Source organism: Kitasatospora sp. NPDC001547 (genome assembly GCF_042894165.1).
In the GTDB taxonomy this organism is placed as follows: domain Bacteria; phylum Actinomycetota; class Actinomycetes; order Streptomycetales; family Streptomycetaceae; genus Kitasatospora.
The window spans coordinates 10843-67937 of record NZ_JBIAVL010000015.1 but is presented as its reverse complement, the minus strand read 5'-3'; the positions used below and the strand labels follow the sequence as shown (position 1 = coordinate 67937).

The 57095-nt window shown below is 73.9% G+C and carries 49 protein-coding genes and 2 tRNA genes (1 of these 51 running past the window's edge); 31 read left to right on the top strand and 20 right to left on the bottom strand.

What is annotated here, in order from left to right; translation table 11 throughout:
• A protein-coding gene (locus ACFY0X_RS25625) for an AAA family ATPase (protein WP_387757874.1) crosses the window boundary here: on the bottom strand, positions 1-1773 show its 5' portion. The gene continues 1101 nt to the left of window position 1, outside the view; the window shows 1773 of its 2874 coding nt (coding positions 1-1773); the start codon lies at positions 1771-1773; its stop codon lies off the left edge, out of view.
• 330 nt (positions 1774-2103) lie between these two features.
• On the opposite strand from ACFY0X_RS25625, the gene ACFY0X_RS25620 reads away from it, so the two are divergent.
• Together ACFY0X_RS25620 and ACFY0X_RS25615 are read left to right on the top strand one after the other, a co-directional pair.
• Positions 2104-2553, top strand: coding sequence for a peptidase inhibitor family I36 protein (locus ACFY0X_RS25620; RefSeq protein WP_387757873.1), 450 nt, complete (start codon positions 2104-2106; stop codon positions 2551-2553).
• Positions 2554-2701: 148 nt separating this feature from the next.
• The gene (locus ACFY0X_RS25615) at positions 2702-6415 is read left to right on the top strand and encodes an RICIN domain-containing protein (RefSeq protein ID WP_387757872.1); all 3714 of its coding nucleotides are present in this window, start codon (positions 2702-2704) and stop codon (positions 6413-6415) included.
• Positions 6416-6600: 185 nt separating this feature from the next.
• On the opposite strand, the gene ACFY0X_RS25610 is transcribed toward ACFY0X_RS25615, so the two are convergent.
• The 3 genes from ACFY0X_RS25610 to ACFY0X_RS25600 form a co-directional block, all read right to left on the bottom strand.
• Positions 6601-6684 (bottom strand) — tRNA-Leu (locus ACFY0X_RS25610).
• A gap of 230 nt (positions 6685-6914) precedes the next feature.
• On the bottom strand, positions 6915-7052 hold the full coding sequence (locus tag ACFY0X_RS25605) for a DUF397 domain-containing protein (RefSeq protein WP_387757871.1): 138 nt from the start codon (positions 7050-7052) through the stop codon (positions 6915-6917).
• Positions 7015-7962 (bottom strand): Scr1 family TA system antitoxin-like transcriptional regulator, encoded by a 948-nt coding sequence (locus ACFY0X_RS25600; protein WP_387757870.1) that lies wholly within the window; start codon positions 7960-7962, stop codon positions 7015-7017. Before ACFY0X_RS25600 ends, ACFY0X_RS25605 begins: the two co-directional genes overlap by 38 nt.
• Before the next feature lie 202 nt (positions 7963-8164).
• On the opposite strand from ACFY0X_RS25600, the gene ACFY0X_RS25595 reads away from it, so the two are divergent.
• The 3 genes from ACFY0X_RS25595 (at position 8165) to ACFY0X_RS25585 (ending at position 10061) form a co-directional block, all read left to right on the top strand.
• Complete coding sequence (locus ACFY0X_RS25595) at positions 8165-8554, top strand: ATP-binding protein (protein ID WP_387757868.1); 390 nt, start codon at positions 8165-8167, stop codon at positions 8552-8554.
• Between the two features lie 14 nt (positions 8555-8568).
• A complete protein-coding gene (locus tag ACFY0X_RS25590; RefSeq protein WP_387757867.1) occupies positions 8569-9129 on the top strand; it encodes a hypothetical protein in 561 nt (186 codons plus the stop codon).
• Between the two features lie 62 nt (positions 9130-9191).
• Positions 9192-10061 carry an alpha/beta fold hydrolase gene (locus ACFY0X_RS25585; protein ID WP_387757865.1) on the top strand — a complete coding sequence of 290 codons (870 nt, stop codon included), beginning with the start codon at positions 9192-9194 and terminating at the stop codon, positions 10059-10061.
• Between the two features lie 72 nt (positions 10062-10133).
• On the opposite strand, the gene ACFY0X_RS25580 is transcribed toward ACFY0X_RS25585, so the two are convergent.
• Together ACFY0X_RS25580 and ACFY0X_RS25575 are read right to left on the bottom strand one after the other, a co-directional pair.
• Positions 10134-11045 carry a ribosome-inactivating family protein gene (locus tag ACFY0X_RS25580; RefSeq protein WP_387757864.1) on the bottom strand — a complete coding sequence of 304 codons (912 nt, stop codon included), beginning with the start codon at positions 11043-11045 and terminating at the stop codon, positions 10134-10136.
• 226 nt (positions 11046-11271) lie between these two features.
• A complete protein-coding gene (locus tag ACFY0X_RS25575; protein ID WP_387757863.1) occupies positions 11272-11997 on the bottom strand; it encodes an alpha/beta hydrolase in 726 nt (241 codons plus the stop codon).
• A 164-nt stretch (positions 11998-12161) separates the two neighbouring features.
• On the opposite strand from ACFY0X_RS25575, the gene ACFY0X_RS25570 reads away from it, so the two are divergent.
• The 4 genes from ACFY0X_RS25570 to ACFY0X_RS25555 all read left to right on the top strand — a co-directional run bounded on the left by ACFY0X_RS25570 (position 12162) and on the right by ACFY0X_RS25555 (position 16100).
• Complete coding sequence (locus ACFY0X_RS25570; RefSeq protein ID WP_387757861.1) at positions 12162-12680, top strand: hypothetical protein; 519 nt, start codon at positions 12162-12164, stop codon at positions 12678-12680.
• 190 nt (positions 12681-12870) lie between these two features.
• Complete coding sequence (locus ACFY0X_RS25565) at positions 12871-14424, top strand: AMP-binding protein (RefSeq protein WP_387757859.1); 1554 nt, start codon at positions 12871-12873, stop codon at positions 14422-14424.
• Between the two features lie 247 nt (positions 14425-14671).
• The gene (locus ACFY0X_RS25560; RefSeq protein WP_387757857.1) at positions 14672-15037 is read left to right on the top strand and encodes a MerR family transcriptional regulator; all 366 of its coding nucleotides are present in this window, start codon (positions 14672-14674) and stop codon (positions 15035-15037) included.
• 46 nt (positions 15038-15083) lie between these two features.
• Positions 15084-16100, top strand: coding sequence for an NADPH:quinone oxidoreductase family protein (locus ACFY0X_RS25555; protein ID WP_387757855.1), 1017 nt, complete (start codon positions 15084-15086; stop codon positions 16098-16100).
• Between the two features lie 14 nt (positions 16101-16114).
• On the opposite strand, the gene ACFY0X_RS25550 is transcribed toward ACFY0X_RS25555, so the two are convergent.
• Positions 16115-17143 carry a GlxA family transcriptional regulator gene (locus tag ACFY0X_RS25550; RefSeq protein WP_387757854.1) on the bottom strand — a complete coding sequence of 343 codons (1029 nt, stop codon included), beginning with the start codon at positions 17141-17143 and terminating at the stop codon, positions 16115-16117.
• Positions 17144-17244: 101 nt separating this feature from the next.
• Here ACFY0X_RS25550 and ACFY0X_RS25545 point away from each other — a divergent pair, with 101 nt between their 5' ends.
• Positions 17245-17841: a cysteine hydrolase family protein gene (locus ACFY0X_RS25545; protein WP_387757853.1), complete on the top strand. Its 597-nt coding sequence runs from the start codon at positions 17245-17247 to the stop codon at positions 17839-17841.
• Here ACFY0X_RS25545 and ACFY0X_RS25540 read toward each other — a convergent pair.
• Positions 17831-18355, bottom strand: coding sequence for a hypothetical protein (locus tag ACFY0X_RS25540; protein ID WP_387757852.1), 525 nt, complete (start codon positions 18353-18355; stop codon positions 17831-17833). The two genes, ACFY0X_RS25545 and ACFY0X_RS25540, sit on opposite strands and share 11 nt — an antisense overlap.
• Positions 18356-18460: 105 nt before the next feature.
• Complete coding sequence (locus ACFY0X_RS25535; protein ID WP_387757850.1) at positions 18461-19243, bottom strand: SDR family oxidoreductase; 783 nt, start codon at positions 19241-19243, stop codon at positions 18461-18463.
• Positions 19244-19346: 103 nt separating this feature from the next.
• On the opposite strand from ACFY0X_RS25535, the gene ACFY0X_RS25530 reads away from it, so the two are divergent.
• Positions 19347-20279, top strand: coding sequence for a sigma-70 family RNA polymerase sigma factor (locus ACFY0X_RS25530; RefSeq protein ID WP_387757849.1), 933 nt, complete (start codon positions 19347-19349; stop codon positions 20277-20279).
• Between the two features lie 113 nt (positions 20280-20392).
• Here ACFY0X_RS25530 and ACFY0X_RS25525 read toward each other — a convergent pair whose 3' ends face one another.
• Positions 20393-20968 (bottom strand): nucleosidase, encoded by a 576-nt coding sequence (locus ACFY0X_RS25525; protein WP_387757848.1) that lies wholly within the window; start codon positions 20966-20968, stop codon positions 20393-20395.
• A 345-nt stretch (positions 20969-21313) separates the two neighbouring features.
• Here ACFY0X_RS25525 and ACFY0X_RS25520 point away from each other — a divergent pair, with 345 nt between their 5' ends.
• From ACFY0X_RS25520 to ACFY0X_RS25475, 10 genes are all read left to right on the top strand, one after another.
• Positions 21314-22795: a hypothetical protein gene (locus ACFY0X_RS25520; RefSeq protein WP_387757846.1), complete on the top strand. Its 1482-nt coding sequence runs from the start codon at positions 21314-21316 to the stop codon at positions 22793-22795.
• A gap of 21 nt (positions 22796-22816) precedes the next feature.
• Entirely contained in the window at positions 22817-23794 is a 978-nt protein-coding gene (locus ACFY0X_RS25515; protein WP_387757845.1) for a glutamate ABC transporter substrate-binding protein, read from the top strand.
• A 270-nt stretch (positions 23795-24064) separates the two neighbouring features.
• Entirely contained in the window at positions 24065-25432 is a 1368-nt protein-coding gene (locus ACFY0X_RS25510) for a hypothetical protein (protein ID WP_387757844.1), read from the top strand.
• 5 nt (positions 25433-25437) lie between these two features.
• Positions 25438-28044 carry a tetratricopeptide repeat protein gene (locus tag ACFY0X_RS25505; RefSeq protein ID WP_387757843.1) on the top strand — a complete coding sequence of 869 codons (2607 nt, stop codon included), beginning with the start codon at positions 25438-25440 and terminating at the stop codon, positions 28042-28044.
• Positions 28045-28047: 3 nt separating this feature from the next.
• Complete coding sequence (locus ACFY0X_RS25500; RefSeq protein ID WP_387757842.1) at positions 28048-29385, top strand: protein phosphatase 2C domain-containing protein; 1338 nt, start codon at positions 28048-28050, stop codon at positions 29383-29385.
• A 109-nt stretch (positions 29386-29494) separates the two neighbouring features.
• Positions 29495-30850 (top strand): VWA domain-containing protein, encoded by a 1356-nt coding sequence (locus ACFY0X_RS25495; protein ID WP_387757841.1) that lies wholly within the window; start codon positions 29495-29497, stop codon positions 30848-30850.
• Between the two features lie 73 nt (positions 30851-30923).
• Positions 30924-32204, top strand: coding sequence for an FHA domain-containing protein (locus ACFY0X_RS25490; RefSeq protein WP_387757839.1), 1281 nt, complete (start codon positions 30924-30926; stop codon positions 32202-32204).
• Between the two features lie 199 nt (positions 32205-32403).
• A complete protein-coding gene (locus ACFY0X_RS25485) occupies positions 32404-33321 on the top strand; it encodes an ABC transporter ATP-binding protein (protein ID WP_387757838.1) in 918 nt (305 codons plus the stop codon).
• Positions 33318-34454, top strand: coding sequence for an ABC transporter permease (locus ACFY0X_RS25480; protein WP_387757837.1), 1137 nt, complete (start codon positions 33318-33320; stop codon positions 34452-34454). Before ACFY0X_RS25485 ends, ACFY0X_RS25480 begins: the two co-directional genes overlap by 4 nt.
• A gap of 119 nt (positions 34455-34573) precedes the next feature.
• Positions 34574-34978: a globin gene (locus tag ACFY0X_RS25475; RefSeq protein WP_387757836.1), complete on the top strand. Its 405-nt coding sequence runs from the start codon at positions 34574-34576 to the stop codon at positions 34976-34978.
• 60 nt (positions 34979-35038) lie between these two features.
• On the opposite strand, the gene ACFY0X_RS25470 is transcribed toward ACFY0X_RS25475, so the two are convergent.
• The 5 genes from ACFY0X_RS25470 to ACFY0X_RS25450 all read right to left on the bottom strand — a co-directional run bounded on the left by ACFY0X_RS25470 (position 35039) and on the right by ACFY0X_RS25450 (position 40658).
• Positions 35039-35731, bottom strand: coding sequence for a hypothetical protein (locus ACFY0X_RS25470; RefSeq protein WP_387757834.1), 693 nt, complete (start codon positions 35729-35731; stop codon positions 35039-35041).
• Positions 35732-35760: 29 nt separating this feature from the next.
• A complete protein-coding gene (locus ACFY0X_RS25465; protein WP_387757833.1) occupies positions 35761-36204 on the bottom strand; it encodes an acyl-CoA thioesterase in 444 nt (147 codons plus the stop codon).
• A gap of 127 nt (positions 36205-36331) precedes the next feature.
• A complete protein-coding gene (gene ettA / locus ACFY0X_RS25460) occupies positions 36332-37996 on the bottom strand; it encodes an energy-dependent translational throttle protein EttA (RefSeq protein WP_387757831.1) in 1665 nt (554 codons plus the stop codon).
• Positions 37997-38261: 265 nt separating this feature from the next.
• Entirely contained in the window at positions 38262-39695 is a 1434-nt protein-coding gene (locus ACFY0X_RS25455) for a Cys-Gln thioester bond-forming surface protein (RefSeq protein ID WP_387757829.1), read from the bottom strand.
• A 354-nt stretch (positions 39696-40049) separates the two neighbouring features.
• Complete coding sequence (locus tag ACFY0X_RS25450) at positions 40050-40658, bottom strand: single-stranded DNA-binding protein (protein ID WP_387757827.1); 609 nt, start codon at positions 40656-40658, stop codon at positions 40050-40052.
• Positions 40659-41334: 676 nt separating this feature from the next.
• Here ACFY0X_RS25450 and ACFY0X_RS25445 point away from each other — a divergent pair.
• Positions 41335-41410 (top strand) — tRNA-Arg (locus tag ACFY0X_RS25445).
• Between the two features lie 291 nt (positions 41411-41701).
• On the opposite strand, the gene ACFY0X_RS25440 is transcribed toward ACFY0X_RS25445, so the two are convergent.
• The gene (locus ACFY0X_RS25440) at positions 41702-42310 is read right to left on the bottom strand and encodes a TetR/AcrR family transcriptional regulator (RefSeq protein ID WP_387757825.1); all 609 of its coding nucleotides are present in this window, start codon (positions 42308-42310) and stop codon (positions 41702-41704) included.
• A gap of 75 nt (positions 42311-42385) precedes the next feature.
• Here ACFY0X_RS25440 and ACFY0X_RS25435 point away from each other — a divergent pair, with 75 nt between their 5' ends.
• Positions 42386-42934, top strand: coding sequence for a GNAT family N-acetyltransferase (locus tag ACFY0X_RS25435; protein WP_387757824.1), 549 nt, complete (start codon positions 42386-42388; stop codon positions 42932-42934).
• Positions 42935-43020: 86 nt separating this feature from the next.
• Here the strand turns inward: ACFY0X_RS25435 and ACFY0X_RS25430 are convergent, their stop codons facing one another.
• Positions 43021-44523, bottom strand: coding sequence for an MFS transporter (locus ACFY0X_RS25430; RefSeq protein ID WP_387757821.1), 1503 nt, complete (start codon positions 44521-44523; stop codon positions 43021-43023).
• 170 nt (positions 44524-44693) lie between these two features.
• On the opposite strand from ACFY0X_RS25430, the gene ACFY0X_RS25425 reads away from it, so the two are divergent.
• From ACFY0X_RS25425 to ACFY0X_RS25415, 3 genes are all read left to right on the top strand, one after another.
• Positions 44694-45383 carry a TetR family transcriptional regulator gene (locus ACFY0X_RS25425; protein WP_387757819.1) on the top strand — a complete coding sequence of 230 codons (690 nt, stop codon included), beginning with the start codon at positions 44694-44696 and terminating at the stop codon, positions 45381-45383.
• A gap of 35 nt (positions 45384-45418) precedes the next feature.
• On the top strand, positions 45419-46228 hold the full coding sequence (locus ACFY0X_RS25420; RefSeq protein ID WP_387757817.1) for an enoyl-CoA hydratase/isomerase family protein: 810 nt from the start codon (positions 45419-45421) through the stop codon (positions 46226-46228).
• A gap of 106 nt (positions 46229-46334) precedes the next feature.
• Entirely contained in the window at positions 46335-46943 is a 609-nt protein-coding gene (locus tag ACFY0X_RS25415) for a phosphatase PAP2 family protein (protein ID WP_387757815.1), read from the top strand.
• A gap of 3 nt (positions 46944-46946) precedes the next feature.
• Here ACFY0X_RS25415 and ACFY0X_RS25410 read toward each other — a convergent pair whose 3' ends face one another.
• Positions 46947-48173, bottom strand: a complete 1227-nt coding sequence (locus ACFY0X_RS25410) for an acyl-CoA dehydrogenase family protein (protein ID WP_387757813.1) — start codon at positions 48171-48173, stop codon at positions 46947-46949.
• A gap of 145 nt (positions 48174-48318) precedes the next feature.
• Between ACFY0X_RS25410 and ACFY0X_RS25405 the strand changes: the two genes are divergently transcribed.
• Both ACFY0X_RS25405 and ACFY0X_RS25400 read left to right on the top strand, forming a co-directional pair.
• Entirely contained in the window at positions 48319-48942 is a 624-nt protein-coding gene (locus tag ACFY0X_RS25405) for a TetR family transcriptional regulator (protein WP_387757812.1), read from the top strand.
• 154 nt (positions 48943-49096) lie between these two features.
• Positions 49097-50563 (top strand): cellulase family glycosylhydrolase, encoded by a 1467-nt coding sequence (locus tag ACFY0X_RS25400; protein WP_387757811.1) that lies wholly within the window; start codon positions 49097-49099, stop codon positions 50561-50563.
• Between the two features lie 63 nt (positions 50564-50626).
• Here ACFY0X_RS25400 and ACFY0X_RS25395 read toward each other — a convergent pair whose 3' ends face one another.
• Positions 50627-52651, bottom strand: a complete 2025-nt coding sequence (locus ACFY0X_RS25395; protein WP_387757809.1) for a M3 family metallopeptidase — start codon at positions 52649-52651, stop codon at positions 50627-50629.
• Positions 52652-52879: 228 nt separating this feature from the next.
• Here ACFY0X_RS25395 and ACFY0X_RS25390 point away from each other — a divergent pair, with 228 nt between their 5' ends.
• Entirely contained in the window at positions 52880-54592 is a 1713-nt protein-coding gene (locus tag ACFY0X_RS25390; protein WP_387757808.1) for a bifunctional 3'-5' exonuclease/DNA polymerase, read from the top strand.
• A gap of 15 nt (positions 54593-54607) precedes the next feature.
• Here the strand turns inward: ACFY0X_RS25390 and dhaM are convergent, their stop codons facing one another.
• Positions 54608-55000, bottom strand: a complete 393-nt coding sequence (gene dhaM, locus ACFY0X_RS25385) for a dihydroxyacetone kinase phosphoryl donor subunit DhaM (RefSeq protein ID WP_387757806.1) — start codon at positions 54998-55000, stop codon at positions 54608-54610.
• Positions 55001-55137: 137 nt separating this feature from the next.
• Between dhaM and dhaK the strand changes: the two genes are divergently transcribed.
• Together dhaK and dhaL are read left to right on the top strand one after the other, a co-directional pair.
• Positions 55138-56133, top strand: a complete 996-nt coding sequence (gene dhaK / locus ACFY0X_RS25380) for a dihydroxyacetone kinase subunit DhaK (RefSeq protein WP_387757805.1) — start codon at positions 55138-55140, stop codon at positions 56131-56133.
• A 12-nt stretch (positions 56134-56145) separates the two neighbouring features.
• Positions 56146-56772: a dihydroxyacetone kinase subunit DhaL gene (gene dhaL / locus ACFY0X_RS25375; protein WP_387757803.1), complete on the top strand. Its 627-nt coding sequence runs from the start codon at positions 56146-56148 to the stop codon at positions 56770-56772.
• Positions 56773-57095: the final 323 nt, after the last annotated feature.

The window sequence follows — 57095 nt, the reverse complement described above, 5'->3', positions numbered from 1 at the left end:
GGTGACCAGCACCGGGTCGGCCTCCTCGCCGGCCAGGGCCAACGAGGCCATGAGGGCGTCGAGTCGGCCGTGCGCCGCGGCCCCGGTGCGGGCCGGGTCGGAGAAGGTACGGCCCAGGACGGTCAGGATGGCCGGCGGCTCCGGGGTGAGGCGTTCGACGGCCCGGTCGTAGGACCGCCACAGGTCGGGCCGGGCGCCGAAGAAGCAGACCACCGCGAGGACGTGCAGCGCGTCCACGAGCGCCCGGTCGTCGGCCCGGTAGCCGTGGACGCCGGCCGTGGACTCGATGGCGGCGGTCAGCAGCCGGTGCGCGGTGGCCACGTCGTCGCCCCCGCCGGACACGTTGCCGCCGCTCCCGTCCGCCGGATTCCCGCCCCCGCCCCCGTTGAGCACGAGCAGCGCCGACGCGGTGGCCGAGTGCAGCGAGTCCTCGGCCTCCGGCGCGGCCTGGCGCGCGTCGTCCAGGAGCTTGCGGACGCTGGACAGCGCTCCGGTGGACTCGGCCCCCAGGTAGGCTGCCTCGGCGAGCCGGCGGGCCCGGTTCGGCCCCTCCGGGGAGAGCGAGGCCGCCCGGATCAGGGTCCGCATGGCCCCGGCGGCGTCGCCGCGCCGCAGGGTGAGCCCGGCCGCGTGCTCCAGCAGCGCGGCGACCTCCTCGTCGGGCTCCAGGGTGGCCTCGCCCAGGTGCCAGGCGCGGCGTTCCGGCCGGTCGGCCAGGGCGTGGGCGAGCGCCGCGTGCGCGGCGCGCCGTTCGCCGCTCAGCGCGTGGAGCACCATGGCCGAGCGGATGAGCGGGTGCCGGAACCGCAGCCGCTGCTCGCCCTCCTCGATCTCCACCAGCCGGTCGCGCTCGGCCGGGGCGAGGTCGTCCAGGCCGTACCCGGCCCCGGCCCGACGGGCGGCCGCCTGCAGCACGCCCAGGTCGCCGGTGCCCTCCAGGGCCGCGAGCAGCAGCAGGTACCGGGAGCCCGCCGGCAGCCGGGCGATCCTGGCCTCGAACAGCGTCTCCAGCCGGCTGCTGAGCGACGGCACGGCCGGGCGGTCGTCGGCGGCGGCCGGCGGCACGACGGCCGGCAGTTCCAGCAGGGCCAGCGGGTTGCCGCCCGCCTCGGCGAGCAGCCGTCGGCGCACTCCGCGCCCGAGGCCGGGGAACCGGTCGGCGAGCAGCCGGGCCGCCGACTCTTCGTCGAGGGGCGGGAGTTCGTACGTGGGGAAGGCCCCGGCCTCCCGGGGGCCGAGCTCGCCGGAGCGGGCGGCCGCCACGAAGCCCAGGCCCAGGCCGGTCACCCGCCGGGCGACGAAGCCGAGCACGGCGGTGCTGGCCGGGTCGACCCAGTGCAGGTCGTCGACGACCAGCAGCAGCGGCTGCCCGCCGGCGACGGCCTGGAGCAGCCGCAGGACGGCGTTGGAGACGAGGAGCTGCTCGGGCGGCGGGCCGCTCGCGAAGCCGAGCACGACCCGCAGGGCGTCGCGCTGCGCGGCGTCGAGCTGCTCCAGGGCGCCCAGGTGGGGGAAGAGGACCTGGTGGAGGCCGGAGTAGCCGCAGTCGGCCTCGAACTCCACCCCCGAGGCCCTGAGCACCCGGGCGCCGTCCGCGAGCGCGGTCGCGGCGACCGTGTCCAGGAGGGCGCTCTTGCCGATGCCGGCCTGGCCGGACAGCAGCAGCGCCCCGCCGCCGGCCCCGATGCCGAGCCGGTCCCGGACCAGCCGCAGGTCGCCGTCCCTGCCGACCAGCGGCCCGCCCCCGAGCACGCCGGTCCCCACCCCGCCCACCACTACCGTTCCCCTCCCGCGCAATTCCGGCCGACCCACGCGTGTGCGAGGCGGATTTCCTCGGCGGGAAATCCCTTCCACACGGCCGCGAACAGCCTGGCCGCACCCATTATGACGGGAGACGGTCAGTCATTTTCCGTACTTTCCCGTCCGTTTCCGGCCAGCCGCCGCGCCGCACGACCTACGTCTCGACCTGCGCGGATGCGATCGGTCGCCCGCTCCGTGCAGTCGGATGACCGATGCGCCGAAGCCGTCCGGTCGCACACGCTTGCACCGCAGCTTCCCCGTCCGCGTCGGCGATACCGGCCGACCCCGAAACGGAGTTCCACGATGTCCCTGAAATCCCTCCGGCTCAAGACCGCCGCCGTCGCGACCGCGCTCGCCGGCGCGGCGCTGTTCACCGCGGCGACCCCGGCGGCCGCCGCGAACGCCCCCTACGACGGCTGCCCGGCGTGGGCGGTCTGCCTCTACCAGCACGAGGGCGGCACGGGTTCGAAGGCGATCGTCACGCCTCCCCCGGCCGGCGGCAACGCGGCGATCTTGCGGCTCCACTCGGTCCACTTCCTGAACGGGGAGATCGCCGACAACCAGGTGTCGTCCTGGATCAACAACTCGCAGTGCTCGGTCAAGTTCATGGACGACCCCTACGGGGAGCTCCACCCGTCCGACCTGGACTACACGGAGACCTGGCACTGGGGCGCGAAGCGCGACTACGGGAACGGGTCCTCCCAGTCCTACGTCAACGACCGGATCTCCTCGCTCCAGTTCTGGTGCCCGTAGCGACCCGCTCCGGCTCGGTGGGGCGGCCGTCGTTGCGCCCCACCGCCCCCGCCCCCGGCACCCGTGAAGGGCCGGGGGCGTCGCCGTGCCCCCTCCCGACGCCCCGGTCCGCCCCCCCGGACCGTCCGATGACACGGAAGGAAGTCCCATGAAACGTCGACGACCAGCGGCCGCGCTCCTGTCCGGCCTGCTGCTCTGCGCCGCACTGCCCGCCTTCGCCGAGGCCGCACCCGCCTCCGCGGCCCCCTCGGCCGCCGCCGCGGTGACCGCCGGCCCCGGCGCCGAGGGCCCGGACCTCACCTACGCCAACCGCACCGCACCGGCCGCCGGCATGCCGGACTGGTCCCGGGTCGGCTTCCGGGGCGGCCAGGAGCTGCCCGACGACGGCGACCTGACCGACGACCCCGGCTGCCGCATCACCCCGGACGTGCTCGCCGCCAGGTACGGCGTGAAGGCGAACGACGGCGCCGACGACACCACCGGCCTGCAGAAGGCCGTCGACGACGTCAAGGCCAACTGCTCGCCGCGGGCCGGCTTCAACCGGCTCTCGCTGATCTCCCTCCCGGCGGGCCGGATCGACGTCTCCCGGCAGGTCTACGTCGACGCCGACTACCTGGTCCTGCGCGGCCAGGGCTCCGGCGACGGCGGCACCCGGCTGGTGTTCCGGCCGGACGCCGACACCCGCTACGACACCCTGGTCAACGGCCGCTGGGACCAGGACGGCATGAAGGCCGGCAGCGGCAGCGACGTCGGCACCGGTGGCTGGATCTGGCCGGGCCGCGGCATGTTCCGGGTGCAGACCCGGGACGTCGCGGAGCGCTACCAGGACGACTGGGCGGCGGCCCCGGCCAACCGCAAGGACATCTTCGAGGGCAGCGTCAACCAGCACTGGGCCTCCGGCATCAAGGTGGCCGCCCGGGCCGACGACCCCGGCTACGCGGCCCGGGAGGGGCAGAGCACCGTCCAGCTGGACGCCAAGGCCGACATGAAGAAGTTCTCCCCGGGCGGCTACGTCTGGGTCGGGGCGGCCAACAGCGTCAAGTTCTACGAGCAGCAGGGCGTCTCCGACCGCAGTCAGATGGACAACCTGCACATGCGCCAGCAGATGTTCCGGGTCACCGGCTTCGACGGCACCGCGAAGACCGTCACCCTGGACCGCCCGCTGGAGTGGGACGTGCCGGTCGACTCCACCTCGGACGGCTCCCCCGCGCTGGGCGACAAGCCGTACCCCAGCAAGGTCACCCCGCTGAAGGTGGTCCAGGGCGTCGGCTTCGAGGACTTCGCCTTCACCCAGGACATGGCCGGCCTGCCCAAGGCGGGCGGCGGCACCTACGACCTGACCCCCGCCCAGGCCGTCCACAACTACGGGAACATGGCGCCCGAGTACGCGATGCACGGCATCGTCTTCAAGTGGGCCGCCAACGACTGGGCACGCGGCCTGAGGGCCGAGATGACGGGCTCGCACCCGGTCGTCACCGAGGACGCCCGCAACCTGCAGATCGAGCGCAACAGCTTCGACGGCGCCTGGAACAAGGGCAAGGGCGGCAACGGCTACCTGCGCGGCAGCCGCGTCTGGGACTCGCTGTACGCCTACAACCTCAGCCGCAACCTGCGCCACTTCACCTTCCAGTGGTCGGCCAGCGGCAACGTCGCCTTCCGCAACGACCTCGACTCGGACCTGAACCTGCACGGCGGCTGGGAGCACGACAACCTGTTCGAGCAGAACACCCTGCGGGTCCCGTACGAGCACCGCTCCGGCAACTGCCGGGCCAACTGCGGCGGCGAGGGCGGCGAGGTCGACGAGGGCACCTGGTACCCGGTGTGGTGGGCGGCCGGCCCCAAGGCGGTCAAGTGGTCCGGCTCCTCGGGCCCGCAGAACGTCTTCTACAACAACACGATGGTCAAGCAGGCGACGCCCGGCGGCCCGTTCGAGCCGTACGCGCCGTACGGCAGCCAGGCCGGCACCGCCTACCAGTTCGGCTCCGCGAACGGCGCCCCCGGCCGGTTCCAGCCACTGGCGCAGGGCGGCCAGAACATCCCCGACTGGACCGGCCGGGAGGCCCTCGACTACACCGGCCAGGGCGTGGTGCCGGTCGACCTGGGCAAGCGCCCCTCGCTCTTCCTCGCCGACACCGGCGGCCTCGAACCGCGCAGCGCCAACGAGCGCAAGGTCGCCACCTGGAACATGCAGGGCGCGAACACCGCCGACGCCAACGGCAACAAGTACGCCAACGACCTGCCCCAGCTGTTCGGGCGCGGCAGCCGGCAGGGCGGCGCCGACGTCATCTCGCTGCAGGAGGCCGGCGCCCCGCCCGGCGGTGCCACCTTCCAGCAGAACATCGACACCCCCAACATCCACTACTGGACGGACGACGGCCTGCACACCATCCCGGTGCAGGAGTACCGCTTGGGAACCGCGAGCCGCCCGACGGGCTGGCTGTACTGGCTGCGCACGGACAGCGGCAACGGCGCCTACGGACGGGTCAACCTGGCCGTCTACAGCCGCACCCGGGTCGACCGGAACGACGTCTACGTCGCCCGGGAGGGCATCATCACCAACGGCGACGACTCCCGGCCCGCGCTGGGCGTCAACGTCGACGGAGTCGTCTACTTCACGGTGCACGGCTGGTCGGGCAGCGGCAACGACGACCCGATGCTGCTGCGCAACATCCAGGACCAGATGTCCCAGGCGCACCTGCCCTGGATAGCCCTGGGCGACTACAACCGCGCCCCGGACAGCCTGCGCGCGGCGATCGGCACCGACCTCTCCGTCCACGCCCAGGACCGGCCCACGCACCCCACTGACCGGATCGGCAGCGGCACCCCGCGGGTCCTGGACTACGCCGTCGCGCCCAACAACAGCCCCCGGCAGCCCCGCGTCGTCGACATCGAGCGGGCCAACATCAACACGTCGGACCACTACCCCGTCGTGTACACCCTCGACAACCTGCCGGCCCGGCCGTCGGCCACCCCGTCGCCGACGCCGAGCCTGTCGCGGCAGGTCGTGCTGCGCAGCGCCACCAGCACCAACGCGGCCTCCCCGACCCGCACCAGCCACGTGGTCACCGACCAGCCGGTCAACCGGGCCACCATCGCGACGCAGGTGTACTCGGTGGAACCCGACCCGGAGTACACCGGCTACTACCGCCTGGTCAACAACAGCGCGCCCTACTCCGGCCACTACCTCGGCCAGGAGGGCGGCGCCCGCGACGCCCGGACGGTGGTGTGGCCGAGCCCGGCCGAGGACCAGCTCTGGGCGCCGGTCCCCCAGGGCGACGGCACCTGGACCCTGCAGAACTACGTCACCCGGCAGTTCCTCACCGCGGCGAGCCAGGGGCAGGCGCTCGTGGGCCGCGACTACAACGGCTCGCCCGACCAGCGCTGGTTCCTCCAGGACCCGCGGGAGGCCGCGGACCTCAGCGAGATCGTGTCGCAGGAGAGCGGCGCGGGAGCCTCCGCGCTCTCCGTCGAGGACCACGCGCCGGCGCCCCGCCCGGTGGTCCTGTCCCCGAACGCGCACCTGGGAACCCAGCAGTTCGGCGTCGTCTCCGCGGGCCGGAGCGGCTCGGACAACTGCTTCTACCTGATCAACCAGGGGCAGTACGTCAACTCGACGGCGACCAGCCCGGGGAACCCGTCGAACGGCAGTGCCGTCACCATGGGCGGCTACCGCCCCAACGACGACGGCTACCTGTGGTGCGCCACCCCCGACGGCGCGAACGGAACGCTCCTGACCAACCACACGACGCCCGAGGAGCACCTGAACCTCGGCGACGGCCTGTTCAACCACACCACGACGGTCACCGTCCCCACTTCGGGTGCCGCCTGGCTCCACTGGATCTTCCGGACGGCCACCCAGTGACCCGCCCCGCGCGGTGAGCGCCGGCGGCCGGTCGATCCTCGGATCGGCCGGCCGCCTCCGTGCCATCCGGCCCCGGGCCTGCTCGGAGGCGGCGTGGATTGCGCGGGGTGGCGGCCCGTGTCCGGCTGGAGTCAGCCGGTAAACAGAACGGCCGGTCAATCCGAAGATCGACCGGCCGTTCGCTGTGCGCGAGGGGGGAGTTGAACCCCCACGCCCTTTCGGGCACTGGAACCTGAATCCAGCGCGTCTGCCTATTCCGCCACCCGCGCATCTGGGTGATGAGGAAAACTATAGACCATCCGGAGGGGTGCCTCCGACCACCCCCCGGCAAGCGGTCGGAAGCTACCCCTCGCCCAGCACCCGAAGGCCGTGCTCCTCCCGGAAGCACTACCTCGCTCCTTCAGGCCACGTTCCACCGGCGTTCGGCGCGGACGAACGCCCTCGGGGCGGGGCGCCGGGTCGGCGCCCCGCCCCGAGGGCGTTGAGGTGGGGAGGTGGATCAGCCTTCGAGGGGCAGGTCGCCGGTCCGGACGGCGTCGACGAAGGCAGTCCAGGCGGCGGATCGGAAGACGAGCGCCGGGCCCTGCGGGTCCTTGGAGTCACGCACCGGGACGAGGCCGGGGAATCCGGGGGCCACCTCGATGCAGTTGCCGCCGTCGTTGCCGCTGTAGCTGCTCTTCCGCCAGCCGGCTGCGGCGAGCTCGTTGCTCATCATCTTTGTAACCCTCCAGCACCTCGGCGATCAACCGAAGCGAGTCGCACTCTGACAGGCACTCGCCCCGGAGCTGATCATAGTGCCGCTGGTACTTGATCACGCTGGAAGAAGCATCACTCAGATGCCCTCGTTCAAGGCTCTCCGAGTACACCAGTCGCTGCCCGTCCGGCAGTTCCAGCAACACCATATCCGTCTTGATGGTTGTCCGCCGGTCCGAGAACGGCGCCACATGAAGGACGACGTTCGGGAGCTGGGCGACCCGCAGCAGGTGCTCCATCTGACTTCTCATCACGCTCGGCCCACCGATGACCGTGCGGATGGCGCTCTCGCCGAGAATGACGATCAGCAGCGGACCGTTCGGCGCGAGAAAGCGACTCTGCCGACCGAGTCGCGCCTTGGTCAGCTCCTCGATTTCCTCCGGTTTTCCGGCCGCGTCGCCAGTCTCGAAGAGCGCCCGCGCATACTGCCTGCACTGCAACAGGCCGTACATGACGCTTTCCTGGTACGCACGCAGCCCAACCGCGATGGCCTCCTGGTCCGCGTATTCCTGGAACCAATCCGGATGCTCGATCGACGCATCCCAGTCCACCCGGCCGTACAGCCGCATCAGCAGGTCGCCGGTGTTCAGCAACCGCCCGAGCTCCTCGACCTCTTCCACCGACGGCCGCCGTCGGCCGCTCTCCGTCCGCGAGATCACCGTCCGGTCGAGGTGGAGCAGCCCACCCAGGTCCTCCTGGGTGAGGTTCGCCAACTCCCGCGCGTAGCGGACTTCTTCGCCGAACATGATCGCGGAGCTGGCCGTCGGTCCGCGCTTGATCTTCCGTTGTGCCACGACTGCCCCCAACTGTGCGTCACGTGCTCAACACGTGGTTCTGGGCGTCACGCTACTCCCACGGGCCGATCATTGAGACCAGAACGCAATCATCCGCATGCGCAGCGTGATTGCGCACTACCCCTTTGCACGCTCCCTCCGCCCCCTGAGGTACTCCCCCATGCTCACTGCCCGTCCCCCCCCCCCCCCCCGCATGTTCGTCGTGCGGCTCGACTCCCGCATCGAATCCACGCCCCTGGCGCGCTACCTGCTCCGCGCGTACCTCTCCGGCCTCCCCACCGGTGACCACTACCGCGACACCGCCGAACTCCTCCTCGGCGAACTCTTCGCCAACGCCGCCCAGCACTCCGACGCCCCCGACGACCGCCACATCGAAGTCCGCTTCACCCTCACCCCCGACCACCTCCTGCGCCTCGAAGTCCACGACGCCGACGCCCGCCACCCCACCCTCAACTCCCCTTCCCCCGACGACGAGCACGGCCGAGGCCTGTTCCTCGTCAACGAACTCGCCGAACACTGGGGCTGCACCGACCGCCCCGGCGGCATCGGCAAACTTGTCTGGGCCCTCATCTCCCCCGCCACCACCGCCTGAAAGCCCGAACCCCCATGCACCTCACCACCCTCGCCCGCCACACCCTCTCGCGCGGCGCCACCCCCGCCACCACCTACGCCCTCATCGCCCGCCTCGGCCACCAGCCCCTCCCCTGCGCCCGGGCCGTCTGCCTCGCCCTCGACATCCCCCTCGCCGAGACCACCCGCCGCCTCGACGAGTGCTACCACGCCCTCCTCGCCAACCCCCGCCCCGGCTCCGAACACGACACCGGCGAACTCCTCGAAGCCCTCGGCGTCTTCGACATCCCCAAGTCCCTCACCGAAACCGAGTTCGCCGTCGTCAACCTCCTCCTGACCGCCATCGACGCCATGGGCGGCATCCGCCCCGGCCACCAGCACGGCCTCACCCGCTGGTTCACCACCGGCAACCTCACCGCCGCCTACCTCTCCCTCACCGCCGCCCACCCCCTCCCCCGCACCGGCGACCCCGCCACCTACTGGACCACCCTCACCACCGCCGGCGAACTCCTCACCGCCACCAACCCCGACCCCCGCCTCAAGAACGCCCTCACCCACTGCCGCACCCGGACCCGGGAAGCCACCGCCCACACCTGAGTTCCCACCCGGCCCATCGGTTCGACCTTGTTTCGAAGATCGTTCTGCTGGAGGCTGGGGCCATGCAGAACCAACCCACCTTCGTCCTCGTCCACGGGGCCTTCGCGAACTCGTTCTCGTTCGCGCCGCTGCAGGCCGAACTCGCCCTGCTCGGGCACCGGTCCGTGGCGGTCGACCTTCCGGGGCACGGCTTCGAGGCGACCTACCCCGCGCCGTACCAGGCCCCCCAGGACCTCGACGCCCTCGCCGGGGAGCCCGGGGGCATCAAGGGGGTCACGCTCGCCGACAACGCCGCCCGGGTGATCGGGGTCCTCGAACGGGCCAAGGAGAACGGGCCCACCGTCCTCGTCTCCCACAGCAGGGGCGGCATCACGGCGACCGCCGTCGCCAACGCCCGGCCCGAGCTGGTCGACCGGCTCGTCTACGTCTCCGCCTGGTGCCCCGTCGACCTGGACGTGAACGACTACTACGCCCAGCCGGAGATGGCGGGCGTCGACCCGGGGGCCTTCGCCGCCTCGCTCGTCGGGAACCCGGCCGAACTCGGCCTGCTCCGCGTCAACTTCCGCACCGCCGACCCGGCGGCGCTCGCCGCGTTCAAGCAGGCGTTCGCCGCCGACCTCAGCGACGACGAGTTCCGGACCTTCCTGAACACCTTCCAGCCCGACGAGAACCTCGACGTCGGCACCTCCGCCGACCGGGCGCAGGCCGCCACCTGGGGGCGCGTCCCCAGGACGTACGTCCGGCTGTCCGACGACGCCAGCATCCCGCCCGCCATGCAGGACCGCCTGATCCGCGAGGGCGACGCCCTCACCCCCGGCAACCCCTTCGACGTCCGGACGGTCGAGGGGAGCCACCTGCGCTGGCTCGTCCACCCCGCCCCGGCCGCCCGGGTCCTGGCCGACCTCGCCGCGCTCCCGCCCGCCGGGGCCTGAGCCGACACCGCCCCATGCCACTGCGCAGGAAGTCGGCAGGGCCGACTTCCTGCGCACCCGGGTGGGGAGTGACTACCTGGGGCGGGAGCCGCTGAAGAGGTCCATGTAGGACACGTACTGCATCAGCTGCGGCAGCGTGTAGAACCTGCGCTCGAAGACCCCGGTGCCGATGACGTAGGGGGACGTACCGGCGTTGTTCATGACGCGGTACACCCAGTTCGAGAGCCCGCCCCAGTTCGTCTCCAGGTTGACGTTCTCCACGCCGACCTGGGCGACGCCGTGGTCGCGGATGTTGGTGCGGACGTTGTCGAAGATCCGCCCGAAGCGCGCCGCCTCCGAGGTGGCCTGGACCATCATGAGGAGGGAGTCCGCCAGGACGGCGCGCCCGCTGCCGCTGTTCTGGAGAGCGGCGATCTGATGGACCTGCTGCAGGGCGTTGCTGAGCCGCGGTCCGTTGATCTGCTGACTCGCCCTGCCGCCGCCACCGGGGATGTTGTTGTAGTTGCTGGACCAGGGGAGGGTGCTCGCGTTGACGCCCAGGACCCGGTTGAAGCGGTTCCTCGCCGCGAGGCCGTCGTCGAAGACCCAGTGCGTGCCCCCGGCCTGGTAGAAGCCGGCCACGTACAGGTTGTGCGGCCAGATGTACATCGCCCCCAGGTAGGTGCCGCTCCGGTGCAGGCTGATCTGGATGAGCTGGTCGTTGTCCGCCACGACGGTCTCGTCCAGGTCGGTCCTGAACCAGTCGTGGCTGCTGAGCGAGTGGAGCCGGGAGATCACGTCCCAGTACCGCTGGTGCGCCGAGGCGCCGCCGCCGTTCAGGTCGCTGATGTCCCAGTCGATGTTGGTGAGGCGCTCGCCGGTGTCGGCGTGCGCCGCGGTCGGCGTCATGCCCATGAGCCCGACCGCCAGCGTGAGGGCGATCAGTAGGCCGGCCAGCCGTCGGCGCAGCCGCGCCAGTGCGCCGGGTCCGTTCATCGTTAGCATGCGGGGAATTCCTCGGTGATCAGAAAACGGGTCGTCAGCGCGCCAGCCGAAATCGCCACTCTCCTCGCGGCTGAACGTTCATGACGCGCCGTCCGCAGACTAGGCGGCCCCGCAACCCCCGCATGTGCCGTCAGGGTCCGGGCACTTGATCGCCAGCGCACACCCCACCCGGACCCGCCGCCCGCGCGGGAAGTCGACTCCGCCGACCTCCTGCGCGGGCCGCCGCCTACCGCCCGGACCGGTACGCCTCCAGCCGCTCGGCCAGTTCCTGCGGGTGGCCCAGCATGGGCAGGTGGTCGCCGGGCATCTCGTCCGGCCGGAAGCCGAGCCGCTCCTCGACGTGCCGCCGCAGGAACCCGGGCGGGAAGAACCGGTCCCCGGTGGCCAGCAGGAACCTGGTCGGCACCGCCGGCCAGGCCTTCAGCGGCCACGGCGCCCCGAGCGGGGTCGCCGACTGCCGTCGCTGGTGGTCCGCGAGGAGCCCGTCGGCCAGCACGGCCGGGGTGTCGTGCACGAACAGGGCGCGCTCGTCCTCCTCCGCGCCCTCTGCCACGCCCCTGCGGCGGTCGGACTCACGGCGGGCCGGCCCGTACCCGGTGTTCTCCCACCACTGCCCCGGCGGCTCCCCGGGAGCCGGCACCTGGGCCTGGAGCATCACCAGCAGGTCCGCCGACAGCCGCTCGCACACCAGCGGGCCGGTGAAGCCGCCGAACGAGTGCGCGACGACCACGGGCCGGCCCGCCCGGTCGCCACCCGCCCCGCCCGCCCCGGCGGCAGCCGCGGCCACCGCGTCCACCACCGTGTCCGCGTACTCGGCGAGCCCGGCCGCGTCGTCGTCGCAGGGCAGGTCCGGGGCGACCACCGCATGGCCCCGCCCGCGCAGCTCGGCCGTCAGCGGCTCCCAGCACCAGGCGTCGGTGGCCGCGCCGTGGATCAGCACGTACGTCGTCATGGATCACTCCCCGGCAGGAACGGACCGCGCCCCGCGACGTGCGCCGTGCCTCGCGCGCCCCGCGTCGCGCGCGAGCCTACCGGCCGGTCCGCCCCCGAACCGTCGGGCCGCACCCGCATACTCGTCCCAACGGCCATTCACGTACCGCCCGTTGGGGGAAGCCCTTGTTCCACGACACCCGCCCGCGCGGCATCCGCATACCCAGCCACCGGGAGACCGCCGAGGAGTGGGGCGAGCAGGTCGCCGCGCTGCGCGCCGCTCCGCCCGGCTGGTCGTTCCTGCTGGGGCGGCTCTCCTCCGACGGCTTCCTCTGCCACCTCGACCTCAACTACCACCTGGACGGCGAACCCGTCGCCGTCGTCCAGACCTCGCGGCCCGTCCCGGCCGGCCACTGGGTGGGCTCCCTCACCACCCCGCAGTCCCAACTCGCCACCTTCCTGGCCACCTCGGGACGCCTCGACCCGCGCACCCACCTCGCCCCGCCCGACGGCCCGCCGACCCCGGGCGAGGTCCTGCTGCACGGCGTCCCCGTCCCCGTCGAGGTGCACCACAGCCAGGGCTGCCGCAGCGCCCTGGTCCCGCTGCCCCCCTCCCAGCGGGGCTACGCGATCGTCACCGCCGGCGCCGCCCACTGGGCCACCGCCACCGATCTCGCCCTCCGGCCGCCCCCGGCGGCGTTCTGAGCGGAGCCATACCGCACCCCGCGATTCACTCGTACGAGGGGGCGCAGTCGGGCGACGGGCATTGATGCACCGTCATGATCGCGCCGATGACGGCCCGTTCAGGCCAAATACCGGCCGGGCGCCCCCGGTACGGCGGTGAGGGCGGGGTTAGCCTGTGGCCATGGTTGCAAACCGCAAGGAAGAAGTAGCCGTGCGTGACGCGGAGTTCGTCAGCGGCCCCCTGCTGATCCTCCGGTCCCTAGCGTCCGGCCCCGACCGGACGGCCGTCGTCACCGCCGACGGCGCCAGGATCACCGCCGGCGACTTCGCCGCCGCCACCTACCGCCTCGCCCACGAGCTGATCGCCCGGGGCGTCACCCGCGGCACCACCGTGACCCTGCTGACCGGCAACACCCCCGAGGCCCTCAGCGCCCGGTACGCGGCGGGCCTCGCGGGCGCCCGGGTGGTGAACCTGTACGACGGCATGAGCACCCCGGTCCTGGCCGAGATCACGGCCAGCGTGGACACCACCGTGCTGCTCGTGGACGCCGAACGGTACGCCGACGCGCCCGAGTTGCTCCCGCTGATCGACGTGCCGACGGTCCTCGCCCTCGGCCCCGGGCCGGCCGGCGGCGCCGTCCCGGCCATCGGCGACGACGTCGTCGCCGCCTCCGCCCACCGCCCCGCCGAGCCCCCGGACGTCCGGGTCGGGCCGGAGGACGACCTCAGCATCCGCCACACCGGCGGCACCACCGGCATCCCCAAGGGCGTCCTCAGCCTGCACGGCCCGTACCGCCGCGTCTTCGACGCCCCGGTCGGCAGCGACCCCGCCGACGGGGTGCCCCGTCTGCTCGCCGCCACCCCGCTCGCCCACCTCGCCGGGATCATGTCCGACCTGGTCCTCCAGCGCGGCGGCACCGTCGTCCTCCAACGCTCCTTCGAGCCCGGCGCGGTCCTGGCCGCCATCGAGCGCGAACGCATCACCGACCTCTGGCTGCTGCCGCCGCTGCTCCACCAGCTGCTCGACCACCCCACGATCGGCCGCACCGACCTGTCCAGCCTGCGGCACGTCCTGTACGGGGGCAGCGCCGCCTCGGCGACCCGGATCCGCGAGGCCCTCAAGGTCATCGGACCGGTCCTGTTCGGGGTCTACGGGATGTCGGAGGCGCAGCTGATCTCCCTGCTCACCCCGCAGGAGCACGACCGGATCGGCGCGGGCGGCCAGGTCCCGGTCGGCCGGCCCGCCCCGGGCGTCGAGGTGGCGATCCGCTCGCCCGACGGCACCGACCTGCCGACCGGTGAGCAGGGCGAGGTCCACCTGCGCTCCTCCGCCGTCATGGCCGGGTACTGGAAGCAGCCCGACCTCACCGCGGCGGTGCTGCGGGACGGCTGGCTGAACACCGGCGACGTCGGCTACTTCGACGAGGACGGCTACCTCTACCTCTCCGACCGGGCCAAGGACCTGATCATCGTGGTCGGCGGGCACGTCTACCCGTCCGAGGTGGAGGACCTCCTCGTCACCCACCCGGCGGTCGCCCGCTGCGCGGTCTTCGGGGTCCGCGACGACCAGGAGGCGGAACACGTCCACGTCGCCGTCGTCCCCGCCCCGGGACAGCGGCCGCGGCTGGACGACCTCCGTGCCTTCGTCACCGACCGCAAGGGGCGGATCTACGCGCCCGAGGCCCTGCACCTCGTGGACGAGATCCCGCTGACGCCCGTCGGCAAGCCGGACAAGAAGCGCCTGCGCGAGGCGGCCACGGCCTGAGCCCCACCCCGCGGCCGGGCCCGTCCCCGGCCCCGGGACGGGCCGACTTCACCCCAACGTGGGGTTTGGCTCAACGAACCAGGGCCCCCGTGCCGAGAAGCCAACGGGGTGGCGGCGCTGAGGGCCGCCACCCCTCCCCCGAGGCTGTCGGGGGCACATGAGGTTCTCCGACGCCTGAGCAGGTCTCCACTCCGGCGTAGCGGTCAGTGGCGGAAGACCACGGTGCTCCGGAGCGTTGCCTCCGGTCATGAAGATCAGCGAGGCTTCCAGGGTCAGCGGGGTGAGCGCGAGGTCGTTGCGGCACTACGAGGACGAGGGCCTGATCGTCCCCGGCCGGTTCGGCAACGGGTTCCGCGACTACTGCCAGTCCACTGTCGACCGGGTGCTCGTCATCCGCTCGCTGCTGGAGTCCGGGCTGCCCGTACGGCTGATCAGGGAGTTCCTGCCCGGCCTCACCGACGAGGCCGGTGTCGGCACGGGTGCGGTGTGCGCGGAGTTCCTGGACGAGGTGCAGAGCCATCGGGATCGGCTCGCCGCACGTATCGCGATCCTCAGTGATCAGCAGGCCGCACTCGACGCCTACCTTCGCCGGGCCCGCCGCACTGATCTCTGACCCCCACTTGACCTTGACACAAGTGTCAGGCTCCTACGTTGCGTGCATGGAGATCGACGAGCAGCAGAACACCACCGAGCAGACGATGCGAGCGCTGGTCCAGCGGTCGCACGGAGGACCGAAGGATCTGGACCTCGCGACCGATCACCCCCGCCCCACCCCGGGACCCGGCGAGTACCTCATCCGCGTGGGCGCCGCCGGTGTCAACTTCGCCGACGTCATGCAGACCCGTGGAACGTACGGAGGTGGGCCGCAGGCGCCCTACGTGGCGGGCTTCGAGGCCGCCGGCGAAATCGTGGGTGTCGGCCCGGAGGTCGAGAGCCCGCTGCCGCTCGGCACCCGCGTCGTCGGAGCCGGTCCGGGTGCTTTCGCGCAGTACATGACGATGCCGGCCGCAGGGGTGCTTCCCGTGCCTTCCGGATGGAGCGACGCCCAGGCCCTCGGTCTCGTGTTGAACTGGGCCACCGCGCTGGCGGCGCTGAAGCCGTTGGGCGAGATCAAGGCGGATGAGGTGGTGCTCGTCCACGCCGCGGCCGGAGGTGTGGGGCAGGCCGCGGTCCGCCTCGCCCGCCACTACGGTGCGCGCGTGATCGCCACGGCATCACCAGCCAAGCACGACACCGTCAGAGCGCTCGGCGCCGACGAGGTCCTGGACAGCCGACGCCCCGATCTGGCGGAGGAGATCACCCGCCTGACCGGAGGCGTCGACCTGGTCCTGGAATCGGTGGGACGGGCCACGTTCGAGGTGAGCCTGTCGGTCACGAAACCCTTCACCGGACGCGTCGTCGTGTTCGGTGCCGCTTCCGGCGACGCCACGCTGACCACACACGATCTGGTCTTCACCCATCAGGTGCAGGTCAAGGGTCTGCACATCGGTGCGCTGGCGACCAGAGCCCCGGCCCTCTACCGGTCGTTGCTCGTCGAGATCGAGTCGCTCATCGCCCACGGCGTGTACCCGCCCGGCACCCCCCGGCTTCATCCTCTGGCCGAGGGGCCGGCAGCGCTGCGACAACTCGAAGCGGGCCGGACCCGGGGGAAGCTCGCCCTCGATCCGTGGCGCTAGGAACCGGCTGCGCCTCATCGCGGTGCTCCGCCGTCCCCGACAGATGGCTGCGGCGCGTGCGGCGATGCCGACATCGCCCGATCGCCCTCGTCGCGGCCGCGGAAGGCACGGCGGTACTCCCGCGGGGCGACGCCCACCCGGGCGGTGAAGACCGGGCGCAGGGAGACGGCGGAGGCGAAGCCGCAGTGGGTGGCGACGGTGTCGACGGGGAGGTCGGTCTCCTCCAGGAGGCGCTGGGCGGTGAGGACGCGCTGGTCGAGGAGCCAGCGCACCGGGGTGGTGCCGGTGGTGGCGGTGAAGCGGCGGGCGAAGGTGCGTTCGGACATCAGGACGGCGGCGGCCATCCGGCGGACCGTCCACGGGGTGTCGAGGGAGGCCAGGACCTCGGCGCGCAGGCGGGCCAGCGGGTCGTCGTCGGTGGCGGCGTCCGGGACCGGCGTGGGGATGAACTGGGCCTGGCCGCCCGCCCGGAAGGGGGCGGTGACCATGGCGCGGGCGATGGTGGCGGCGGCCTGCTGGCCGTGGGCGGTGCGGACCAGGTGGAGGCAGAGGTCGATGCCCGCCGCGACGCCGGCCGAGGTCCACAGGCCGTCGCCGCCGGTGAACAGCACCTCGGGCCGGACCGTCACCGCCGGGAAGCGGCGGGCGAGTTCGGGGGCCAGCGCCCAGTGGGTGGTGGCCTCCCGGCCGTCCAGCAGGCCGGCCTCGCCGAGGACGAAGGCGCCCGCGCAGAGCGAGGCGATCGGGACACCGGCGGCGGCGACGGCCCGCAGGGCCGCCAGGACCTCGGGGCTCCGCCGCGCGGCCGCGTCCTCGACGCCCGGCACCACCACCAGGTCGCAGTCGGCCAGCGCCGCCGGCCCGTGGTCGGGGACGCGTTCCAGCCCGCCGCCCAGCCGCACCCGGGCCCCCTCGGGCCCGCAGACCCGCAGGTCGAAGACGGGCAGACCGGGCCGGGAGCTCCGGTTCGCCCACACCTCGCCGATCACCGCGTAGTCGAAGGCCCGGACACCGTCGAAGATCAGGCAACCCACCGTTCGCATGGCAGGAAACCTAGAGCAGGAACACCCCTGGCAGGAATCCATCGATGGGTGACTTCTCTGCCCATCACGCCTCCCCCGCCCCACCGACCACCATGGAGGACATGACGAACACCGACGCCTTCGACGCCCCGCTCACCCTCGACAACGACGCCGTCCTGCTGCTCATCGACGTCCAGAAGGGCTTCGAGGACAGCGCCTTCTGGGGCCCCCGCGACAACCCGCAGGCCGAGCAGCGGATGGCCGAGCTGATCGCCGCCTGGCAGGCCACCGGCCGCCCGGTCGTCACCGTGCAGCACGCCTCCGCGCGCGGCCCGCTGGTCGAGGGCACCCCGGGGTACGAGCTGAAGGACTTCGTCGCCGAGGTCACCCCCGATCTGCACATCACCAAGACCGTCAACAGCGCCTTCTACGGCACCCCCGACCTGCACGCCTGGCTCCAGGAGCGCGGCGCCCGGCAGCTCGTGGTCACCGGGATCATCACCAACGTGTGCAACGAGACCACCGCCCGGATGGCCGGCAACCTCGGCTACGACGCGATCTTCCCCACCGACGCCATGCACTCCTTCGACATGACCGGCCCCGACGGCACCACCGTCCCCGCCGCCGACCTCGCCCGCGCGACCGCCACCACCCTGCACGCGATGCGCTTCGCCAAGGTGGTGACGACGGACCAGGTGCTCCAGGCCGCTAAGGCCTGAGCAGCGGCCGGTACGCGTTCCCCTCCTCCGCGTTGAGCAGCACGTACGAGGCCCCGAGGCCCAGCGCGAGCTCCCGCAGTCGCGCCAGGGCCTCGGCCGTGGAGGGGACGTCGAGCCCGAGCGCGGCGGCCGCCGCGTCCCGCTCGGCGAGCAGGCCGGGCTCGTCCTCCAGGTACTCCTCGGCCGCCTCCAGGCTCTCCCCGACCGTCAGCCGCGGGCAGTCCCGCCACCACGGCACCGCCAGCAGCAGCCGGACCAGCTCCGGCACCCCGACGGCCAGCAGCGCCGCGCCGCCCTCGGAGTCGGCGTACAGCACCGGCCGCTCCTCGCCGCCCTCGCCGCAGAGGAAGTAGGTGCCGCCCGCGCCGTCCTTGGCCACCGGCTCCAGGGCCGCGCCCGAGGCGAGGACGACCTCCTCGACGTGCCGGTAGCTGCGGGAGGGGTCGAACTCGCCCGGCCAGGCCAGGAAGTCGGCAGTGGCGGAGTCGGCGCGGATCGCATCGAGGAGGGACATGACCGCACCCTACGGCGCGCCCCGGACGGCCGGGCGGCCGGACAGCCGGGCGGCCCGAACCGAACCCGCGGCACCGCGGCACCACGGCGCCGCGGCACCCCGGCCTCAGGACGCCAGCCGCTCCGCCAGGTACTCCTCCCAGGTCCGCCGCCCGTGCTCGGCCCCCGTCAGGGTCAGGTTGTCCCCCGCCCGGTACGCCCGCCCGACCTTGCCCGGCACCCGCACCGGCAGCTGCCGGCGGCTGCGGCCGCGCGCCGCGAGGTAGCCGCGGGTCAGCTCGCGCATCTCGTACACCGTGGGACCGGCCAGGTCGGGCACCATCCCGGCCGGCTCGTCGAGCGCCAACTCCACCAGCCGGGCGGCGACTTCCCGCACGTCCACCGGCTGCCAGCGCACCCCGCCGGGGGCCGGCACGAGCGGCAGCTTGGCCATCTTCTCGGCCACCGTGAACGCCAGGTCGTGGAACTGCGCGGCCCGCAGGATCGTGTACGGCAGGCCCGAGTCGGCGACCGCCCGCTCGGCGGCGTGCTTGGCCCGGAAGTAACCGAGCGGCAGCCGGTCGGCGCCGATCACCGAGATGTACACCAGGTGCCGCACCCCGGCCCGCTGGGCGGCGGCGACCAGCAGCCGGGTGGCGACGTCGTCGCCCTTGGGGCCGCCCGCCAGGTGCAGCACGGTGTCCACACCCGCCAGCGCCTCGTCCAGCCGCCCGGCCGCCGTCGCCGCGTCCCCGAGCAGGTCGCCGCGCACGTACGCCACGCCGTCGGCGGCCGGGCGCTCCTGGCGGCTGAGCACGCGCACCGGCAGCCCGGCCGCGCGCAGCAGCGGGACCACCTGCCGGCCCAGGGTGCCGGTACCGCCGGTGACCAGCACGGTCCGCTTCGTCATGATCGTCTCCGATTCGTCCCGGGAGGGGAGTTGATCTCCCCGCCGCAGCCGTTGTTGGGTGACTCCTGCTGCCCTGACCCCTGGCGACGAAGGAATGTGACACGTGGACGAGAAGGCGGACGAGAAATCTGCCCGAGCCCTGCTCTTCGAGGAGCACCGCCCGCACCTGCGCGCGGTCGCGTACCGGATGCTCGGCTCGATCAGCGAGGCCGAGGACGCCCTCCAGGAGGCCTGGCTCCGCTACGACCGCACCGACACCGCCGACGTGGCCAACCTCGGCGGCTGGCTGACCACGGTGGTCTCGCGGGTCTGCCTGAACCTGCTGCGCGCCCGCGCCCAGCGCCGCGAGGAGCCGCTGGAGCCCGCCGGGCCGGACGGCGAGCCGGGCCCGCCGCGCATCCCCGACCCGCTGCTGCGGCGCGAGGACGTGGTGGACCCGGAGCAGGAGGTGATGCTCGCGGACTCGGTCGGACTGGCGCTGATGGTGGTGATGGAGTCGCTCTCGCCCGCCGAACGGGTCGCCTTCGTGCTGCACGACCTGTTCGCGGTGCCGTTCGAGGAGATCGCCCCGCTGATCGAGAAGACCGCCGCCGCCACCCGCCAGCTGGCCAGCCGGGCCCGCCGCAAGGTCCAGGGGCAGGCTCCCGCGCCCGACCCGGACCTCGGCCGGCAGCGGGTGGCCGTGGACGCGTTCTTCGCCGCCGCCCGCCACGGCGACCTGGACGCGCTGCTCGCCGTCCTCGACCCGGACGTGGTGCTGCGCTCGGACGGCGGCGCGGTGATGGCCCGGCACACGGTGGTGCTCTCCGGCGCCGCCACGGTGGCCGGCCAGGCCGTCCTGTGGGGCACCCTGTCGCCGTTCGCCCGCCCGGCGCTGGTCAACGGCACCGCGGGCGCGGTGGTCATCGGCGACAACGGGCGGGCGCTGTCGGTCATGGCGTTCACCGTGGTGGACGGCGCGATCGTCGCGATCGACGTGCTCACCGACCCGGACCGGCTGGCGGCCCTGGACCTCTCGGCCTTCCGGGACCGGTAGGACGCCCGGAAGCGGCGACGGAACGGGGTGGGGAGGCCGCTGCCTCCCCACCCCGTTCCGTCGTTCTTCCGCCGCCCTCGGCGCCCGACGGCGCCGCCCAGCCGCGCGCGGCGTCACCAGCCCTGCGCGACCACCCAGTCCGCGAGGTGCCGGGCGCACCCGTCGACCGCTTCCTTCCAGGTGTGCCCCGCGCCGTCCCCGGCCTCGTCGCTGACGTGCTTGACCAGCCGCACCGGCACCCCGGCCCGGTGCGCGACGGTGGCGACGGCGTAGCCCTCCATGTCCACCAGGTCGGCGTGCTCGGCGAGCCGGTCGCGGGCGTCCGTGTCGGAGACGAAGAGGTCGCCGGTGGCCAGCACCGGCCCGTCGCCCTTGCCGATCACCAGCGGGGCGCCGTACTCGCGCCCGGTGAGCGCGTGCAGGGCGGCGGTGTCGAGGTCGTGCTGGATCACCTGGACCACGTGGTGGGTGCCCTCCCAGCCGGGGCGCAGCGCGCCGGCCGTACCGAGGTTGATCACCTCGGAGGGCTTCTCGCCCTGGGCGAGCACGGTGGCCAGCGCGACGGCGGCGTTGACCTTCCCGATCCCGGTGAGCAGCACGGGCAGGCGGTCGTCCAGGTGGGCGGCCTCCTCGCGCACGGCGACGACGAGCAGCGGACGGTCGGGCGAGATCGTTCCAAGCAGGCGCATGCCCCCATCGTACGGAGCGAGGGGGTGCCGCACCCGTGATTGCCCGCCGGTGAACGGACCCCCGCGTTCCGCCCGGTCGGGGAACCGCGTAGGGTGCGGGCCGCGTCGGACGGTTCGCCGCCTCGCGGGGCGACGGGCGGGAGCGGCGGGAACGGCGGGAGCGGTTCGGCCCGTACCGGCGGCCCGGGCAGCACCGGCCGCACCAGCGGCACGAGCCGTCCCGGGGAGCGTGCACGACATGCTCAAGTCCGGCGCAAGTCGGGTGTGGTCGGGGGGAGTCACGGCCATACTGCTGCCATCGGTCGGGCCCCGGAACGGGCCGGGCCACAGGGGAGGATGAGTCGGGTGGCAACACCAGTAGGCAACGGCACGCCCGGCGCCGCGGGCGCGGCCGTGGCGACGGCCGGGCCGACGGCGGCCGGTTCGGGGGCCCCGGCCGTCCCCGGAGCGGCCCCGCTCGCGGCGCCCGGACCTGGCGGGGCGCCCGCGAAGCGCCCCCCGGCGGCCGTCGCCACCGGCGTGCGCGCCCGGCTCGCACAGGCCACCCGCACGCCGCCCGGCCGGCTGCGCCTGGCCGGAGTGCTGCTCGCCGTGCTCACCGTCGCCTTCGGCGGGCTCACCGCCTGGCAGTTGGAGACCAGGGCGCAGGCCGCCGACCGGGTGGTCTCGTACAGCCAGCCGCTCAGCCGGGACGCCGCCGAGATCCACCGCAACCTGGCCGACGCCGCCACCACCGCGGCGAGCGGATTCCTGCTGGCCGGCGCCGAGCCCGAGGCGGTCCGCGGCCGCTACGAGCAGGACATCGCCAGCGCCGCCAAGCTGATCGCCCAGGCCGCCGCCCGGACCACGGCGACCTCCCCCGCGCAGGGCTCGCTCGCCCGGCTGAACCAGCAACTCCCGGCCTACGCCGGCCTGGTGGAGACGGCACGGGCCGACAACCGGCAGGGCATCCCGCTCGGCGGCGCCTACCTGCGGTACGCCTCCGAGCAGATGCAGACCGTGCTGCTGCCGGCCGCCGCCGAACTGGCCGCCGTGGAGAACCGGGAGCTGGCCGACGACTACGCCGAGGCCAGGGCGGTGCCGTGGGCGGCGTACGGCCTGGCGGTGGTCACCCTGGCCGCGCTGGCCTGGGTGCAGCTGACGCTGTTCCGCCGCACCAACCGGGTGTTCAACATCGGGCTGCTGGGCGCCACCGCCGCCGTCCTGTCCGGCGCGCTGTGGCTGACCGTCACCGGACTGGCCACCAATTCGGCGCTCCAGCAGAGCCGGCGCGAGGGCGCGGCCCCGCTGCGGGCGCTCAACTCCGCCCGGGTGGACGTGCTGACCGCCCGGCTGGCGGAGAACCTGCACTTCGTCGCCCGCGGCTCGACCACCCGGTACGCCGAACAGTGGACGAAGGCCACCGAGCACCTGGCCGGCTCCGAGGGCCTCCCGCCGGACCGCTCCGACGGCTCGCTGCCGGAGGCCGCCCAGCTGGCGCCGTCGGCCGCCGTGGCGAGCGTCCGGGACGCCGCGCAGCAGTTCGACGAGTGGCGCCGGCGGCACGACGCGGCCCGGGCGCAGGAGGTCGAGAACGCCGACTACCAGGGCGCCCTGGAGGCCACCGTGACGGCCAGGGGCGACGCGGCCACCGCCGACGCCGCCTTCGACGCCACCGACAAGGCGCTCGCCCGGGCCGCCGACATCGAGCAGGACCGCTTCACGCAGGCCGCCGAGGGCACCGGCGGGGACCTGCGCGCCGCCGCCGTCGCCACCGCGCTGCTCGGCCTGCTGGCCGCGGCCGCCGCGCTGCGGGGCCTGGGCCGGCGACTGGCCGAGTACCGGTAACGGGCGAGGGGAGACCGACCGATGCGCAACAGGGGTTCCAGGAGAAGGACCAGGCCCGCCGCCGCGCTGGCCCTGCTGGCGGCCGGCGCGGCCGTGCTCGCCGGGGGCGGGCCGGTCGGCGCCGCGCCGACGGCCGCGACCGCGCCGACGGCCGCGACCGCGCCGACGGCCGTCCAGCAGGAACAGCAGGAGCAGCAGGAGCAGGCCGACGGCTGCGACGTGTACAGGAGCGTGCCGCCGAGCAGCGAGGACGGACCGGCCGTGAAGGCCGTCAAGGACAAGCGCAGCCTGGTGATCGGGGTGGACCAGAACAGCTACCGCTGGGGCGCCCGCAACCCGAACACCGGCCAGATCGAGGGCTTCGACATCGACCTCGCCCGGGCGATCGGCGCGGCCGTCATGGGCGACCCGGAGAAGGTGGTGCTCAAGCCGGTGGCCACGGCCGACCGGATCGACGCCATCAAGAAGCGCCGGGTCGACCTGATCGTCCGCACCATGACGATCAACTGCAAGCGGATGGAGGACGTCGCCTTCTCCAAGCCGTACTTCAACATCAGCCAGCGCGTCCTGGTGCCGAAGACGTCACCGGCGAAGAACATCGACGACGCGGTCAGGGACCGGAGGGTCTGCGCCGCCGACGGCTCCACCGCGCTGAACATCGTCAAGGAGAAGAACACCGCCCGACAGGTCGTCACGGTGGAGAACCAGCTGGACTGCCTGGTCCTGATGCAGCTCGGCAAGGTCGACGCCGTCATGACCGACAACGGTCTGGCGGCCGGCCAGGCCGCGCAGGACCAGACCGTGCGGATCGTGGACGGCGAGGCCCAGCCGGAGGTGATCGGCGTCGCCATGTCGAAGGACGGCACCGACCTGACCGCCCGGGTGAACCAGGTGCTGGCCGACTACTACGCGCGCGGCGACTGGGCCCGTTCGTACGAGCACTGGCTCAAGCCGTACATGCTCAACGAGGCCGAGCACTACTGGCCGGGCACCCGCTGAGCCGGCCGGCGGCGACGGGGCGCACGGCCCCGCGGGCAGCCCGGAGGACGGCCCGACGGGCGACGCGGAGGACGGCGCGGGAGAGGTAGCGCACGCGCCGTCAGCGGGGCGTTGACGGCAGGTGGACGCCCCGCGCCCGCTCCGCCCGAACGGCCACCGGCTAGGGTTCGGGACGATCACCGCGGGGAGACCGGTGGTGGACACGGGGGTTGTCGTGGGACCGCACGTCAGGAACGTCGGGATCGCACGCGAGGAAGGAAGGACACCGCGGTGGCGGCATCGGCTGGCCCGGTACTGAGCCGGGAGGAGGTCGACCGCGCGCTCGCCCGCCTCGGCGCGGAGCGGGACGCGGTCGAGTCGGCGCTGCTCGCCCTCCAGGACCACGCGGGCCTGCGGCTGCTGGACGGCGCCGAGCTGTCCGGACGCACCCTGGAGCGCTGGTCGGTGGCCGGCCGGGGCCTGCCGCTGCTCTGGGCGCTGTTCGACCGCTACTCCGAGGCGCTGGCCTCGGCCCGCGCCGTCCGGGCCCGCAAGGCCAAGCCCGGCGCGCCCGAACTCGCCGAGCTGAGCGAACTGCTGACCGGCGACGCGGTGACCGTCCCGGGCGGGGTGGCGCCGGACGGCCCGCAGGTCCTCGGCGCGCCGGCCAAGCTGGTCGAACGGATCAGCCTGGACGCGCTGATGGCCCGGATGAACTCCTGGTACGCCACCGTGCTGGAGGTGGTCAGCGCCGCCGACGCGGTCTGGTCGGCCCTGCCGGCCCGGATCGACCTGCTGCTGGCCGAGCTCCAGCGGGTGCGCACCCTGGCCGCCTCGCTCGGCGTGCGCACCGGCGGCCACCCGCTGGCCGACGACCTGGCCGGGATCGAGAAGGACCTCACCGCGCTGCGCGCCGAGGTGCGCGGGGACCCGCTGGCGCTGTGGCGCCCGGCCCGGGTGCCCGCCCAGCGCGGCACGGTCCCGGAGGGCTCGGCCTTCGCCGGGCCGGCCGGGGTGGTGGACACCGAGCGGTTCGACCGGGCCGGGCGGGCGCTGGACGGCGTCCGGCTGGAGCTGGAGGACCTGCTGCGGCTGCGCGACGAGGCCGAGGAGCGCCTCCAGGGCGTCGGCGACCTGCTCCAGCGGGCCGACGCCACGCTGGCCGAGGCCCGCCGGGCGCGCGGCGAGGTGCTGGCGAAGATAGCGTCCAGCGACGTCCCGGCGGTGCCCGGACCGGCCTCGGCGCTGCGCGAGCGGATCGTCGCCGCGCTGGACCTGCGCCAGGCCGGGCAGTGGGGCCGGCTGGCGCCGATGCTGGACGCGCTGGAGGACGCCGCCGCCAAGGAGCTGGGCCGGGCCCGGCAGTCGCTCACCGAGGTGACCCAGCCGCTGGCCGTCCGGGCCGAACTGCGCGGCCGGCTGGACGCCTACAAGGCGATGGCGGCCCGGCTGCGGGTCGCCGAGGACCCGGAAGTGATCGAGCGGTACGAGAAGGCGCGCTGGCTGCTGTGGAGCGCGCCCTGCGACCTGCGGGCGGCGGCCGCCGCGGTGGCCCGGTTCCAGCAGTCGCTGCGGCCGGCCCCCACCGAGGCCGGGCCCGGGCAGGCTCAGGAGGGGGCCGGCCAGCCGCCGGCCGACGGACAGGTCCAGGGGGGCTGAGGGTGATGGGCGGGACGTGCGAACGGCCGGAGTGCTCCGGCAGCGGCAGGATCGACGCCGACGGCTACTGCGACGAGTGCGGGCTCGCCCCGGCGGGCCGGACCACCCCGACGCCCCCGGCGGCCGGGACCGCCGCGCCGCCCCAGGCGTCCGGGACCGCCGGGGCGCTCCAGGCGTCCGGGGCGCTCCGGGCGGCCGGGACGTCCGGCTTCCGGGCCACGGCGGCCGGCCCCGGTTCGCCCTGCCCGCGCGACTGCTCCGGCACCGTCGACCCGGACGGCTACTGCGACGAGTGCGGCCTGACCCCGCCCGCCGGCGACACCGGCGCCACCCGGCCCCACGTCCCCTCCGCCCGGGTCTCCGCCGGCTCCGGCCCGCACGGCTCGGCCCGCTCGGCGTCGACCCGCACCGGCTCGGCCCGCTCGATGTCCGGCCGCTCCCGCTCGCACCGCTCCACCCGCACCGGCAGCGGCCGCTCGCTCTCGGTCCGCTCCACCCGGGGCGGCGTCAGCGCGGGCACCCGCAGCCGGCTGGGCGCCGGCCTGGTCACCGTGCCCACCGTCGAGGCGGCCGACCCGGCCCGGGCGGTGCTGGCCGACCCCGAGGTGCCCGAGCGCAAGCGGTTCTGCTCCAAGTGCGACGCCCCGGTGGGCCGGGAGAAGAACGGCCGCCCCGGCCGCCCGGACGGCTTCTGCACCAAGTGCGGAACGCCGTACTCGTTCACGCCCAAGCTGCGCCGCGGCGACCTGGTCGGCGGGCAGTACGAGGTGGTGGGCTGCCTGGCGCACGGCGGGCTCGGCTGGATCTACCTGGCGGTGGACCGGCGGGTCAACGACAAGTGGGTGGTGCTCAAGGGCCTGTTGGACACCGGGGACGAGGACGCGCTCGCGGTGGCCGTCGCCGAGCGGCGCTTCCTGGCCGAGGTGGACCACCCGAACATCGTCCGGATCATCAACTTCGCCGAGCACCCGGACCTGCGCACCGGCTCCACCGACGGCTACATCGTGATGGAGTACGTCGGCGGGAAGTCGCTCAAGGACATCGCCAACGAGCGCCGCACCCAGGACGGCCGGCGCGAGCCGCTGCCGGTCGAGCAGGCGATCGCGTACGCGCTGGAGGCGCTGCCCGCCCTGGGCTACCTGCACGGCCGGGGCCTGGTGTACTGCGACTTCAAGATCGACAACGTGATCCAGAGCGGCGACGCGCTCAAGATCATAGACATGGGCGCGGTCCGCCGGCTCGACGACGACGGCCCGATCTACGGCACCATCGGCTACCAGGCCCCGGAGATCGCCACCGACGGCCCCTCCGTCGCCTCCGACCTGTACACCGTGGCCCGCACCCTCGCGGTGCTCACCTTCGACTTCCAGGGCTACAGCGGCACCTACCGCGACTCGCTGCCCGGCCCCGAGCAGGTCGAGGTCTTCGCCCGGTACGAGTCGTACTACCGCTTCCTGGTCCGCGCCACCGACCCGGACCCGGCGCGCCGCTTCGCCTCCGCCGAGGAGATGGCCGACCAGCTCACCGGCGTGCTGCGCGAGGTCCTGGCCTTCCAGGACGACCGGCCCCGGCCCGCGCCGTCCACCCTGTTCGGTCCCGAACTACGCGTCGTGGACACCGAGTTGGTCCTGCCCACCGAGCAGCCCGGGCAGCTGCGGGTGGCCCCGCTGGACCCGGCCGCCGCCGCCCTCGCGCTGCCCGTCCCCCGGGTCGACCCCGGCGACCCCAACGCCGGGTTCCTGGCCGTCCTGGTCACCCCCGACCCCGGGGAGACCCTCGCCGCGCTGGCCGCCGCACCCGCCGTCTCACTGGAGAGCCGGCTGCGCGAACTGCGCGCCCTGCTCGAACTCGGCCGCCACGACGAGGCGGTGGGCCGCCTCGCCGAGCTGGAGCGGGACCAGCCGGACGACTGGCGGGTGGTCTGGTACCGCGGCCTGACCGCACTGGTCGGCGGCTCGTCCGACACGCCTCGGGCCGAGGGGCGCGCCGACGCCCTGCGGATCGCCGCCGAGGCCTTCGACGCGGTCTACGACGCCTTCCCCGGCGAGGCCGCCCCCAAGCTGGCCCTCGCCGTCTGCGCCGAACTGCTCGGCGACGGCGGCGACGCGGCCGAGTTCTACCGGCTGGTGTGGGCCACCGACCACGCCTACCTGAGCGCCGCCTTCGGGCTGGCCCGGGTCCGGCTGGCCGAGGAGGACCGGACCGGCGCGGTCCGCGTCCTGGAGACCGTCCCGGCCACCTCCAGCCAGTACACCGCCGCCCGGATCGCCGCCGTCCGGGCCCGGCTGCGCGAGCGCCGGCCCACCGACGACCTGGCCGCCGACCTCGGCGCGAGCTCCGCGCAGCTGACCGCGCTGCGGCTGGACGCCCGCCGCCGCGAGGAGCTCTCAGTCGAGGTGCTCGACGCGGCCCTCGGCTGGGTCGGCGCCGAGGCGGCCGCCGGCCGGCGGGCCACCGACCTGGTGGTACTGGGACGTCCCGCACAGGAGCGGGAACTGCGCTTCGCCCTGGAACAGTCCTACCGGGTACTCGCCCGGTTGGCCGACCGGGCGGAGACCAGGATCGAGATGGTGGAACGGGCCAACCGTGCCCGTCCCAGGACGTGGGTGTAGCAGATGCCGCAGCAGACCGAGTGCCCGAGCTGTTCGGAGCCGATGGACCCGGAGGACGCCTACTGCGGCTCCTGCGGGACCGGCCGGGACGGCCGGGCGGCCCCCGGCTCGATGCCGACCAGCTGGGCCGCCGCGCGCGGCGAGGCCGTACCGTCGCCGCGCGGTCCGGTCTGCGTGCACTGCGGGCAGCCGCAGGTCGCCGCGGACGGCTACTGCGAGGGCTGCGGCGGCGCCCAGCCGCGCCCGCGCGACCACATGGAGAAGTCGCTCGGCGGCGTCGCCGGGGTCAGCGACCGCGGCGTGCGCCACCACCGCAACGAGGACTCCTTCACCGTCGCCGCGACCTCGCTGCCCGGCGGCGAGCCGGTCGTGGTCGCCGTGGTGTGCGACGGCGTCTCCTCCTCCGACCGTCCGGACGAGGCCTCGGAGACGGCCGTGGACGCCGCCTCAGAGTCGCTGCTGACCGCCCTGGAGGCCGGCCGGGACGCGAACCAGGCGATGCGCCAGGCCATCGCCGACGCCGCGCAGGCCGTCGCCGACCTCGCCACCGACGGCGCCGGCCCCACCCGGCCCGACCTCAACGCGCCCGCCTGCACCTACGTCAGCGCGATAGCCGCGGGCGGGCGGGTCACCATCGGGTGGGTCGGCGACACCCGGGCGTACTGGATCCCGGACGACCGCGCCGCCGCCGAGCCGTTCCGGCTCACCCAGGACGACTCCTGGGCGGCCCGGATGGTCGAGGCCGGGCTGATGGGCGAGGCCGAGGCCTACGCCGACCCGCGCGCGCACGCGATCACCGGCTGGCTGGGCGCCGACGCCGAGGAGGTCGTGCCGCACACCCTCGACTTCACCCCGCACGTCCCCGGGGTGGTGCTGATCTGCACCGACGGGCTGTGGAACTACGCCGAGGCGGCCACCGACCTGGCGTACTACGTGCGCCCGGACGCCCGCACCGAACCGCTCGCCACGGCGCAGACCCTGGTGAAGTTCGCCGTCGCGGCCGGCGGCCACGACAACATCACCGTCGCCGTGCTGCCGATCGACCCGCCGGCCGCCGCCGTGGCGGAGGCCGAGCAGAGCCCGACCGCGCTGGACCTGCCGGTGGTCGTCCCCCGGCCCGCCGGTCCGCCGGCCGCGGAGGACGACGAGGCCTACGAGCCGACCCTGCCGGACATCCCGGTGATCGGCTCCCCCGCCGCCCCGCTGCCCCCGGCCCCGCCCGTGCCCCCGGCTCCGCCCGCACCCCAGGCTCCGCCCGTCCCGCCGACCGCCCCCGCGGCGCCCGCCCCGCCCGCCGTACCGCCCGTCCCGCCGCAGCCGCCGCACCCGCCGACGGCCTGACCGACCACCCCGCCGGACGCTCCGGCACCACGGCCCGCCGGCCCGTCCGGCGGGCCGCCCCACCGTCCTGAGCACGTCCACCCCTCACCCGACGGGAGCCGACCGCCCCATGGCAACACTGGCGAAGCCGAACCTGCCCAGGTTCGACGTGGAGATCTTCCAGAACGAGTACCTGGCGGACGGCGCCCGCGAGGTCAACGCCATCGTCACCGTCACCGCGACCGGCGGCGGCACCTCCGGCGGCCGGCCGCTCGGCTTCGCCGACGCCACCCCGGCGGGCGCCGGCACCGCGGCGGCCGTGGTCATCCTGGTGGACTGCTCGGGCTCGATGGACTACCCCAAGAGCAAGCTGAACGGCGCCCGCGAGGCCACCGCCGCCGCCATCGACGCGCTGCGCGACGGCACCGCCTTCGCCGTGGTCGCCGGCACCCACGAGGCCCGCGACATCTACCCCGGCGACGGCACCCTCGCCACCGCCTCGGCCGCCACCCGCCAGCAGGCCAAGGAGTCGCTGCGCCGGCTCACCGCGGCCGGCGGCACCGCGATGGGCACCTGGCTGGCCAAGGCCGACACGCTCTTCCTCACCCGCCGCGACATCGCCATCCGGCACGCCGTCCTGCTCACCGACGGCAACAACGAGCACGAGTCGGCCGAGGACCTGGCCCGCACCGTCGAGCGGGTGACCGGCCACTTCACCGCCGACTGCCGCGGCGTGGGCACCGACTGGCGGATCGACGAGCTGCGCCGGATCTCCTCGGCGCTGCTCGGCACCACCGACATCGTCGCCGAGCCCTCCGGCCTGGCCGAGGACTTCCGCTCGATGATGGCCGGCGCGATGGGCAAGCAGGTCGCCGACGTCGCGCTGCGGATCTGGACCCCGGCCAACGCCACGGTCAGGTTCGTCAAGCAGGTCGCCCCCGCGGTCGAGGACCTGACCTCCCGGCGCACCGACGCCGGCCCGCGGGCCGGCGACTACCCCACCGGCTCCTGGGGCGACGAGAGCCGCGACTACCACGTCTGCGTCGAGGTGCCGGCCGCCGCGGTCGGCAACGAGATGCTGGCCGCCCGGGTCAGCCTGGTGCTGCCCGAGCAGGTCGCCGGCGGCACCCCCGAGGTGCTCACCCAGGGACTGGTCAAGGCGGTCTGGACCGACGATCTGGCCTCCTCCACCCGGATCAGCCCGCAGGTCGCCCACTACACCGGGCAGGCCGAGCTCGCCTCCTCCATCCAGGAGGGCCTGGAGGCCCACCGGGCCGGGGACGTCGACCGCGCGACCGCCAAGCTGGGCGCCGCCGTCCGGATCGCCCACGCAACCGGGAACGACGGCACCTACAAGCTGCTCCAGAAGGTGGTGGACGTGGTGGACCCGAAGGAGGGTACGGTTCGGTTCCGTAAGAACGTGAGCGAGGCCGACTCGATGACCCTTGAGACCCGGTCGACCAAGACGGTACGTGTGAAGAAGTGACCGCTGAAGACGTGACCGGGCCGGCGCCCCGGCGCGACGCCGCACCGAGCCGGCCGGAAACGAGGGGGACCTGATGCCGATCTGCCCGAGGGGCCACGAGTCGCAGGCCGAGGACTGGTGCGACTTCTGCGGCTTCCCGATGACTCCGCCGGCCCCCGCCCCGGGGGCGCACGGCGGCTACCCGGGGGCGCCCGGGGGCGACCCCGCGCCCGGCGCGCACCCCGGATACCCGGGGCACGGCGGCGCCTCCTTCGGCGCGCCTCCGCCCCCGCCGCCGATGCCGCCGGGGGCCGTCCCGCCGCCCGGGGCGCCCCTGCCGCCCCCCGGCACCGTGCCGCCCCCGCCGCCGCACGGCGGCATGCCCCCGCACGGGGCCGTGCCCTCGCACGGAGCCGTCCCGCCGCAGGCCGGGCAGCAGGGCCTCACCGCGGGCCTGGTCGTCTGCCCGATCTGCCGCAGCCCGCAGACCGGACGGTTCTGCGAGGAGTGCGGCTACGACTACGAGCTCTCCACGCCCTCGCGCCGCCAGGTACCCGGCGCCGGCCACACCCCGCCCGGCCCGGCCCAGCAGCCGCCGCTGAACATCCCGGCGTCGTACGGCGGCACCCCGCCGCAGGACCCGTACGGGCAGCCGCCGTACGGGCAGCCGCCGGCCGCCCAGCAGGCCGTCGCCCCGCCCGTACCGCAGCAGCCGCAGGCCCCGGCGCACCAGCACACCTACGGCTACCCGCCCGCCCAGCCCGCCGGCGGCCCGGAGGGGTCCGCGCCGGAGGGCGCGTTCCCCGACAGCCCGGTGCGCGAGGACTCCGGCCCGGTGTACGCCCAGCCGGCCGGCCCCGGCCCGAACAGCCGCGGCGGCGACTTCGGCACCTCCTTCCACCTGGCCCCGCCGCAGCACCAGCAGCCCCAGCAGCCCCAGGAACCCGTTGCGGCCGAGCCGGTGCGGGCCAACTGGATCGCCGTGGTCTCGGCCGACCGGGACTACTTCACCGAGATGATGGCCCGCAGCGGCCCTGAGGCGGCCGGCCTGTTCTTCCCGCCGTACTGCCCCGAGCGCCGGATCCCGCTGACCGGCCGCGGCCAGCTGCGGATCGGACGGCGCAGCCAGCACCGCGGCACGGTGCCGGAGATCGACCTGTCCGTCCCGCCGGAGGACCCGGGCGCCTCGCACCAGCACGCGCTGCTCGCCGAACAGGCGGACGGCAGCTGGGTGCTGGTGGACCAGGACTCGACCAACGGCACCACCATGAACGGCGGCGCGGAGCCGGTCACCCCGCACACCGCGGTGCCGCTGAACGACGGCGACCGGATCCACATCGGCGCCTGGACCACCATCACCGTGCACCGGGGCTGACCGGGCCGCCGGCTGAAACGGCGTCCGCTGAAAGACCGTCGAAGGATTTTCTGATGGCCGGTCAGTGACAACTCCGGTCGGGCCGGGCGGAATTAGACATCCGCCCGGCCCGGCTTTGTTTCCCCGTTCCTCAAAATATCCGCAAATTCGTCGGCTCCGACGTGCACAGGAGGCTTCACAACCCCTAGGCTCAGGGCACATGACTGCTGCTATATCCGCTGACGGCATCCGCCAGCGGTACGGGGATGTGCAGGCTGTCGACGGGGTGTCCTTCACCGTCGAGGCCGGCGAGTTCTACGGGATCCTGGGCCCCAACGGGGCCGGGAAGACCACCACGATGGAGATCCTGGAAGGCGTTCGGAAGCCTGACGAGGGCCGGATCCAGCTGCTGGGCATGGAGCCCTGGCCGCGCAATCCGAAACTGCTGCCGCGAATCGGCGTGCAGTTCCAGGCGACCGCTTTCTTCCGGAAACTGACGGCCCGGGAGACCATCCGCACCTTCGCGTCGTTCTACGGGGTCGGCCCCAAGCGGGCCGACGCGATGCTGGAGCGGGTCGGCCTCTCGGAGAAGGCCGAGACCCACACCGACAAGATGTCCGGCGGCCAGGCCCAGCGCCTGTCGATCGCCTGCGCACTGGCCCACGACCCGGAGCTCGTCTTCCTGGACGAGCCCACCACCGGTCTGGACCCGCAGTCCCGGCGCAACCTCTGGGACCTCCTGCGGGACATCAACGCCGAGGGCCGCACGGTCGTGCTGACCACGCACTACCTGGACGAGGCCGAGGTGCTCTGCGACCGGGTCTCGATCATGGACCACGGCAAGATCCTCCACACCGGCGCCCCGGCGGCGCTGGTCCGCGAGATCGACGACACCGTCCGGATCAGCGTGGCCTCCGGCCAGCTCCCGCTGGACCGGGCCCGGGAGCTGCTCACCGCGGCCGGCGCGGACATCGCCACCCTGGAGGACGACACCGTCTCGCTCTCTGTCTCCACCCGCCTTCCGGCCCCGGTGCTCAGCGTCCTGGCCGAGCAGAACGCGCTGCGCGGCCTGGAAGTGCGCGGCGCCACCCTGGAGGACGTCTTCCTCCAGCTGACCGGACGGGAGTTCCGCGCATGACCGCCACCCTTCCCACCGAGCCGCAGGCCCCCGCCCGGCGCGGCGGCCCGGCCACCGGCGAGCGGGAGCGGGTCAGCGCGTTCTGGAGCCTGTCCCGCGCCATGCTGCTCGGGATGAAGCGAGACCGCACCGCGACCTTCTTCATCCTGCTGTTCCCGCTGGTGTTCCTGGTGTTCTTCGGCGCCGTGACCAAGGGCTCCGGCAGCCCGCACGCCAAGGTGGCGCAGGTCGGCGCGGTGAAGCTGTTCGACTCGATCCAGGGCGAGGACCGGGCCGGGCTGGAGAAGGTCCTCACCATCACGAAGACCGACGACGAGGCCGCCACGCTGGAGAAGGTCCGCAAGGGCGACTACGACGCGCTGATCAAGCAGGGCCCGGACGGCAAGGTCGAGCTGCGCTACACCGCCGCCGACCAGGTCCGCGCCGGCGCGCTCCAGGGCATCCTCAACTCGGTGGTCCAGAGCGCCAACCAGGCGGCCACCGGCCAGAAGCCGGCCTTCGTGCTGGACTCCCAGCAGGTCGAGGACAAGTCGCTCAAGCCGATCCAGTTCCTCACCCCCGGCCTGCTCGGCTGGGCCGTCGCCACCGGCGCGGTGTTCGGCGCGGCGCTGACGCTGGTCAACTGGCGCAAGACCAAGGTGCTGCGCCGGCTGCGGCTGGCACCGATCAGCGCGGGAACCGTGGTCAGCTCCCGGGTCCTGGTCTCGCTGCTGACCGCGTTCCTGCAGACCGCCGTCTTCCTGGTGGTCGCGACCAGCTTCTTCGGGCTCAAGCTCACCGGGAACTGGTGGCTGATCATCCCGCTGGTGGCCTGCGCGACGCTCGCATTCATGTCGATCGGCCTGCTGGCCGGTTCGGTCGCCAAGACCGAGGAGGCGGCCAACGGCATCTCGCAGATCATCGTGCTGCCGATGTCGTTCCTGTCCGGCTCGTTCTTCCCGATGGACGGCGCCCCGGACTGGCTGCAGGCCGTCTCCAAGGTCATGCCGCTGCACTACCTGGTCGACTCCGCCCAGTCGGTGCTCACCCGCGGCGGCGGCGTCATGGACGCCGTGCCGACCATGGGCGGCCTGCTGCTCTTCGCGGCCGTGCTGACCGGCATCTCCTGGAAGCTGTTCCGCTGGGAGGACTGACCCTCCTCCCCTGACGTCCATGCGACGCCCTCGGCCGGCGTCCGCCGGTCCGGTCCCGACGGGGTCGTACGCCTTTGGTCCCGGTGTACGACCCCGTCGGCGTCTGCGACCATGGTCGGGTGAGAGAGATCCGGCGAGGCACGTTGAGCGAGGAGACCTTCTACGACCAGGTCGGCGGTGAGCCGACCTTCCGGCGGCTGGCCCACCGGTTCTACGAAGGCATCGCCGAGGACGAGTTGCTGCGGCCGATGTACCCCGAGGACGACCTCGGGCCGGCCGAGGAGCGGATGGCCCTCTTCCTGATGCAGTACTGGGGCGGCCCGCGCACCTACAGCGACCGGCGCGGCCATCCGCGACTGCGGATGCGGCACGCGCCGTTCAAGGTCGACAAGGCCGCGCACGACGCCTGGCTCACCCACATGCGGGCGGCCGTGGCGAGCCTGGAGCTGCCGGCCGAGCACGAGCAGCAGCTGCTCGAGTACCTGACCTACGCCGCCGCCTCGATGATCAACACCCCGGGCTGAGCCCCCACCGGGCCCCTGGGGGTCACCACCCCGGGACGAACCCAAGCCGGGCCCCCGGGGTCACCGGACCGGGCTGAGCCCCAGCCCCGCGCCCGGCGCGGCCGTGGTGCGCACCGCCACCGAGCCCGCCGGGGCGCTCAACCGCAGCCAGCCGCCCGCCCGGTGCACGGTCAGCGGGGCGCCGGGCTTCAGGAAGCCGATCACGTACGCGGCGTGCGGCGCCCGCAGCGGCAGCTCGGGCAGCACGGTGACCGGGCGGGACCAGATCTCGTCGGCCAGCGCGTCCAGCACCGCGCGGGTCCGGTGGTGCGCCGGGACGGCCTCGCTGCGCTCGCGGAACTCCCGCACCCCGGCCATGAGTTCGGGGTACACCTCGGCCACCGGCGGGGCGCCGACCGGCCGCCAGCCGGTGCGCGGCGGCAGCAGCCCGGCCCAGGCCGGGCCGGTCACCGGCGCGGGCAGCGCGACGGCGCCCGCCTCGGCGTCCACGCCGTCCAGCAGCTGACCCGCCGAGACGGTCAGGTCCACCGGCTCGTCCAGTCCGTCCAACCGCACGGTACGGATCGCCAGCGCGCCCGAACCGCCCAGCGGCAGCCGCCCGAAGACCGCCAGCACGCCGTCCCCCTCGCCCGGGCCCACCGCCTGGAGCCGGACGGCCGCCGCCCGGTCGAAGCGCAGCAGGCGCAGCAGGAAGGCGGAGAGGTCGGCGGCCTCCCCGGTGTCGGTCAGGGCGAGACGGGCGGTGATGGTCACAGCGGTTCAGTCCGAATCGTCAGGTGGGGTCAGACGGTGGCGACTACCGGCTCTTCGTCCATGAAGCGGCCGAGGAACTCCCGCTCCACCGGCGAGATCCGGCGCGGCCGGCCCTCGGCCAGGTCGTAGGGGACGACCACGGTGGACGCCCGGACGTACACGATGTCCTCACCGTCCTCGGCGACATCCTTGATCTCGTACGAGACGGTCAGCGAGGCGCCGCCGATCTTCGTCACCCAGGTCTCGATGGTGACCGGCTCGGGCCGGTGCACCAGCGGGCGCTTGTAGTCGATCTCGTGGCGGGCCACCACCGAGCCGCCCGCGAACTCCCCGGCACCGGCCGCGGCGGCCTGGGTGAACATGAAGTCGATCCGGGCCTCCTCCAGGTAGCGCAGGAAGACCACGTTGTTGACGTGCCCGAAGGCGTCCATGTCGGACCAGCGCAGCGGGCAGGCGTAGATGTGGCGAGCCACGGGAGTTCTCCTCGGTGTCCGGTCGCCCGCCGCCGCGCACCGCCGGTGCGGCGGACGGCGGCGACGGGCCGCGGCCCGGCAGGCCGCCCCGCAGGGCGGTCCGCCGGGCCGTCGTGACGGCTGGGTGTCAGCCTCGGGTCAGCTTCTTGTAGGTGGCCCGGTGCGGACGGGCGGCGTCGGCGCCGAGCCGCTCGATCTTGTTCTTCTCGTACGACTCGAAGTTGCCCTCGAACCAGAACCACTTGCTCTCGCCCTCGTAGGCGAGGATGTGGGTGGCCACCCGGTCCAGGAACCAGCGGTCGTGGGAGATGACCACGGCGCAGCCGGGGAACTCCAGCAGGGCGTTCTCCAGCGAGGAGAGCGTCTCGACGTCGAGGTCGTTGGTGGGCTCGTCGAGGAGCAGCAGGTTGCCGCCCTGCTTGAGGGTGAGCGCCAGGTTCAGGCGGTTGCGCTCACCGCCGGAGAGCACGCCGGCCGGCTTCTGCTGGTCCGGGCCCTTGAAGCCGAAGGCCGACACGTAGGCGCGGGACGGCATCTCGACCTGGCCGACGTTGATCCAGTCCAGGCCGTCGGAGACGACCTCCCAGAGGGTCTTCTTCGGGTCGATGTTGGCGCGGCTCTGGTCGACGTAGCTGATCTTGACCGTCTCGCCGACCTTGACCGTGCCGCTGTCCGGGGTCTCCAGGTCCTGGAGCATCTTGAACAGGGTGGTCTTGCCGGCGCCGTTCGGGCCGATGACGCCGACGATGCCGTTGCGCGGCAGGGTGAAGCTCAGGTCGTCGATCAGGACCTTCTCACCGAAGGCCTTGTTGAGGTTCTCGACCTCGATGACGACGCTGCCCAGGCGCGGGCCCGGCGGGATCTGGATCTCCTCGAAGTCCAGCTTCCGCATCTTGTCCGCCTCGGCCGCCATCTCCTCGTAGCGGGCCAGACGGGCCTTGGACTTCGCCTGGCGGCCCTTGGCGTTGGAGCGGACCCACTCCAGCTCCTCCTTGAGCCGCTTGGCGCGCTTGGCGTCCTTCTGGCCCTCGACCTTGAGACGCGACTGCTTGGTCTCCAGGTAGGTGGAGTAGTTGCCCTCGTACGGGTAGGCGCGGCCGCGGTCGAGCTCCAGGATCCACTCGGCGACGTTGTCCAGGAAGTACCGGTCGTGGGTGACGGCCACGACGGTGCCCTTGTACTTCTCCAGGTGCTGCTCCAGCCAGTTCACCGACTCGGCGTCCAGGTGGTTGGTGGGCTCGTCGAGCAGCAGCAGGTCGGGGGCCTCCAGCAGCAGCTTGCAGAGCGCGACGCGGCGCTTCTCGCCACCGGAGAGCTTGGTGACCGGCCAGTCGCCGGGCGGGCAGCCCAGGGCGTCCATGGCCTGCTCCAGCTGGGCGTCCAGGTCCCAGGCCTCGGCGTGGTCCAGGTCCTCCTGGAGCTTGCCCATCTCGTCCAGCAGGGCGTCCGAGTAGTCGGTCGCCATCAGCTCGGCGATCTCGTTGAAGCGGTTGAGCTTCCCCTTGATCTCCTTGACGCCGTCCTCGACGTTCTCCAGGACGGTCTTGGACTCGTCCAGCGGCGGCTCCTGGAGGAGCATGCCGACGGTGAAGCCGGGCGAGAGGAAGGCGTCGCCGTTGGAGGGGTGCTCCAGACCGGCCATCATCTTCAGCACGGTCGACTTACCGGCGCCGTTGGGGCCCACGACGCCGATCTTCGCTCCGGGGAGGAAGCTGAGCGTCACGTCGTCAAGGATGACCTTGTCTCCGTGAGCCTTGCGCACCTTGCGCATCGTGTAGATGTATTCCGCCACGTGAGATCGCTCCGGCGTCGTCGGGAGTATTCGGCTTGCAGCCTTCCATTGTGCCGCACCCGGCCCGGAGCCCCGAATCGCCCAGGTGACCCCGCGGGGGTATCCGGGACGACCCCTGCCCGCCCGGCCCCGTCCCCACCTCCCCGGTGCCGGAAGGGCGACGGCCCGGCTCCCCGCAGCGGGTGCGGGGAGCCGGGCCGTCCAGGCCGCGCTCAGGGCGTCGGGAGGTCACTGCCTCCCGGCCCGGTCGGGCGGTTCAGCCGGTTCAGGCGGTGCTGCGGCCGTGGCGGCCGCGGCGGCGCAGGACGAAGACGGCGGCGCCACCGGCCACGACCAGGCCACCGGCGACGGCGGCGAGGATCGGGGTGGAGTCATTGGCACCGGTCTGGGCCAGGCCACCGGTGCCCGGGGCGGCGCTGGTGGTCGCCGGGGCCGGCTGGCCGGCACCGTTGCTCGGGGTGCTCGACGCGGTCGCGGTCGGGGTGCCGGACGGCTTGCCGGTCGCGGCCGGGGTGGTCGGGGCCGGGGTCGGCGTCACGCCGACCTTGCAGTCCAGGGTGCCCGTGAACTGCTTGGAGAAGCCGTTCGGACCGGACACGGTGATGTCGTAGCGGGTCTTCTCCTCGACCTTGACGACGACGCTCTCGGTCTTGCCCGGCTGGACGGCGACCTGCTGCTTGCCGACCGTGACGGTGGCGGCCTCGTCACCGGTGTTGGTGACGGACACCCGCACACCGCCGGCGGCGCACTCCTCCTTGGCGGTGCTGTCGATCAGCGCGCCCTTGCCCTGCTTCCAGGTGGCCTTGGCGCCGGCCGCGACGTTCACCTTGGTGGAGCTGGCCAGGATCATGGTCTGGCTGTGACGGCCGCGGGAGTCCACGTCGCTCATGAAGACCCGGCCGCCGAGCACGCTGGCCTCGGCGGTGGCGTTGATGGCGGCCTTGCCGTCCGGGGTGCCGGCCGGCACGTCCAGGAACAGCGGGGTGTCCTTGCCGATGGGGCCGGCCAGGCTGCCGTTGACCGGCTTGTTGTCCTTGTCCAGCAGCTTGACCTTGTCCGCGGCGTCGCCGGTGACGGTCAGCTTGACCTCGTTGGCGCTGGAGTTCAGCAGGAACGGGCCGAGCTTGCCGCCCGACTTCCCGGAGACCGAGTCCGGGGAGAGGGTCAGCGAGGGCTTCGGCTCGGCCGCGACGCCCTTGTTGGCGTCGCCGACGAGGTACTCGCGCAGCTTCTTGGCCTTGTCGTTGCGCGGGGTGGCGGTCTTGTTGTCCGAGAACTTCCAGATCGCGGCCTGGGTGCCGGCGGCGGCGTCCGCCTCGCTCAGGTTGTCGACGTGGATGGCCGCGGCCAGGGACGCCAGGCTCGCCTGCGGGTACGAGTTGTCCAGGATCCAGCGGATCTTGGGGGCGTTCGCGTTGCTGTTGAGCGAGCTCGACGCCCAGTCCGCCTCGTGGTACTTGGCGTTGCTGTCCAGGTAGACCGGGTTGTCGAAGTCGATGCAGTACGTCCGGAGCTTCTCGCCGGCGCTCGTCTTGAGGGTGAACAGCCCGCCGTCGACGGTCCTGCCGTCGACGTCGATCTTCTCGCCGAGCATCTCGTTCTGGACTTCCGCGGTCACGCCCGAGCTCGGGGTGCCGGCCGCAGCCGCCGCACCGGCCGCGAACAGGCCACCGCCCAGCGCCAAGCTGGTCGTGAGCATGACAGTGGTTATCCGGGACAGACTCCGCCCCTGCCTCTGGAACATCTGGGATCCCTCCGGGCCGGGCCGCTCCGAGTGGGCGGCCCGCCGACTTGCCGTTCCGCGCATGCCCCCTGTGGCGCTGCTGCGGGTATGAACCAGACGAATCCTATTGAGCCCCGGAGGCCCCGAAACCCCCATGCGAAATCAGGACGATTCCGTATCTGGATCGTTATCAATCCTCCCAACTCCCACACAAGCTGACGGCGGGACAGAAAGTCACGGGTCGGATTCGGTTATCCGGTCGGATTGCACGTGCGGGTACAACCGCCTTCTCGATCAACATATTTGTCGACAGGGAAGGTCGTCGGCCGGTCAGAACGGAGCTTCCACGGCATCACCCCCTCGCTCCTTGCCGTCCGCCTCGCCCGGCTCCCCCGCGCCCGACCGCCCGCCCGGCGGCAGCGCCCGCACCACGGGCGCCGTGACCGCCGCCGGGGGCGCCGGGGAGGGCGCCGCGGAGCCCCTGCGCGCCTCCACGGCGCTGACGATCCACTCCGGCACCACCTCTCCCCCCGCGTCCGCCCCCGCCGGCCCGGCGCCGCCCGGCGGCTGGCCGCGCACCCCGGCCGCCCAACGGAACGCCGTGGTACCACGGGTGAGGTCGTGTCCGACCGATCGGGCGTCGATCTCGGCCCGACTCCGCCGCACCTCGCCCTCCATCCACTCGCGCACCCGCAGCCGGCCGCTCACCAGCACCGGATCGCCCTTGGCGAGCGAACCGATCAGATTGACCGCCAGCGCCCGCCAGGCCGTCACCGTCAGCCACTGCGTCTCGCCGTCCACCCAGCACTCGCGCTGCCGGTCGTACCGCCGCTCGGTGCAGCCGAGCCGGAAGTTGGCCATCGGCACCCCGCCGCTGGTTTCGCCGTAACTCACCTCCGTCGCCACATTGCCGATCACCGTCACGTGCGTCTCGCTCACGGCACACCCTCCGTTCTCACCGGTGCACCGTACGGAATCGACGGTGCGCCTTGAGCGTGCGCTCCGAAGGAAATCCGGGCCACCGAGTTCCGAAATCCTGTGGATAACTCGGGCCTGTGCAACTCTTGTCACTCGCAGGGGTGAATTTCAGCCTTCCATCGCCGCTTCCGCCCTCATTTTTCGCGGCCATGACAACAAACCCGCTGCTCGCCGCCCCTCCGGCGCACCCCCGAACCACCGCCGAACCCGCCCCGGAAGCCGCCGGGAACGCCGCCCGGAACGCGCCCCGACAGCCGTCCGCGCACGTCACCCCACCGGCGCAACCGCGATTACGGCCCCCCACCCGCGCCGTCGGCGACACATTCTCCGTGCCGAATCCATAACGGGTGAGGAGGCAGCCCCGTAACGACTGCACAACGTCCGGCGCGGAACACTCCCAGACCGCTGCACTCACGGCCTTCACCTGCGATTATCGGACCGCTCCACCGAACCGACACACCAACGGCGGTGTCGTCACACCCGGCCGGGGAACCGGTCACCCTTATCCTGTCCCCGACAGGGCGAGGGCCCACCACCCCCACCCCCACCCTCAGGTACGGGGCCGGACAGCGCGCGCCCCGGCGCCCGCCAGCCCGATCCCGGCCACGGTCGCACCCGCCAGGGCGCCGCCCGTCCCGCCCCCATAGCTCAGCGGATAGAGCACCCGCCTTCTAAGCGGTAGGTCGCAGGTTCGAATCCTGCTGGGGGCACCACCCGCAATTCCCGCAGGCCGCCGCACCGACGGACACCTTCCGTGTCCGATGCGGGCCACCCGGTAATCCCGTACACCGACCGCCTCCGCGCGACCGCCGCGCGGACCCGGTGTCCACCCGTGTCATCCCGCGGCGGAAACGGGGCCGAAAACGGGGTCAATCGGAACAAGCGGAATTCCGGCCGGTGCGACCACCGCGACTCGCGCCGCTCCACACCGGTTCACGCCGACCTCGCACCGGCTCGCGCCGACCTCGCACCGGCTCGCGACGGCCCACCCCGACTCTCGCCGGTCAGCCCGCCAGCCCGGCCAGATAGGCGTCCAGCAACTCCGTCTGCCGCCGTGCCGGGAACTCCTCCGGAGCGAACAGCGCCTGCACCACCAGGCCCAGCACGAAGGCCTGCGCCCCCGCCGCCAGCGCGGCCGGGTCGGCCTGCGCCGGGAGCTCCCCCAGCCGCTGGGCCTCCGCGACGTGCGCCGTGAGCGCCGTGCGCGAGCGCGCGTAGCGGCCCGCGTGCGCGGCCGCCAGCTCCGGGTCGGCCAGGGCGTGGTCCCAGGAGCCGACCCAGATCCGGTTGTCGGCCGCGCTCTCGCCGTCCAGCGGCAGCACGTCCAGCAGCGACGCCCGCACCCGGGCCAGCCCGGCCGGCGGCGGGCTGCCGTCGGCGGGAGCGGTGCGCCGGGGCCGGGCCAGCGAGCGCCGGTCCAGCTCCTCCAGGGCGTGGCTGAGCAGCGCCCGCTTGTTCGGGAAGTAGTGCGTCAACATCCCGGTGGACGCGCCCAGTTCGGCGGCCACCGCGCGCAGGGTCAGCCCCTCGAAGCCCCGGGTGGAGAGCACCCGCCACACCCCCTCGGAAACCTCCGAGCGTCGGGCGTCATGGTCTCCACGGGCCGGTGTCATGGGGGCTATCGTACATACCAAACGTTTGTTATGAATGGTCCAGCCAACCTCAGCACCACCCGTGAAAGGCCGCCCGTGTTTGCCGTACCGCTCACCGAGAACGCCGAACTGCGCCCGCTGGAGCCCTGGCAGGCCCCCGAGTTCCTGACCCACCTCGACCGCGCCCGCGCCCACACCGACCCGTGGATCCCCTGGGCCACCTTCTCGGTCGACCTGGACTCCGCCCGCGCCACCCTCCAGCGCTACGCCGACGGCCTGGCCGCCGACCAGAAGCGGATCTACGGCATCTGGCTGGACGGCACGCTGGTCGGCGGCGTGATGTTCGTCAGCTTCGACGCCCGGTCCGGCGTCTGCGAGATCGGCGCCTGGACCGAGCCCGCCGGCGAGGGCCACGGGCTGATCACCCGCGCCGTCAGGCAGCTGCTCGACTACGCCTTCGTCACCCGCGGCATGCACCGCGCCGAGTGGTGGTGCTCCTCCGTCAACGCCCGCAGCCGGGCGGTCGCCGAGCGGCTCGGCATGACCCGCGACGGCGTGCTGCGCGAGTGGTACCCGTACAACGGGGTCCGCTACGACAAGGAGATCTGGGCCATCCTGGCCTCCGAGTGGACCAGCCAGGCCTGAAACCCGTACGGCACGGGGCCCGGTGGACTCCCCGTCCACCGGGCCCCGCAACCGCACCGCGCCTCCGAGCACCGCGCCTCCGGCCGTCAGGCCGCCGGCGCCTCCTGCGCCGTCCGCAGCCGCAGCACGCACAGCAGCGCCAGGACCAGCACCCCGCCCGCCGACAGGAACACCACGTCCACCGCGTCCGTGAAGCTGCGCACCGCGTGCTCGTGCGCCGCGCCGGTCAGCGTGCGGACCGCGCCGAGCGGCCGCCCCGGCTCGCCCGCCTCGAAGGCCCGGGCCAGCACGGTGCCGAAGAGCGCCGCGCCGAGCGCGCTGCCGAGGCTCTGGAAGAACCGGATGCCGGTGGTCGCCACCCCCAGCTGGTGCCGGGGCGCGGCCTCCTGCACCACCGTGATCAACTGGCCGATCAGCTGGCCCAGCCCGCAGCCCAGCAGGGCGAGTTCGGCCAGCACCGCCCACAGCCCGGTGTCCGGTCCGCTGAGGCCGAGCAGCGCGAGGGCGAGCGCCGCGCAGCCGGCGCCGACGGCCAGGGAGGTCCGGGGCGGGTGGCCGCGCCCGGTCAGCCGGTCGACCAGGATCCCGGCCCCGGTCATCCCGGCCGCCAGCGGAACCAGGTAGAGGCTGGCCGCGGTCGGACTGACGCCCCGGGCGACCTGCAGGTAGAGCATCACGTACATGATCGAGCCGATCATGCCCATCCCGACCAGGCCCTGGACCGCGAAGCCCAGCCGCACCGCGCGGATCCGGAACAGCGAGAGCGGCAGCACCGGCTCGGCCGCGGTGGCCTGGCGCCACAGGAAGAGACCGAACGCGGCCAGGGTGGCGGCGGCCAGCCCGAGGATCACCGGGGACGTCCAGCCGTAGTCCTTGCCGCCCCACTCGGTGACCAGCAGCAGCCCGGTCGCGAAGGCCGCCGCGAGGGCCGCGCCGACGAAGTCCAGGCTCCGGCGGCCGGGCACCGACGGGACCTTGACCACCAGGGCGACGCCGACCAGCACCAGCAAGCCGAGCGGCAGGTTGACGTAGAAGATCCAGCGCCAGCTGAGGTGGTCGGTGAGCAACGCGCCGATCAGCGGTCCGACCGCCATGCCGAGGCCCGCGACGATGCCGCCCACCGCCCCGCCCTTGCCGGCGCCGCGCTCCGCCGGGTCCTTGAGCTGGGCGATGACCACCATGGTGACGCTCATCAGCCCGCCGCCGCCGATCCCCTGCACCGCCCGGAAGGCGATCAGCTGGTCCATCGACTGCGCCGCGCCGCAGAGCCCCGAGCCGAGCAGGAAGGTGCCGACGGCTCCGAGCAGCACCCGCTTCGCGCCGTGGACGTCGCAGAGCTTGCCGTACAGCGGCAGCAGCGCGGTGGCGGCCAGGGCGAACGCGCTGACCAGCCAGGGCAGCCGGTCGACGCCGTGGACGGGGTCGAGCTCCCGGACGATCGGCACGGTGGCCGCCGACACGATGTTCATGTCGAGCACCGCCAGCACGATCGTGACCAGGCAGAGCAGCATGCCCACCTTCCGCTGGGCGGGTGTCATCAGCGCGGCGGCGGCGGGGTCGGGCGGTGCGGTTGCGACGGCGGTGGCCATGGTCGAGTCCCCCCAGGGTCCGTGGAGTCAGGGCCGGACCGGTGCGGTCCGGCGGGCACGGCACCACCATGACAGCGTTTTTGGACCGGGTCAATTCTTCATCCAGACCAATCTTTTGGCCGAGCAAATCTTTCTGCCGGGTCAACATTTGAGCCTGGTACAGTCCCCCCATGGCGATGCGACCCGCACAGGACTTCGGCCCCGACGTCGACCTCGACGCGCTCCCGCTGCGCGAGCGCAAGAAGTTCCAGACCGGCATGCGGATCTTCCGCACCGCCATCGCGCTCTTCACCGAGCGCGGCTTCGACCAGGTCTCGGTCGCGGAGATCGCCGCCGCCGCCGAGGTGTCCAAGATGACCGTCTTCAACTACTTCCCCACCAAGGAAGACCTGGTCATGGGCCCGATGGAGCAGCACCTCGACGAGCCGGCCCGGGCGGTGCGCGACCGCGCCCCGGGCACCTCGGCGGTGACGGCGCTGCGCGAGCACTTCCTCGCCGCCCTGGGGCGCTTCGACCCGGCCAGCGGGCTGAACGACGACGGGATGGTGCTGGACGTGGTCCGGCTGATCCACCGCACCCCGGTGCTGACCGCGCGCGCCACCTTCGGCTTCGACCAGCTGGCGCACGCCGCGCTGTCCGCCGAACTGCTCGCCCAGGACCCGGCCCACGACGAGCTGACCGCCCGGGTCGCCACCGCCCAGGTGCTGGCCGTCCGGGTCTCGCTGATCGCCGCCAACCACCGCCGGATGCTCGCCGGCGAGCGCGCCGCCGACGCCCTGCCCGCCGCGCTGGAGGAGGCCCGCCGCGCCTTCACCCTGGTCGAACACGGACTCGGCGACTACTGCACCCGCGCCGCCTGAGAGAGTTGGCGCACCACGACCGACCGGAGGTGCGCATGGACCAGCCGCTGCTCACGCGGGACCGCTCCGCCCTGCCCGCGCGGGCCGAGGGCCTCAACGCGTACGTCGGCGAGGACGGCGTCGCGGTGCTGGAGTTCGCCCGCCCGCACCGCCGCAACGCGGTGACCCTGGCGATCTGGCGGGCGCTGCCCGAGGTGCTGGACCAGTTGGCCGGCCACGAAGGCGTGCGCGTCCTGCTGCTCACCGGCGCCGGCAACACCTTCAGCGCGGGCGCGGACATCGCCGAACTCTCCGAGGTGTACGGCGATCCGGACCGCGCGGAGGCCTACCACAAGACCAACGTCGCCGCCGAGGAGGCGCTGGCCGCCTTCCCGCACCCGACCCTCGCCGTGGTGCACGGCGCCTGCGTCGGCGGCGGCTGCCAACTGGCCGTCGCCTGCGACCTGCGGTTCGTCGCCGAGGACGCCCGGCTCGGGATCACCCCGGCCAAGCTCGGCGTGGTCTACCCGGCGGTGCCGACCGTACGGCTGGCCCGGCTGGTCGGCCCGGCCCGGGCCAAGTACCTGCTGTTCTCCGGCGAGTTGGTGACCGGCCGGGACGCCCTGCCGCTGGGCCTGGCCGAACGCGTCCTGCCGGACGCCGAACTGGACGCCGCCGCCCTCGACTTCGCCCGGCTGCTGACCCGCCGCTCGACCCACACCATCGGCGCGGCCAAGGCCGTGCTGGACGCGCCGGCCGAGCGGGCCGACGAGGCCCTGGCACCCTGGCTGCTCCGCTCCCGCGAGGGCTCGGACGTCCGCGAGGGCCTGGCCGCCTTCCTGGAGGGCCGCCCCGCCCGGTTCTGAGCACCCCCCGGTGCCGGGCGACCCCGGTTCCGGGCATCCGCCCCCCTGCACGAGCGTCCACCCGAAACCCGTCCACCCCTTCACGCCCCCCGGAGCACCCACCCCGATGACCGCCGAGACCGCGGCCGCACCCGCCCCCACCCCCCGGACGACCTGGGCCCGCCGCATCACCGACGGCCTGGAGCCGAAGAACGTGATCATCGCGCTGCTCCCGCTGCTGGGCGGCCTCCGCTACGGCCGGCCGGGCATCGGCTGGGCGCTGTTCGCCGTCGTGTTCGCCGCCGTCGTCCCGACCCTGATCATCCGGTACGGCATGCGCAGGGGCACCGTGGCGGACCGTCACGTCGGCCAGCGGAAGCGCCGGCTGACCGTCCTGCCGCTGATCATGGGCTCGGTGCTGCTCAGCTTCGGGGTGATGATCGGACTGGACGCCCCGGCCGACCTGACCGCACTGGTGCTGGCGATGTTCGCCTCACTGGTGCCGATCCTGGTGATCACCGCTTGGTGGAAGGTCTCCGTGCACACCGCCGTGGCCACCGGCGCGGTGGTCTGCCTCGCCATCGCGCTCGGCCCGCTCTGGCTGCTGCTCCTCCCACTGGTCCCGGTGATCGGGTGGTCCCGGGTGGTGCTGCGGGACCACACCACCGCGCAGACCGTCGTCGGCGCGGTGGTGGGCGCGCTCACCGCCGGGCTCACCTTCTGGCTGGCCCGGTAGCGGTCAGCGGATCGGCATCCCCGAGATCGCCCGGGCGATCACCAGCCGCTGGATCTCGCTGGTCCCCTCGAAGATCGAGTAGATGGCGCTGTCCCGGTGCATCCGCTCCACCGGGTACTCCCGGGTGAAGCCGTTGCCGCCGAGGATCTGCATCGCCTGCGCGGTCACGTACTTGGCCGTCTCCCCCGCGTACAGCTTGGACATCGAGCCCTCGGCCGCGGTGAACGGCTGGTTGTTGACCGCCATCCAGGACGCCCGCCACACCAGCAGCCGGGCCGCGTCGATCCGGGTCCGCATGTCGGCGAGCTGGAAGGCCACGCCCTGGTTGTCGATGATCGGCCGACCGAACTGCTCCCTGGTCCTGGCGTAGTCCAGCGCCACCTCGTACGCGGCCCGGGCGATGCCGATCGCCTGCGCGCCGACGGCCGGGCGGGAGGCCTCGAAGGTGGCCATCGCCGCGTTGCCCCGGCCGCCCGGGCGCTTGACGCCCTCGCGGGCCCGGGCGAGCCGCTCGTCCAGCTTCTCCTTGCCGCCGAGCAGGCAGCTGCCGGGCACCCGGACGCCGTCCAGCACCACCTCGGCGGTGTGCGAGGCGCGGATGCCGTGCTTCTTGAACTTCTGGCCCTGGCTCAGCCCCGGGGTGCCGGGCGGTACGACGAAGGACGCCTGGCCCTTGGCGCCGAGCTCCGGGTCGACGGTGGCGACCACCACGTGGACGGCGGCGATCCCGCCGTTGGTGGCCCAGGTCTTGGTGCCGTCGAGCACCCACTCGTCCTTGGCCCGGTCGTAGACCGCCCGGGTGCGCAGCGCCGAGACGTCGGAGCCGGCGTCGGGCTCGGAGGAGCAGAAGGCGGCCACCTTGACGTCCTCGGGGGTGCCGAACATCTGCGGGGTCCAGGTGCCGATCTGCTCGTCGGTGCCGTTGGCCAGCACCGCGACGGCGGCCAGGGTGGTGCCCACGATGGACAGTCCGATGCCCGCGTCGCCCCAGAAGAGCTCCTCCATGGCGATCGGGATGCCGACGCCGGAGGGGTCGAAGTACTGCTGGGCGTAGAAGTCCAGCGAGTAGATGCCGAGCTTGGCGGCCTCCTGGATGACCGGCCAGGGGGTCTCCTCGCGCTCGTCCCACTCGGCCGCGGCCGGCCGCATCACGTCGGCGGCGAAGCCGTGCAGCCAGTCGCGTACGGCGAGCTGGTCCGCGCCCGGGTCCAGCGAGAACGTGCTGCTCATGATGCTTTCCTCCCAAGACGTGGGCGTCCGACCTGCGGCCGACCGGGGTGTTACCTCGGGTAACATCGTCGGAGTCTGCTACTGATTGGTAACCGGTGTCAACGCCCAGGCAGGCCCCGTCGAACCCGATCCCGAGGAGCAGCGCATGTCCCGAGAGCCCCGCCGCGAGCAGCTGCTCAACGCCGCCGACCGGGTCATCCAGCGCGAGGGGCCGGGCGCCAGCATGAACGCCATCGCCGCCGAGGCCGGCATCACCAAGCCGATCCTCTACCGCCACTTCGGCGACCGGAACGGCCTGATCGGGGCCCTGACCGAGCGCCACACCAGCGGACTGCTGGCCGCCGTCCGGGCCGCCCTCGCCGAACCGCTGGAGCGCCGCGACCGGGTCGAGCACGTGCTGGACACCTACCTCGCCGGGATCGAGGCCCGCCCCCAGGTCTACCGGCTGCTCACCCACCCGGAGCCGGGCGACCCGAGCGGCGCGGGCAACGCGCTCGCCCCCGCGCTCAGGCAGATCGCCGAGGAGATCACCCGGGCCGTGCAGAGCCAGGTCGACCTCGGCGCCGACCGCGAGCTGCTCGCCGAGGCCTGGGGCCGGGGCATCACCGGCATGGTGCTGGCCGCCGGGGACTGGTGGCTGGAGGCCAGGCCCTGCTCGCGCACCCGGATGGTGCAGGCGCTGGCCGACCTCCTCTGGGGCCGGCTGGCCGCCGCCGCGGAGCTCCCGACCGCCGTCCTGCCGCCGGCACCCGAACCGTCCGCCGACTGAGCCGTCCGCCGGCCGAGACGTCGGCCGAACCGGCTGCCCGCCGAACCGCCGACCGACCGCCGGCCGGACCGTTCGCGGACCGAACTCTTGTGCCGCGCACGGGGGTCCGGGCATCATCGGGCCCCACCCCACCCCCCGCCGTGCGAGGTCCCCGATGCGCCTGCGCCGAACCGCCGTCGCCCTGCTGCTCGCCGCCACCGCCACCGCCACCCTCACCGCCGCCCCCGACGCCCCGGCCTCGGACCACGGCGGGCCACCGGACCGCTTCCCCACCGGCACCGTCACCGCCGACGACGGCCGCACCGCCCTCACCGACGCCCAGGGCCGCCGCCTGCGGCTGCGCGGCTTCAACCTCGACAAGTACGCCGAGGCCACCCCGGCCGACCTCGACGCCGTCGCCGCCCAGGGCTTCACCCTGGTCCGGCTGCCGGTCTCCTGGACCAGGCTGGAGCCCGAACGCGGCCGCCTCGACCCCACCGAGCTGCACCGCCTGCAACAGCTCCTCGACCGGGCCGACCGGCTGGGCCTGCTGGTCCTGGTCGACTTCCACCAGGACGTGTACGGGCCGAAGTTCGGCGGCGGCACCAACGGCATCCCCGTCTGGGCCACCCGGGACGACGGGCTGCCGTTCACCCCGGACCCGGACGACTGGTTCGCCGGCTACTTCCAGCCGGCCGTCCAGGCCGCCTTCCAGCACCTCTACGACGATCCGGACCTGCGCGCCTGGCAGGCCGACTTCTACACCCGGCTCGCCCGCGAACTGCGCGGCCACCGCTCCCTGCTGGGCTACGACCTGTTCAACGAGCCGTTCGGCCCGGTGGACGGCGACCCGAGCGACCCGGCCGTGCTGGCCGCCGCCTCCGCCGCCCTGGAGGAGGGCCGGCTCCCCGACATGTACCGCCGCCTGATCGCCGCCGTGCGGCGGGTCGACTCCCGCTCCTGGCTGTTCGTCGAGCCGACCGTGCTGGTCGGCCAGGGCGTGCCCACCCACCTGCCCGGGCTCGCCGACCCGCGCCCCGGCGCGCCCCGGCTCGGCTACGCGCCGCACTTCTACGACACCGCGGTCGAGGGCGGCGCCGACTGGGACCCGGCCGGCGGCTTCGTGGAGCGGTACACCGCCGCGGTCACCGGCTACCCGGCCGCCCACCGCCTGCCCGTGCTGGTCGGCGAGTGGGGCCCGCCGGACTCCCGCACCCCGGGCAACACCGAACTGGTCCGCCGTCAGGTCGCCGCGATGGACGGCTTCGCCGAGGGCTGGACGATGTGGTACTGGTGCCGGGGCGACGGCGGCTACTGCGCGCTCGACCCGGCCGGACGCCCCGCCCCCGGCGACGAGCCCGCCTTCGGCCCGTACCCGGTGGCCGTCGCGGGCACGGAGGTCCGCACCGGCTCCGGCCCCGGCGGCAGCACCGTGCGCTGGCGCGCCGACGGCACCGGCCGCGGCAGCGAACTCCTGCTGCCCCCGGCCGCGTTCCCGCGCGGCGCCCGGGTGGCCGTCTCCCCCGCCGGCGCCCGGGTCGAGGTCGAGCAGCCGACGGGCGGGCGTGCGGGAACCGTACGCGTTCGGCTCCCGCACGCCCGCCCGGGCACCACCGTGACGGTCTCGCTCAGCGCACGATGAGCACGGTGGGCACGCAGGGTGCGCCGGGCCGGTCGCGCGCACCGGGAGAGCCGGGCGCGCCGGTCACAGCAGGCCCCGGCGGGCCAGCAGCGGCCCGGTCTCCGGCGCCCGGCCGACGACCGCGCGGAAGGACTCCAGCGGGTCCTGGCTGAACCCGCGCGCCAGCAGCTCGCGCCGGAACAGCTCGCCGCTCTCCCGCACGCCGAGGCCGTTCTCCTCGAACCACCGCACGGTGTCGGCGTCCAGCACCTCCGACCAGATGTACGCGTAGTACGCCGCGCTGTAGCCGCTGGCGAAGACGTGCTGGAAGTACGCCGTCCGGTAGCGCGGCGGGATCGCCTCCACCGCGATCCCGGCCGCGGCCAGCGCCCGCGCCTCGAACTCCTCGGCGTCCGCGATCCGCTCGCCCCGCGGCACCGTGTGCCACGCCCAGTCCAGCAGCGAGGCCGCCAGGTACTCCACCGTCCGGAAGCCCTGCCCGAAGCCCTCGGCCGCCGTCATCCGCTCGACCAGTCCGGCCGGCAGCGGCTCCCCGGTCGCGTGGTGGCGGGCGTAGTTGGCCAGCACCTCCGGCCGGACCATCCACATCTCGTTGACCTGCGAGGGGAACTCGACGAAGTCCCGGGGCACCGAGGTGCCCGAGAACAGCGGGTAGCGCACGTCCGAGAACAGCCCGTGCAGCGCGTGCCCGAACTCGTGGAAGAGCGTGCGCACCTCGTCCCAGCCCATCAGCGCCGGCTCGCCGGGCGCCGGGCGCGGGATGTTGAGGTTGTTCAGCACCACCGGCCGCTTCCCGGTCAGCCCGGACTGGTCCACCAGCGTGTCCATCCAGGCACCGCCGCGCTTGGACGCCCGGGCGTGGAAGTCGCCGATGAACAGGCCCAGCGGGGTGCCGTCCTCCTCGAACACCTCGAAGACCCGCGCGTCCGGGTGGTGGGCCGTCAGGTCCGGCCGCTCGGTGAAGGTCACCCCGTACGCCAGGTTCGCGGCGAAGAACACGCCGTCCCGCAGCACCCGCTCCAGCTCGAAGTACGGGCGCAGCGCCGCCGCGTCCACCTGGTAGGAGCTCTGCCGGACCTTCTCCGAGTAGTACGCCCAGTCGTGCGCGGCGATCTCCCCGATCCCGTCGGCGGCGGCCTCCCGGGCCAGCTCCTCGGCCTCCCGGCGGGCCATCGCCACGGCCGGGCCGACCAGCCGGGACAGCAGCGCGGAGACCGCCTCGACGGTGCCGGCCGTCTCGTCGGCCACCACGTACGCGGCGTGGCTCGGGTACCCCAGCAGCTCGGCCCGCTCGGCCCGCAGCCCGGCCATCCGGATCGCCAGCGGGCCGTTGACCTCGACGCCCCGGCCGAGCGAGGCGGCCAGCAGCCGCTCGCGCACCGAGCGGTCGGTCAGCTGGGCCAGCTCGGGCTGGGCGGAGGTGTTCCGCACGCTCAGCACGTACTTGCCCGGGTGGCCGAGCACCCGGGCGTTCTCCGCCGCCCCGGCGATCGCGCCCTCGGACAGCCCGGCCAGCTCCTCGGCGGAGTCCAGGACGAGCGCGGCGGCCCGGCTGTCGGCGTTCACGTTCTGCTGGAACGTGGTGCCGAGCGCGGCGAGTTCGGCGTTCAGCTCGCGCAGCCGGGCCTGCTCGGCCGCGCCCAGCCGGGCGCCGGAGCGCACGAAGGCGGTGTAGCGGCGCTCCAGCAGGCGCAGTGACTCCGGGTCCAGGCCGAGCGCGGCGCGGTCCTCGTACAGCGCCTCGATCCGGGCGAACAGCGCGCGGTCCAGGTGGATCGCGTCGTGGTGGGCGGCGAGCAGCGGGCTCACCTTCGCCTCCACCTCGTCCAGCACGTCGGTGGTGTCCGAGGCGGACTGGTTGCGGAACACCGCGTCGACCCGGCGCAGCAGCTCCCCGGAACGCTCCAGGGCGACCAGGGTGTTCTCGAAGGTCGGCAGGCTCCGGTCCGCGGTGATCGCCGCGATCTCGGCCAGCTGCTCGGCCATCCCCCGCTCGTACGCGGGCAGGTAGTGCTCCTCGCGGATCTCGGCGAACGGCGGGAGCTCGTAGACCAGGGGGCTGGCCTGGAAGAACGGGTTCTCGGTCATTCCGCGACCCTACGCCGTGTCCTGCGCCCTGCCCACGTGCTTTTGCAGCCCGGCGCGGGCCCGCCCGCCGGTTCCGTCGCGGCCGCCTGCCGCCCGCCTGCCGCCCGTTGTCGTACCCACCCGTTAACGTCGACCCCGCGGACCCGTCGGTCACGGGCCGCGGCGCGCCCGCCCGCGCCCCGTACCGTACCCGCACGCCCCACCGCGCGCCGGAGAGGAGCAGCCCCCGTGGCACCCAGGACGGCCCTCGCGCCCGACCCGCACGGCCCCGGCGGCCGGCTCCAGCCGCTGGACGACGCGGGCGCCCCGCTCGGCCCGCCGGAGGCGGTGCGGGACCTCGCCGCCGCCGTCGCCGCCCGGGAGGCCGCCGACCGTCCTCGCTGGGTCTGGGCCGCCGCCGACTCCGGGTACGCCCCGCTGCTGCCGCGCCTGCCCGACCGGCTCGCCCGCTGCCACGACCTGCGGCTGGTCGAGGCACTGCTGCTGGCGCACGAGGGCCGGTTCGGCGCGCCGCGTTCGCTCGGCGCCGCCTGGTCCCGGCTGCGCGGCCTGCCCGTCCCGGAGGACCTGCCGGAGCCGGGCCCGGCCGACGCGGACGACGGCCAGGACACCCTGTTCGCCCCCGACCGGCTGCAACTGCCGCCCGGCGCCGACCCGTTGGCCGCCGTGGTCGCCGTCCACGCCGAACAGCAGCGCCGGATCGCCGCCATCGCCGACCCGGGCGCCCGGCAGCGGTTCCGGCTGCTGGTCGCCGCCGAGTCGGCCGGGGCCCTGGTGGCCGCCGAGACGGCGCACGACGGCCTGCCCTGGCGGGCCGACGTCCACGACCGGCTGCTCACCGAGCTGCTCGGCCCCCGCCCGACCGTCCCCGGCACCCAGCCCAGGGTCCTCGCCGAACTCGCCGTCGACCTCCAACAGGCCCTCGGCGCCAAGCCGTTCAACCCCGACTCGCACACCCAGGTGCTGCGCGCCTTCGCCGAGGCGGGCATCCAGCTCGGCTCCACCCGCTCCTGGGAGCTCAAGGGCGTCGACCACCCGGCCGCGCAGCTGCTGGTCCGCTACAAGGAGCTGTCCCGGATCCACGTCGCGCACGGCTGGGCCTGGCAGGACGCCTGGGCCCGCGGCGGCCGGTTCCGGCCCGAGTACGTGGTCGGCGGCGTGGTCTCCGGCCGCTGGGCCAGCCGCGGCGGCGGCGCCCTGCAGATCCCGCGAATCCTGCGCCGCGCCGTGGTCGCCGACCCGGGCTGGCTGCTGGTGGTCGCCGACGCCGCCCAGCTGGAGCCCCGGGTGCTCGCCGCGCTCTCCCAGGACGCCGGGCTGGCCCGCACCGCCGCCGGCGGCGACCTGTACGAGGCGCTCGCCGCCCACGCCTTCCAGGGCGACCGCGACAAGGCCAAGCTCGGCCTGCTCGGCGCCATGTACGGGCAGACCAGCGGCGACATCGGCCCGCTGCTGAACACCCTGCACCGCCGCTACCCGGCCGCGATGGGCTACGTGGAGGCCGCCGCCCGCACCGGCGAGGACGGCGGCGTGGTCGCCTCCCGGCTCGGCCGGGTCTGCCCGCCCGCCTCGGCCGACTTCCTCGACCTCACCGAGGGCGACACCGCGGGCGAGGCCGGCGGCCGCACCGCCCGGGCCCGCGGCCGCTTCACCCGCAACTTCGTCATCCAGGCCAGCGCCGCCGACTGGGCGCTGGCCCTGCTCGCCGCGCTGCGCCGCCGGCTGAACGAACTGCCGGCGGCAGGCCCGGCGGACCGTCCGCACCTGGTGTTCTTCCAGCACGACGAGGTGATCGTGCACACCCCGGCGAACCTCGCCGACGAGGTGGCCGCCGCCGTCGCCGAGGCGGGCGACGAAGCCCGCCGGCTGGTGTTCGGCGACACCCCGGTGCGCTTCCCGCTCAGCACGGCGGTGGTGGACTGCTACGCGGACGCCAAGTGAGCGGACGCCGGACGATCAGAGTTTCCTGAACCCGCGCGCGTCCTCGGCCGCCGCGACCACCTCGGCCAGCCCGGCCCCGGTCGAGGCGGTGACGGCGGCGGCCACCGCGCCCTCCACGAACGGCGCGTCCACCAGCTCCACGCCCGGGCGCGGCTCGTCCTCCAGCACCGTGACGGCGGTGAGCACCGAGCTGCCGAGGTCCGGCAGCACGACCACGCCCGCCCCCGCGTCGGCCCGCGCGATCGCCCCGGCGATCAGCTCGTAGCTGGTGCCGAGCCCGCCGTCCTCGGTGCCGCCCGCGACGACCACCCGCACGCCGTCCGAGGCGAGTTCGCCGAGCAGCTCGCGCAGCCCCTCCGCGAGCCGGGCGCTGTGCGAGACCAGAACAATGCCCACGTTCCCACTCATGCGGCCGACCCTACGGCCGGAACCGACTGCTCCGGGAGAGTGACCGGACCACCGCGTGTCGCACCCCGTGCCCGCCACCCCCGTCTGGCGTAGCGTCGGGTCAGCAGCGTCCGCCGCCGTAGAGGGAGCGAAGAGCGTTGAAGAAGCTGATCAACACCCCGGAGAGCGTCCTGGAGGACGCACTGGCCGGTGTCGCCGCCGCCCATCCGGAGCTGACGGTGGACGTCCCCAACCGGGTGATCACCCGGGCCGTCCGCCCGGCCGCTCCCAAGGTCGCGCTGGTCTCCGGCGGCGGCTCCGGCCACGAGCCGCTGCACGGCGGCTTCGTCGGCCCCGGCATGCTCGACGCCGCCTGCCCCGGCGAGGTGTTCACCTCGCCCGTCCCGGACCAGATGCTGGCCGCCGCCAAGGCCGTGGAGAACGGCGCCGGCGTGGTCTTCGTCGTGAAGAACTACACCGGCGACGTGATGAACTTCGAGCTCGCCGCCGAACTCGCCGCCGAGGAGGGCCTGGAGGTCCGCACCGTCCTGGTCAACGACGACGTCGCGGTCGAGGACTCCACCTGGACGGCCGGACGCCGGGGCACCGGCGCGACGGTGCTGGTCGAGAAGACCGCCGGCGCGCTGGCCGAGCGCGGCGCCCCGCTGGACGAGGTGGCCGCCCTGGGCGAGCGGGTCAACGCCGCCTCCCGCTCCTTCGCCGTCGCGCTCACCGCGGCCACCGTCCCGGCCGCAGGCAAGCCCGGCTTCGACCTGCCCGAGGACGAGATCGAGGTCGGCGTCGGCATCCACGGCGAGCCCGGCCGCCGGCGCGAGAAGCTCCGCCCCGCCCGCGAACTGGCCGCCGAGGTCGTCGAGACCATCCTGACCGACCACCACCTGACCCCGGGCGACGAGGTGATCGCCCTGCTCAACGGCCTCGGCGGGACCCCGCTGCTGGAGCTGTACGTGGTCTACGGCGAGATCGCCGCCCGGCTCGCCGAACGCGGCATCACGGTGGCCCGCAGCCTGGTCGGCAACTACGTCACCAGCCTCGACATGGCGGGCTTCTCGCTGACCCTCACCAAGGCCGACGCCCAGCTGGTGGAACTCTGGGACGCCCCGGTCGACACCCCCGCCCTCAAGCGGGCCTGAGGAGGAACCGCGATGGACTTCGACACCCCGCTGGCCGAGGCCTGGATCCGCGCGATCGCCGCGGCCGTCGAGAAGGAGCACGCCCGGCTCACCGAGCTGGACTCCGCGATCGGCGACGGCGACCACGGCAGCAACCTCCGGCGCGGCTTCGCCGCCGCCGTGGCCGCACTGGACGGCCTCCACCCGGACGGCCCCGGCGCCGTCCTCACCAGGACCGGCACCACGCTCATCTCCAAGGTCGGCGGCGCCTCCGGCCCGCTCTACGGCAAGGCCTTCCGCGCCATCGGCGCCGCCCTCCCCGGCCCGGCCGCCCCCGCCGCCGTCGCCGAGGCCCTGTCCGCCGGACTGGACGCCGTCCGCCTCCTCGGCAAGGCCGAACCCGGCGACAAGACCATCGTGGACGCCTGGACCCCCGCCGTCGCCGCCTTCCGCGCCGCCGCCGCCGGCGGCGCGGACCTCCCCGCAGCGGCCGCAGCGGCCGCCGACGCCGCCGAACAGGGCGCCCGCGACACCACCCCCCTCCAGGCCCGCAAGGGCCGCGCCTCCTACCTCGGCGAACGCAGCACCGGCCACCAGGACCCCGGCGCCACCTCCACCGCCCTCCTCTTCCGCACCCTCGCCGACACCACCACCCCCTGACGCCCCCACCCACCCCCGCGAAAAGGACACCCCCCTCCCCTCCCCTCCGGCGAGAGGGACGCGCTGCGGAAGGGGCGGCGCAGGGGGTGGCCCGGAGAGGGGCGTTGCGGGTGATTTTCAGACTGCCACCGTTGCCCGGCGTCGCACCCACGAGGAGGGCAGTCTGAAAATCATCCAGCCCCCGGAGCGGCCCCCCCCCGTGCCCCCCCCCCCCCCCCCCCCCCCGCCCCCCCCCCCCCCGCGGGGGCCCCCCCCCCCGCTTCCGCTTCCATCCGCGCCGCCGCCCCGTTCCCCGGCTCCGGCCGGCTACCGCTCGCCCGGGT

Bases quoted from the DNA above. Each gene is read 5' to 3' on its own strand.
- ACFY0X_RS25515 (WP_387757845.1), top strand. From the start codon at position 22,817: ATGCGCAACAGGGGTTCCAGGAGAAGGACCAGGCCCGCCGCCGCGCTG.
- ACFY0X_RS25615 (WP_387757872.1), top strand. From the start codon at position 2,702: ATGAAACGTCGACGACCAGCGGCCGCGCTCCTGTCCGGCCTGCTGCTC.
- ACFY0X_RS25620 (WP_387757873.1), top strand. From the start codon at position 2,104: ATGTCCCTGAAATCCCTCCGGCTCAAGACCGCCGCCGTCGCGACCGCG.
- ACFY0X_RS25525 (WP_387757848.1), bottom strand. From the start codon at position 20,968: ATGCGCCTGCTTGGAACGATCTCGCCCGACCGTCCGCTGCTCGTCGTC.
- ACFY0X_RS25480 (WP_387757837.1), top strand. From the start codon at position 33,318: ATGACCGCCACCCTTCCCACCGAGCCGCAGGCCCCCGCCCGGCGCGGC.
- ACFY0X_RS25400 (WP_387757811.1), top strand. From the start codon at position 49,097: ATGCGCCTGCGCCGAACCGCCGTCGCCCTGCTGCTCGCCGCCACCGCC.
- ACFY0X_RS25540 (WP_387757852.1), bottom strand. From the start codon at position 18,355: ATGTCCCTCCTCGATGCGATCCGCGCCGACTCCGCCACTGCCGACTTC.
- ACFY0X_RS25575 (WP_387757863.1), bottom strand. From the start codon at position 11,997: ATGACGACGTACGTGCTGATCCACGGCGCGGCCACCGACGCCTGGTGC.
- ACFY0X_RS25585 (WP_387757865.1), top strand. From the start codon at position 9,192: ATGCAGAACCAACCCACCTTCGTCCTCGTCCACGGGGCCTTCGCGAAC.
- ACFY0X_RS25405 (WP_387757812.1), top strand. From the start codon at position 48,319: ATGTCCCGAGAGCCCCGCCGCGAGCAGCTGCTCAACGCCGCCGACCGG.
- ACFY0X_RS25495 (WP_387757841.1), top strand. From the start codon at position 29,495: ATGGCAACACTGGCGAAGCCGAACCTGCCCAGGTTCGACGTGGAGATC.
- ACFY0X_RS25415 (WP_387757815.1), top strand. From the start codon at position 46,335: ATGACCGCCGAGACCGCGGCCGCACCCGCCCCCACCCCCCGGACGACC.
- ACFY0X_RS25550 (WP_387757854.1), bottom strand. From the start codon at position 17,143: ATGCGAACGGTGGGTTGCCTGATCTTCGACGGTGTCCGGGCCTTCGAC.
- ACFY0X_RS25410 (WP_387757813.1), bottom strand. From the start codon at position 48,173: ATGAGCAGCACGTTCTCGCTGGACCCGGGCGCGGACCAGCTCGCCGTA.
- ACFY0X_RS25425 (WP_387757819.1), top strand. From the start codon at position 44,694: ATGGCGATGCGACCCGCACAGGACTTCGGCCCCGACGTCGACCTCGAC.
- ACFY0X_RS25545 (WP_387757853.1), top strand. From the start codon at position 17,245: ATGACGAACACCGACGCCTTCGACGCCCCGCTCACCCTCGACAACGAC.
- ACFY0X_RS25500 (WP_387757842.1), top strand. From the start codon at position 28,048: ATGCCGCAGCAGACCGAGTGCCCGAGCTGTTCGGAGCCGATGGACCCG.
- ACFY0X_RS25430 (WP_387757821.1), bottom strand. From the start codon at position 44,523: ATGGCCACCGCCGTCGCAACCGCACCGCCCGACCCCGCCGCCGCCGCG.
- dhaL (WP_387757803.1), top strand. From the start codon at position 56,146: ATGGACTTCGACACCCCGCTGGCCGAGGCCTGGATCCGCGCGATCGCC.
- ACFY0X_RS25485 (WP_387757838.1), top strand. From the start codon at position 32,404: ATGACTGCTGCTATATCCGCTGACGGCATCCGCCAGCGGTACGGGGAT.
- dhaM (WP_387757806.1), bottom strand. From the start codon at position 55,000: ATGAGTGGGAACGTGGGCATTGTTCTGGTCTCGCACAGCGCCCGGCTC.
- ACFY0X_RS25420 (WP_387757817.1), top strand. From the start codon at position 45,419: ATGGACCAGCCGCTGCTCACGCGGGACCGCTCCGCCCTGCCCGCGCGG.
- ACFY0X_RS25505 (WP_387757843.1), top strand. From the start codon at position 25,438: ATGGGCGGGACGTGCGAACGGCCGGAGTGCTCCGGCAGCGGCAGGATC.
- ACFY0X_RS25455 (WP_387757829.1), bottom strand. From the start codon at position 39,695: ATGCTCACGACCAGCTTGGCGCTGGGCGGTGGCCTGTTCGCGGCCGGT.
- ACFY0X_RS25490 (WP_387757839.1), top strand. From the start codon at position 30,924: ATGCCGATCTGCCCGAGGGGCCACGAGTCGCAGGCCGAGGACTGGTGC.
- ACFY0X_RS25580 (WP_387757864.1), bottom strand. From the start codon at position 11,045: ATGCTAACGATGAACGGACCCGGCGCACTGGCGCGGCTGCGCCGACGG.
- ACFY0X_RS25590 (WP_387757867.1), top strand. From the start codon at position 8,569: ATGCACCTCACCACCCTCGCCCGCCACACCCTCTCGCGCGGCGCCACC.
- ACFY0X_RS25440 (WP_387757825.1), bottom strand. From the start codon at position 42,310: ATGACACCGGCCCGTGGAGACCATGACGCCCGACGCTCGGAGGTTTCC.
- ACFY0X_RS25555 (WP_387757855.1), top strand. From the start codon at position 15,084: ATGGAGATCGACGAGCAGCAGAACACCACCGAGCAGACGATGCGAGCG.
- ACFY0X_RS25535 (WP_387757850.1), bottom strand. From the start codon at position 19,243: ATGACGAAGCGGACCGTGCTGGTCACCGGCGGTACCGGCACCCTGGGC.
- ACFY0X_RS25395 (WP_387757809.1), bottom strand. From the start codon at position 52,651: ATGACCGAGAACCCGTTCTTCCAGGCCAGCCCCCTGGTCTACGAGCTC.
- ACFY0X_RS25560 (WP_387757857.1), top strand. From the start codon at position 14,672: ATGAAGATCAGCGAGGCTTCCAGGGTCAGCGGGGTGAGCGCGAGGTCG.